The following is a 42,336-nucleotide window of genomic DNA, read 5'->3' on the forward strand; positions in this document are numbered from 1 at the left end:
ATTGGGGTGGCCGTGGCGTTGGGCCTGGTGTTGTACCTGTTGCTGCGCCATACGCCTTTCGGGCTGATTGCCCGCGGCACCATGCAAAGCGCTCCCATGGCCTCGGCTCTGGGGGTCAATGTCAAGCGTGTGTATTCCATCACCTTCGGTATCGGTGCGGCGGTGTCGGGTCTGGCCGGCGCGGTCTTTGCGCCCTTGACCGGGGTATTGCCCATCAGCGGCCTTACCTATATTGCCAAGGCGTTCATAACGGTCATCTTGGGCGGTGCATTGCCGCTTACCGGGTCGGCTCTGTCGTCGGCGCTGTTGGGTACGGTCAGCCAAATCACCACATTTCTCAGTACGTCGGTATTTGGCGAGGTCATGCTGCTGGTCACTGCCATCGTGTTATTGCGCGTGTTGCCCTCGGGCATTACCGGCAGGTTTTTCAAGCGGGGCATCTGATGCGCGAACTGGTAAGCCCGGCGTTCTGGCTGTCGGCCCTGGCGGCCCTGATACTGATATTTGTCGTTCCCCTGGTGGCCGAGGTCTACACGCTATATAACTTTACGGTGTTTGCCGTACTGGCCATGCTGGCGTTAAGCCTGGGTTTGGTGTGGGGCATGGGCGGCATACTGGCGCTGGGGCAGTCGGCATTTTTTGGCATAGGCGCCTATGTTTACGCATTGCTGGCGGTCAATCTTGGCGACAGCACCTGGGCGGTGCTTGCGGCTGTAATTGTTCCCGCCGCTGTGGCGGTGCTTATCGGGTATTTCACGTTCTTCGGCCGCATCAGCGACGTTTACTTTGCCGTCATTTCCCTAACCATTCCGCTGATCCTGCTCAGCCTCATCAACAGCGCCTCGGGGCCAGCGTATCAGTTCGGCAAGGCGCATCTGGGCGGCTACAACGGTATTCCAGCGGTGCCGCCGCTAAACAACCCGTTCAATCCAGCCCACGTGTTCTCATTTGAAGGCATGTACTACGTAGCGGCCCTGGCTCTGCTGCTGGTCTACCTGGGCCTGCGTGTGCTGGTCGCGGGGCGCTTTGGCCGGGTGGTCGAGGCCATACGCGAAAACGAGCTGCGAGCCGAGCTTTTGGGCTACGACGTGCGGTACTACAAATTAGGTGTGTTCTGCATCGGCGCCGCCATCGCCGGCTTGGCCGGCGCTTTTTACGCCGCCTGGGGAGCGTCGGTGGGGCCTACCGTATTTTCGCTTTCATTTACCGCGCAGGCGGTGGTATGGGTACTGTTCGGTGGCTTGGGCACCTTGCTCGGGCCCATTGTGGGGTGTTTTCTGGTGCAGGGGCTTTCCACCTGGCTCGGCAGCGTCTCGCGCGTCAGCCCTGAAATCGCGCTTGGCACGCTGTTTATTGTGGCGGTGCTGCTGGTGCCCAACGGCATCGTGCCGGCCATTCGCAATCGCTTACGCGCTCGGCCGGCGCGTATTCCTACAGGCGCCCCATGAGCATTATTCTTCAGACGCACGAGCTGTGGCGCACCTTTGGCGGGGTGGCGGCGGTGGCGGGGGTTGATTTTGAACTCCGCGAGGGCGAACTACGCTGCCTCATCGGCGCCAACGGCGCCGGCAAAAGCACTTTTTTCAAGATGCTGACGGGGCAACTCAAGCCGACTTCGGGCCGCATCAGCTTGTACGGCAAAGACATTACCGGTTTGCCTTCGTTTGCCATTGCCCGCATGGGCGTCGGTATAAAGACCCAGGTGCCCAATCTGTTCAACGGCCTTAGCGTGCGTGAAAACCTGCTGGTCGCCGCACGTTACGGCATGACCGCACGGCAGGCGGCCGAAGCCGTCGATTCCATGCTTGATCGCATCCAAATGGCATCGCAGGCGCATATTCCTGCCGGCAGCCTGGCGCATGGGCATCGGCAATGGGTCGAGCTTGGCATGATCCTCATCAACGACCCAAAGTTGGTGCTGCTTGACGAACCCGCTGCCGGCATGACAGCCGGCGAAGTTGAGCGAACCATTGCTTTGCTGCAAGACATGCGCGGCACACGCAGCTTCATCATCGTCGAGCACGACATGCATTTCATACGACGCATTGCCGAAAGGGTCACGGTGTTTCATCGTGGTCGGGTGCTGGTTGAAGACACCATGGACGCTGTTGTGCGCAACTCCGAGGTGCGCCAGGCTTACCTGGGGCAGCATGGCCGGGAGGCGCGATGAACACCAGCAAAGCATTGCTTGATGTCCAGGGCTTGTCGGCCGGATACGGGGCGATACCTGTGTTGCGCACTGTGCAGTTTCAGGTCAAGGCCGGCGAAATCGTGGGGGTGCTGGGGCACAACGGCATGGGCAAGACCACCCTCATGAAGGCATTGGTGGGGCATATTCCCAGCTCGGGGGGCAGGGTAGTGCTGGCTGAGCGCGACATTACCCATTACCCGACCCACAAGCGGGCGCGTCTGGGCATGGGTTATGTCTCGCAGGGTCGAGACATATTCGGCTCACTTACAGTGCGCGAAAACCTGGCCATCGGGGCCGCCGCCGTGGGCCTGGACCGTAACGCGGCCGTCGAGCAGGCGGTTAACGAGTTCCCTATTCTGGGCGGCTTGCTTGAGCGCAAGGGTGGGGCGCTTAGCGGCGGAGAGCAACAGATACTGGCGCTTGCTCGTGCCTTGTGCGGCAACCCCCGCTTACTGCTGCTTGACGAACCCACCGAGGGCATACAGCCCTCCATCGTCGACGAAATCGAAGATTATCTGGTGCGCCGTGCCAATGAAACCGCGCTGGCTGTGTTGGTTGTCGAGCAAGACATCGGTTTCATCGCCGCCATGGCTTCCCGGGTACTGTGGCTGCAAAAAGGCACCATTATCAAAGAGATCGACCCGGCCCTTCTTTCCGACCCCGACACGGTGGGCGAGTTCGCAGGGCTTGAGGGCAAGGTCGATTAAGTTTAGCCTTTGGGCATAAATGCCCTGTAGCGCATAGGCATTCATAACAGGAGACAAGCATGAAGGACGACTTGTGGCGTCTCACCGCCACCCGTATGCGCGAGCTCGTGGCCGCTCGCACAATCAGCCGCGAAGAACTGATGCGTTCCCACCTTGCCCGTATCGAGCAAGTCAACCCCAAACTGAATGCGCTGGTCGAATTGCGGGCCGATGCGGCCCTGGCCGAGGCGCGCCAGGCCGATGCCCATCATCAGGCGCGCGCAAGCCTGCCTCTCGACGGTATTCCCATCAGCATCAAAGAACACTACGACGTGCAGGGCATGAAGCACACCGAAGGCTTGCCGGCCTGGGCCGACCGCCGCTCACCCTCCGACGAAGTGGTGGTGCAACGTTTGCGAGAGGCCGGCGCCATTGTGGTCGGAAAGGCCAACCAGCCCGACCTGCAGATACGCTGGAACACCATCAGTCATCTGTATGGGGCCACGCTTAACCCGCGCAACACCTCGTTAAGTGCCGGAGGCTCATCAGGCGGCGACGCGGCCGCGGTTGCGTCGGGCATGGCACCTTTGGGCATGGGGCTTGATTATGGTGGCTCGATTCGCGTGCCTGCCACATTCTGCGGTATTTACGGTTTAAGGCCCTCGGCCGGTAGAACCCCTGCTGCGCCTACGCTGCCGCCGTTCGACGGCCCCCCCACGGTCGACCTCATGTCCTGCATCGGCCCCATGGCGCGGTGCGTCGAAGACCTTCAGCTGGTATACGAAGTCATTGCCGGCCCGCATTGGGCCGATCCGGCGACCGTGCCCGTACCGCTTGCGGGCGATGGGCCAAACACAGGGCGCCCGCGCATTGCCCGCATGCTCGACGAGACCGGCGCTCTGGTCTCACCTGAAGTGGCCGCCCGGCTTGATGAGACCGCTCGCATGCTGGCCGATGCCGGCTACGAGGTCGTCGATGCGGCTATCCCCAATGCGCGACGTGCGCCCGAGCTTTGGGCCGAGATCATCGGCACAGAACTGCTGCAAACCGGCATGCCTGAATTCGGGCATTTGCTGGGCGAAAGCAATCGTCAGCATATCGAGGCGATGTTTGGTATCTACAACCTGGGCTCTGAGGTCCGCCGCTACATCCAGGCGTTTATAGAAAGGCGGCAGCTTCAGCGCGAGGTGGCGCAATGGATGCAAGATCATCCACTGGTGCTGTGTCCGGTTGCCGGCATGGACACCCCGGCTCTGGATTTTGACCACATGCTTGATCGCGCACGAACCCAACGGCTGTTTGATCAGATGCGCAATATACCGTGGGTCAATCTGCTGGGGCTTCCCAGTGTGGCCTTGCCCAATGGAATGCAGATTGTGGCGCGGCGCTTCCACGAGGCGCAGGCACTCGAGGCCGCTTCGGTCGCTCAAAAGGTGATCGGGGCGGCGTCTGTTGCCGAGCCATGAACAGCGGCGCAAGGGTAGGCGGGCCGGGCGTGAACGCCGCGCCGCGCGCGGTGTGTTGTCGCCTCGGGTAACGCGATGGAAGGGCCGCCGTTCATTCACTACGACGGGCGTATGCCGGGCGGCGAGTTTCGTTTCGTGCATGTCGAAACCATCTCCACCCGCATCCGCAAATACAACTGGGAGCTCTTCCCCCATCGCCACCGAGACTTATTCCAGGCGGTGCTGGTTCAATCCGGCCAGGGGCATGTCAGCTTCGATCTGGGTGAGCAGGCTTTTTGTGCACCTGCTCTGGTCTTGGTGCCTTCGCTCGTCGTGCACAGCTTTCGCTATGCGCCCCGATCTTCGGGGGGCGTGCTGACCATCTCCGACGCCTACGTGCGCGAGCTGGTCGAGTTCTCGGGCGAAACGTTGCTTGAATCAATTCTTGCGCAGCCTCAGGTCGTCGATCTGAAGGACCACCCGACAATGTTGCATGACGTCAGTTCCGCCATGGAGGTCATCGCTGCGCCGCGCGCTGAAGCTTCGCGGGGCGGGGGCGCCATGTTGTCGGCCAGTGTGTTGCGCATACTGGGGCATCTGGCCCAGTTTTTTCGGGATCGTCCTGGGCAAGGCTTCGACATGCTGGGGCGGCGGCAGCTTTATGATCAGTTCCGCGCGCTGCTGGAAGTACATTTTCTTGAGCAGTTGTCGGTGGCTCGTTATGCTGAAATGCTTTCGGTCAACGAGCGCACCTTGCATCGGGCCTGTCGCGAAGTCGCGGGCGAATCGCCCAAGAAAATCGCACATCGGCGCATGGTGCTGGAAAGCCAGCGGCTGCTGCTGTATTCAGCCATGTCAGTGGGCGAGATCTCATACCACCTGGGTTTCAAGGACCCATCCAACTTCAGCCGATTTTTTGTCGAGCACGTCAGAGAATCGCCGATTATGTTTCGTCGCGCCCGTTTGGGTTGACCGGTTTTTTTGCTGTAGAGAGCGTATTCGTCAGCCGTATCCGGGGCTATAAATTTGTCGTCTCTGGGTTCAGGGTCTCGTTCAGTTTGAAAGTTGCAAGAGGTTGCTAGAATAAGCACAACAAGCATTCAAGCATGAACGAGACAAATCAATGAGCAAAGAGGCAGCCGATCAGGCCCCGACTGATCTTTACACGCAACCAGGGCACCTGTTACGGCGCGCCCACCAAATTTCGGCGTCTATTTTTCATGATGAGTTAGGCGCAAAGCTTACGCCTATTCAATATGCGGTTTTGCGCACACTTGTCGAGTATCCGGGTGTCGACCAGGTAACACTCGCGGGGCTTGTGGCGATTGACACATCCACGGCTGCCAGCGTGGCGATTCGGCTCGAGGAAAAGAAACTACTGGTCAGGTATCTTGACCCCAACAACAGGCGTCAGCGCGCGTTGTATGTTACCGACGCCGGCCAAGAACTCCTGCAAAGCACCGTCCCCGGCATCTCGCGGCTGCACCACCGCATCTTCGAAGGCTTCAGCGCGCAAGAGCAAGAGCAGTTCATGGTATTGCTGAACAAGCTTGTGCAGATCAATAACCTGAAAAGTCGCGCCCCGTTTTCCCAGCCCAAACCTGGCTCGCCAGAGCCGGCTGCCGAGCAGCCCGAAATCTAGGGTTATCCCGTGTTGCGCCAGGAACTCACAGCAGTAAAATCCAGTTATAGATTCAGTGCACTGAATGTGCTTACCCAGTGAGGCAACCATGTTTCCGAAAAACACCTGGTACGTAGCCTGTACCCCCGACGAAATCGAGTCCAAACCGCTTGGGCGGCAAATTTGCGGCGAGCGTATTGCGTTTTACCGCGGCCACGAAGGCAAGGTCTGTGCGGTCGAGGATTTCTGCCCGCATCGTGGCGCGGCCTTGTCCCTGGGCTATGTTGAAGGCGGTAATCTGGTGTGTGGCTACCATGGCCTGGTCATGGGCTGCGACGGTAAAACGGTGTCCATGCCCATGCAGCGGGTGGGGGGCTTTCCGTGTGTAAAAAGCTATCCGGTCTTTGAGCGATACGGTTTTATCTGGGTATGGCCCGGCGAGGCCTCCCTGGCCGATGTGTCGCTCATTCCTCATCTCGAGTGGGCTGAAAGCCCTCAGTGGGCTTATGGCGGGGGCTTGTATCACATCAACTGCGATTACCGCCTCATGATCGACAACCTCATGGACCTGACGCACGAAACCTACGTTCACACCACCAGCATCGGTCAAGACGAAATCGACGAATCGCCTGTCCATACAAAGGTCGAGGGCAACACGGTCATTACCAGCCGCTATATGGAGAAAATCATCGCGCCGCCCTTTTGGCGCGCGGCCTTGCGCTACAATGACCTCGCCGACGATGTGCCGGTCGATCGTTGGCAGATCTCGCGCTTCACACCGCCCAGCCATATTCTTATCGACGTGGGCGTGGCGCACGCCGGAAAGGGCGGCTTCGATGCTGATCCCGCCTACAAGGCGGCAGCCATCGTGGTCGACTTCATTACCCCCGAAACTGAAACCTCACACTGGTACTTCTGGGGCATGGCGCGCAGCTTCAAGCCGCAAGATGTTGAATTAACCAAGGCAATCCGCGACGGACAGGGTAAAATATTTGCCGAAGATCTCGAGGTGCTAGAGTCGCAGCAGCGCAACCTCAAGGCTTACCCCGACCGTCGTCTGCTTATGCTCAATATCGATACGGGTGGCGTACAATCACGTCGCATCATCGATCGCATGGTGCAGGCCGAACAGCAGCAAGCCGCCGAGCCCGCCTGATACATCAATCAAAGATTGCGGGCCGGTACTCCGGCCCGCAGCAATGCGGGCAGAACCGCAAACGTAGATCATTTCTATGAGTCAACTCACTGTCAAAGTCGTCAATAAGGTACAGGAAGCCGAAGAAATCGTCAGCTTGGAACTGGCCAGCACCGATGGCAAACCGCTGCCTTCCTTTAGCGCCGGCGCTCATGTCGACGTCAACATCCGAGAAGGGCTTGTTCGCCAGTATTCCCTGCTCAACGATTCTTCCGAGCAGCATCGATACATTATTGGTGTGCTGCGCGACCCTGAATCACGGGGCGGCTCCATTGCCGTTCACGATGAAATCAAACAGGGCGACATCATTACCATCAGCACGCCCAAGAACCACTTCGAACTCGTCCAGGCCAAGCGCTCTTTGCTGTTTGCCGGCGGCATCGGTGTCACGCCCATCTTGTGCATGGCGCGTCGCTTGAGTCACATCGGCGCCGATTTCGAAATGCATTACAACTCGCGCACTCCCGAGCGCATGGCTTTCCGCGAGGCCATCCAAAGCTCGCCGTTTGCCGACAAAGTGCAGTTTCACTTCGATAACGGCGACGACAGTCAAAAGCTCAATCTGGGCCCCCTGCTGGCTAATCCGCAGCCTGACACGCATATATATGTGTGCGGCCCCACCGGCTATATCGATTTTGTCGTCAATACCGCCAAGCAGGCCGGCTGGCCGTCCGAGCGCATCCACCTCGAATACTTCGGCGCCGCCGAAGTCGACACCAGTGGTGACACGTCGTTCGAGGTCAAAATTGCCAGCACGGGCCAGGTGTTCAGCATTCCGGCCGACAAGCCCATTACCCAGGTCCTGGACGACGCGGGCGTCTTCATCCCCGTGTCGTGCGAAGAGGGGGTTTGCGGCACCTGTCTTACCCGGGTGCTCGAAGGCACGCCCGATCATCGCGATCTTTATCTTACCGACGCCGAGCACGCAGCCAACGATCAGTTCACACCGTGCTGTTCGCGCTCCAAGAGCCCCATGCTGGTGCTTGATATCTAGGGGTAAAAGGTATAGTTTTGTCAATTGGCCCCGCCCGGCGCGGGGCTGTCCTTGCTAGGTTTCCGGACGCGTAACCGGTAGTTCGACAGCATTAACGCAACAAGCACAGAAGCTTTCAGTTCCAGGGCAGGGGCCTTGAACCCCTCCCGAGAAGGCGTCTGTGTCTCGTTACAGCGATTCTGGTTCTGATACTTTTAGTTATTTTCAACAATGGGGAGTGAATTCATCATGCCGCATAGATATGCCCAAAGCGGGATTGCGTTCCGCTGGTGCACAGGGTGGCCGCCATGCTAGGAAATTTTCTTGGCGTCTTGTTCGACGGCGTTGCCTACGGTGCCCTGCTATTTTTGATAAGTGTGGGGCTTTCGGTAACCATGGGCCTCATGAACTTCATCAACCTGGCGCATGGCGCGTTTGCCATGGTGGGTGGTTATGTGGCGGTCGAGCTCATGAACCGCCTGGGCGTGCCGTTTTTGGTCACCTTGCCTGCCGCATTCCTTAGCGCCGCCATCGTCGGCTTCGTACTCGAGCGTACTTTGTATCGGCGCCTTTATCGTGCCAATCACCTCGATCAGGTGCTCTTTTCCATCGGCATCACCTTCATGGTGGTGGCTGCAGGCATTTATGTCTGGGGCCCTTCGCAACAGCCGGTGCATCTGCCCGAGTGGTTGCGCGGACAAGTCTCGGTCTTTGGCGTCGGTCTGGGTATTTACCGTCTGTTCCTGATTGCCGTCGTCGTTGCCGTTACCTTCTGCTTGTATCTGCTCATTGAACGTACCCGTCTGGGTGCGCAGATTCGCGCCTCGGTCGATAACCAAGAGGCATCGGCGGGGCTGGGTATCAACGTCAGTCGGGTCTTCAGCCTAACCTTCGCCCTGGGCTCAGGCCTGGCGGGCCTGGGCGGCGGCTTGGGTATCGACGTACTCGGTCTGGACCCCACCTTCCCGTTCAAGTACATGGTGTACTTCCTTATTGTCGTTGCCGTAGGCGGCGCGGGCACCATCACCGGGCCTTTGCTGGCTGCCATCGTGCTTGGCGTGTTCGACGTGGCGGGTAAGTACTATGTGCCATCCGTCGGGGCGTTCGTCATCTACGCATTGATGGTCGTGCTGCTCATTCTCTTCCCCTCCGGACTCATCTCGAGGCGTTCATGACGAAATCAATTCTTTCTTCGCTGTCCATTTCGGACAAGCTGCCGGTGCCACGCGTACCCAACGCAAGCTGGAGCAAGTACGAAATTATTTTCTGGCTGCTGCCTTTCGTGGCGTTCTTCCTGTTCAAGGGCTACTTGGTCCTTGCCAGCCAGATCATGATTCTCGGCCTGTTCGCGCTCTCGCTTGACCTCATCCTGGGTTACGCGGGCGTTGTGTCCCTGGGGCACGCGGCGTTTTTCGGTTTGGGAGCCTACACCGCGGGTCTGCTCTCGGTTCATGGCTGGGGCGAGCCCATCAGCGGCATGCTGCTTGGCGCCATCGTGGCCGCCATATTCGGTTTTTTAACCAGCTTCCTGGTTGTACGGGGGCACGATCTTACGCGCCTTATGGTCACCCTGGGCATTTGTCTGATGCTCTACGAGGCCGCCAATAAGGCCGCCTTCATCACAGGAGGCGTCGACGGCTTGTGGGGCATCCAGATGTGGCCGCTGCTGGGCATGTTCGAGTTCGACCTGCAAGGCAATACCGGTTTCTTCTACAGCTTCGCGGTGTTGTTCGTTGTGTTCGTACTGGTGCGTCGCATTGCGCGTTCCACCTTCGGCCTCAGCCTTATCGGCATCCGCGAAGGCGGCAAGCGCATGCCTGCTATCGGTACCGACATTAATCGACGCCTGATCGTCGTGTATACCTTGGGTGCGGGTATTGCGGGTATTGCGGGTGCCTTGCTGGCGCAAACGACGCAATTCGTGGGGCTTGACTCGCTGGGATTCCTGCGGTCTGCCGACTTGCTCATTATTCTGGTGCTGGGCGGTACGGGCCGGCTTTATGGCGCGCTGATCGGCGCACTGGTCTTCATGATCGCGCAGGACCAAATCGCCAATATCAATCCCGTGTACTGGCAATTCTGGATCGGTCTGTTCCTGGTCATTATTGTCATGGTGGGTCGTGGCGGCATTCTGGGTGCGGTGGACGCCTGGCGTGAGCGTCGTCGCGCCCGGGCAGCAAACGTAGGAGGCCAGGCATGAGCACAACACTACGCACCGAAGGCATTACCAAAGAGTGGGGCGCCTTCAGGGCCAATTCAGACATCACCCTGAAGTTCGAGCCGGGTAGCCGTCATGCCATCATCGGCCCTAACGGGGCGGGTAAGACCACCCTGATCAATCTTCTGACGGGTGCCTTGCAGCCCACATCGGGTCAGGTGTTCTACGGCGATCAAGACATTACCGCTCGCCCTCAGCACGAACGCGTCAAACTGGGCATGACACGCACGTTCCAGATCAATACCTTGTTTCTGGGGCTGACCGTACTTGAATCGGTCGTGCTGGTGATCAGTGAACGCGAAGGCTTGTACCGCAATTGGTTCCGTACAGTTGCCCAACAGCCCGAAGCGATTCAAGAGGCGATTGAACTGCTTTCAACGCTAAGGCTCGATCAAGACATCAACACCGTCACGCGCAATTTGCCATACGGCAAGCAGCGCCTGGTCGAGATCGCCCTGGCGTTGGCCACAAAACCCAAAGTGCTGCTGCTCGACGAGCCGGCCGCCGGTATTCCGTCTACCGACAGCGCCGAACTTTTCGAGGTTATTTCGCAGCTGCCCCGCGACGTCACCGTGGTGTTTATCGAGCACGACATGGGGCTGGTGTTCCGTTTTGCCGAGCGCATTACGGTGCTGGTGGGGGGAGCGGTTCTAACCGAAGGCACTCCGGCCGAGATCGCGGCCGATGACCGTGTCAAGAAAGTTTATTTGGGCGAGGCGGCGCATGACTAGCAACAGAAAAGATCTGCTCGTACTCGAGCACGTGACCGCAGGGTACGGCGAGGCCGTGGTTCTTGAAGACATCTCGCTGACCATTCAGGAAGGCGAGAGCCTGGCATTGCTGGGCCGCAACGGCATGGGCAAGACCACGCTGTTGCTGACCATGATGGGCTTGACGCAATTGCATAAAGGTAAATTGTCGTGGCGTGGTAACGACATTACCAACCTTACCACCTATAAGCGGGCTCAGGCGGGTCTGGGTTGGGTGCCTCAAGAGCGTCATATGTATCCCTCGTTGTCGGTCGAAGAGCACCTGACCGTGGTGGCGCGTCCTGGTGACTGGAACGTTAAAAAGATATTTCAGCTGTTCCCGCGCCTTGAAGAGCGTCGTAACAATATGGGCAACCAGTTGTCGGGTGGCGAGCAGCAGATGCTGGCCATTGCCCGGGCGCTAATGGTCAACCCGCGTCTGTTGCTGCTTGACGAGCCGATGGAAGGGCTTGCTCCCATCATTGTCCAAGAGCTGCTTAACGTGGTAGACCGCCTGGTCAAAGAAAGCGGCCTGTCGGTCATTATTGTCGAGCAACATGCACGCATGGCGCTCAAGCTTACCGAGCGCGCCATTGTCCTTGACCGTGGACGCATCGTGCACGATTCTCCCAGCCAGGAGTTGTTGGACGACGACGCCAAGCTGCAAAAGTTGGTTGCGGTCGCATAAGCGGGGCGCGGTACTGCCCCAAAACCCTGTATAGACAGGGTTGCCCCAAAGGTCGAACCTGGTTTCGCCTTTGGGGTTTTTTTTGTGCTCAGCAGTGGTTGTCTTCGAGCCAGGAGCCGGCGTCAGCGGCGGGAATAGGTCTGGAGATCAAATAGCCCTGGGCAAAGTCGCAGCCCAGCTGCAGCAGCCTTATCAGGCTTTGCTGGTCTTCGACGCCCTCGGCAGTGACACTGACCTTCAGGTTATGGGCCAGACCAATAATCGAGTCGACAATGGTCTGGCTTTCTTTATTGCTGTCCAGCTCGCGAATGAACGATTGGTCGATCTTGAGGTTGTCGACCGGCAGTTTGTGCAGATACGAGAGCGACGAGTGGCCGGTGCCGAAATCGTCTATGGCGATGCGCACGCCGTTCGCGCGTATGCGATGCAGCACATTCATTGAGCGGCTTGCATCGACCATGAATGCGCTTTCGGTGATCTCGACCTCAAGATAATGAGCGGGCAGGTTGTGCCGGGTGAGCAGGGTCTGGATTTGCGTCGGGAAGTCTGGGTTGAGCAGGTTTCGGGACGAAACGTTGACACTGACACTTGTGGGATGACCTTTGTTATGCCAGAGGCGGCATTGCCCCAATGCCTGGTCAAGCACCCATAAGGTAAGCGGATGGATTACGTCGCTGAACTCTGCAACCGGCATGAAGTGCCCGGGCGGTATCAGGCCTTTTTCGGGGTGGCGCCAGCGCAGCAGCGCTTCGAAACCCACCGTACGGCGCCGACGCAGGCTGATTTGCGGTTGATAGTGCAAAAATAACTGGCCCGAATCCAGTGCATGGCGCAGATCAGACAGCAGCAACAGCCGGTTCGGCGTGCGTTCATGGCGTGTTGCATCGTATACGGCGAATCCGCTGCCTTCGCGCTCGGCCCGGTGCATGGCACTATCGGCGTGGCGCATCAGCCCCTCGACCTCTGTGCTCGATGTCGGATACACGGCAATACCTATGCTCGCGCTAATCTGGATTTCGGTACCGTCAAGCGAGATCGGCCGCCGCACCTCGTTAAGGATTTCCTGAACGATATCCTGTATGGGGCTGCTCAACGCGTCTTCAGCAAATAAAAACGTAAATTCGTCATCGCTGGAACGGCCGATTTCGCCGGCCGAACCCATGAGACTGGACAACCGCGTTGCCACGGTGCGCAGCAAGTCATCGCCATAACGGTGGCCCAGCGTGCTGTTGAGCTCTTTGAAACCATGCAAGGTAAGGCTAAGCACGTACAGCTGCTGATTGCCTGAGGCCGCCGCCTCGATCGCTGCTTCGATGCGTTCGGCGAATACTTCGCGCTTATACAGGCCGGTCAATACGTCGTGGCGTGATTGATATCTCAGGGCCTCGTAGTGGCGGTTGTGCTCAATAGCCATTGAGGCAACTTCGGTTGCCATCTTGCTAAGTTGAAGCTCTTCGATGCCGGGGGTTCCGGGTTTACGGTAATACACGGCCAAGGCGCCCACCACTTTCTCATCGGCGGTGACAATAGGATGAGACCAGCAGGCGTAAAGGTCGTTACCCAGTGCAATGTCGCGTATGGGCTCCCACGAAGGGTCGGCAGCGATGTCGGGGGTGACCACCAACTGGTTATTGGCGATAGCGCGACCACACGTGCCCACAGTTGGGTCGCAAACCATTTGCTTTATCGCTTCGACGTAGTGGTCGGGTAGTGAGGGCGCAATGCACGATTGAATGTGGACGCCATCAGTTGCCAATAGAATAATCGAGACCAGGCCGCCTTCAATTTGATTCTGGGTTACATGAGCCAGGGCGTTCAGGGTGTCGTCCAGCGGCCGGTTTCGCGCGATCATCTGCAGGATTTTGTTCTGCCCCTGCTGGCGCTGCAGCGATCGCTCCCATTGGGATTCTTGTCGGCCTATCGCTTGCGCCATATGATCAAGCTGCCTGGCAATATCGGTAAACTCCTGGCCCGACACCATATGCGCCACGCGCGTGGAAAACTTGCCTTCGCTTAGCCGCTTTGCGGCAGTAGACAGGTACCGCACGTTGCGGCCTACGATGGTCTGTATACCCACCCAACCCAGAACCAGCGTAAGCAGTGCCAGTAACAGGGCCAGGGTGCCGCTTATCCAAAGGGTGCGGTATATATTTTCAAGCGCGGTGTCGGTGGGGTGCTGATAAACCACCGTCAGGGCCCTGGGGTCTGCATCGGTGCCCGTACTGGCGTGACTGACAAGCCATTCGCTGCCGTCGCGGCGTTTGAGTACTGCGGATTTCTTCTGGTTACTTTGCAGCAATTCGAGCAGTGCGACATCGCTCAAGGCTTGGCCGGTAGTAATGTCGGGTCGCGGCGGGACGCTGTTAAGCACCACGCCGTTACGGTCCAGTATGGTGATGCTCGATTGGTCGGTGTGTTGCAAGGCATGGCGAGCCCGCACCATCGCGGTAATGTCCATCGAGGCATATAGCACCGCCCACGGCTGCCCATCCGGGGAACGCAGGGCCTGCGCCACCAGGATCACCGGTTTGCCCGATATGCGGCCCACATGATATTGGCTGACGACCATGCCGGGCTCGTGCAGGGCGCGCTGGAAATAATCGCGATCAAAAAAGCCGGTTTCCTGCAGAGTTTCAGGCGAGCGCAGGCCCGAACACATGCTTCTACCTGAAGGCGACATGAGGCCGATGTCGTGGTATCCGATTTGCTCGCTGAGCAAATTGCGCATGAACACATGGCATTGGCCCCAATCGCCTGCACGAACAAGCGGCATGTGCGAAATGGTCTGGAACATGGCTCGCGTGCTGCTGAACAGCCAGCTTTCATCGTGGGCGGCCAGTTGCACGAACCGCTCGGCACTTTCGGTACTGTACTCCGTAAGGTAATCGCGCTGCTGGTAGACGTAGAAGATCAGCCCTGCAAACGAAGGGATGACGGCAACGCATATTACGAGGAACATGCGTATGTAAATGTTCTTAAAAGCTTTTTTGCGCCAAGCCATTGCTCGGGCTCTCCCTGAAGACCGGCTTCGCCACGGCCAAGTAACGCTATTGTAGGTATGTTAACGGCTTGTTGGCGCGAAGATTGAGTGTATACGAGCCATTTGCTGGCGAGATAAGCTGCTTGTTTTGTGTCTAGTTTGCGCAAGTGTCGGTAAAAAAACAAAAATACTGGGCTATCAAGCAGTTTTCCAGTGGGTTATCCACAATATCTGGGGACAACATTTTCTTGGCGTCTCGATCGGACAGCGATATTATGCTCGCCATGAATGAAGCTTTAGGTACATGGGCGCCCTGGCTGGCTCACTTCGAAGGCGTAATTTTGCGGCTTGCCGTGGCGGCGCTGATTTTCGGTGTCGGATGGGCTGTTTCGGTCATTGCCGGCAGGGCCGTGCGCAAGTTGGCGCTTCGCTCCAATCGGGTCGACCCCACCATTGTTCCAATGGCCCACACCGTTACGGTATGGGCCATACGGATCATTGTGCTCATTGCCACCCTGGCCCAGTTGGGTGTGCAAACGGCCAGCATTATTGCGGTGTTGGGCGCGGCCGGATTGGCTATTGGGCTGGCGCTGCAGGGCACCTTGCAAAATATCGCTGCGGGCATCATGTTGCTTGCCTTGCGGCCGCTGCGAGCCGGCGAGACGGTGTCGGTGGTGGGCAAGGCGGACGGCACTGTAGAAGAGGTGGGCTTGTTTCTAACCCAATTCCGTCAGGCGGATGGCACGCAAGTTACCCTACCCAACAGCCTCGTGTGGGGTAACCCCATCATCAACTTCAGCCGCAACGGTACGCGGCGTATAGACGTTCAGGTCGGAATTCTTTTCGACCAAGACGTCGCCGCTGCCCTCGAGGCCGCGCGTACGCTTATCAATAATCATCCTGGCGTTCTAGATACGCCGGCACCCGCCGCATACGTGGGTGAAAGTCGCCTGAATACGGTGGTCATCGGCGTTCAAGCATGGTCCTTGGCCGGCAACTACGGGCCCTTGCTAAACGATATCCGGCGTGATCTTCCGGGCGCCCTGCAGGCGGCAGGCATTCGCCTGCCTGCCGAGTTCAGGGGCTGAATGCCTGCTTGTACCAATGGTGGCGCCGGCTATGGCGTGATAGGCCGTAGTTAGCGATCGTGATTTGCCGCCTTGATCATCGCCGTACACACGCCCCGCATCATGTCCACTTCGTCGTTCGAAAGTTGGTTGCGCGTAAATAAATGCCTCATGCGGGGCATGAGCTTCTTGGGATGCGAGGGGTTGAGGAATTCGATTGAAACCAGGGCTTGTTCCCAGTGCGCCATGAAGGCCAGTATCTTGTCGTTGGTTGCCGGCAGGCTACCGCTTGACGTGCCCTGTTTGCCGGTTGACGGTACAAGAGGTTGGCTCGAGTCGCTGATCAGTGCGTAGCGAAGCTCCCAGGCCGCCAATTGCAATGCTTGCGCTACGTTGAGCGAGCTGTACTGGGGGTTGGCCGGAATATGGCAAATACGCTGACAACGGTCGATGTCTTCATTGGTCAGGCCCGAACGTTCGGTGCCCAGCACCATGGCAACGCGCGTGTTCTGGTGCATATGTAGATGGTCGCGGCCCGCCTCGGCGGCTTGACGTATGTCACACACGATGGGGCCAAGGTCGCGTGGCCGGGCCGTTAGTGCGAAAGCCAGGGTCGTGCCGGCCAGCGCGGCCGAAAGCGTGTCGAACGTTTGGGCCTGGGCCAGGACATCGCCTGCGCCGCTGGCCAGCGCCTGGGCCTCGGGCTGGCTGGTCATGTCGTCATGGCGTGGGGCTACCAGGCACAACCTTTGAAAGCCCATGGTCTTGATGGCGCGGGCGGCTGCGCCGACGTTTCCGGGGTGACTCGGGCGAACCATAATGAAGTCGATGCGCTCAAAAGTTGAGGTCGCATGGTCTGGGGGAAAAGGGCTCATTTAGAACAATCTGCCGGTGTCATTTAAAATAGGCGGTTTAAAGGTAATACGGACATTTATGCACCCCATGCTCAACACCGCCATTAAGGCGGCACGCCGCGCCGGCTCTATCATTAACCGGGCCGGCCTCGACCTGGAACGCTTGCAAGTGGCGCGCAAGGGGCCCAAGGATTATGTCACGGAAGTCGATCACGCCGTCGAAGCAGCGATTATCGATGTGCTGCGCACCGCCTACCCCGACCACGCATTTCTGGGCGAAGAAACGGGTGCGCATCCGGCCCCGGACGGCAAGGCCGAGCCCGAGTATCAATGGATTATCGACCCACTCGACGGCACCACCAATTTCATTCATGGGTTTCCGGTTTATGCCGTGTCGATCGCCCTTGCGCATCGCGGGCAGGTTACGCAAGCCGTTATTTTCGACCCCAGCCGCAACGAGCTGTTCACAGCCAGTCGCGGTGGCGGCGCCTTCCTGAATGACCGCCGCATTCGGGTCTCTGGACAAACCCGCTACCATGACGCGCTGATCGGAGCCCATGTGCCACGTTCGGCCAGCGACCTTACCGTAGCAGCACGCTTTTCCGACTTGCTGAGCCATTGCGCCAGCGCACGGCGCATGGGCGCAACGGTTCTCGACCTGGCTTATGTGGCCAGCGGGCGTATCGACGGGTTCTGCGGGCTCAACTTAAAGCGCTGGGACATGGCGGCAGGCAGCTTGCTGGTGCTGGAGGCGGGCGGGCTCATCGGCGACTTCGAGGGTGAGCAAGGTTGGATGCAATCGGGCAGCGTGCTGGCAGCCAGCCCTAAAATTTTTACGCAGATGCTTGCTCATCTGCAAGGCTGATGCAGTCAGGCACGTTCTGTTACGTGTTTGTCCTCAAAGACCTCTATGATTCTCCTACCGCTTAAAGGAGCTTGTTGATGGAATGGATGTTTGAGCCGGCGGCCTGGGTAGGTCTGGCCACGCTGGTGGTACTCGAGATTGTGCTGGGTATCGACAACCTCATTTTCATCGCAATTCTGGTTGACAAGCTGCCCCCGCACCAGCGAGACCGCGCGCGCATTATCGGCCTTTCGCTGGCGCTTATTATGCGTCTGGGGCTGCTTACAGTCATGTCGTGGCTGATCAAGCTGACCGAGCCCTTGTTTTCGGTGGCGGGGTTCGAGTTCTCGGGACGTGATCTCATCCTGATCATCGGGGGGTTCTTCCTGCTCTTCAAGGGCACGGTCGAACTGCATAATCGCATCGAAGGACACAACCAACACGGTACGGGTGAACGCCTGCAGGCCAGTTTCGGCCTTATCATCACTCAAATCGTCATTCTCGACGCGGTGTTTTCGCTGGACGCGGTCATTACGGCCGTCGGTATGGTGGACCACCTGCCGGTCATGATGATGGCGGTGGTCATTGCCATGGGGGTCATGCTTTTTGCTTCCAAGCCTCTTACCACCTTCGTCAATGCTCATCCAACCGTCGTGGTGCTGTGTCTCGGGTTCCTGCTTACCATCGGTTTTTCGCTGGTCGCCGAAGGCTTCGGCTTCCATATTCCGAAGGGCTATCTGTATGCAGCCATTGGTTTTTCGGTTCTGATCGAATCACTCAACCAGGTTGCCAGCCGAAACATGCGCCGCGTGGAGGCGCGTCGGCCTATGCGTGAGCGCACGGCCGAAGGCATCATGCTCATGCTGGGCAAGCGTCCGCTGGTCAGCCCTGAGCAGCCGGCGCACGAGCAGGAGCCTGCGCCGGCGCAACAAGTGTTCGGAGACGCCGAACGCAATATGGTCAGCGGCGTACTGACGCTGGCCGACCGAAGCATTCATTCGGTCATGACGCCGCGCAATGACATTACGTGGCTCAATCTTGAGGACGATGTCGAGACGCTTCGAGAGCAGCTTGCCGGTTCGCCCCATAGTTTCTTTCCCGTGTGTCGGGGTGCTTTGGACGAAGTTGTGGGCATTGGTCGGGCCAAAGAGCTTATTGCCGACCTGATCACTCACAGCACCATTCGCCTTTCGCGGCTGCGCGAACCCATTATTGTTCCCGAGTCCATAGGCATTCTAAAAGTCATGGAAACGCTCAAGCGAGCCAAAGGGCAACTGGTTCTGGTGACCAACGAGTTTGGCGCGATCGAAGGCGTGGTTACACCTATCGACGTCTTCGAAGCGATAGCGGGCGAGTTCCCCGACGAGGACGAACAGCCGGACATAGTGCCGATCGACGATAATCGATGGCGAGTCGATGGGGCGGCCGACCTTCATCATCTGGAACAGGTGCTGACCGCCGATGACCTGGTCGACGACGACGATGTGTACTCGACCTTGGCGGGGTATTTGCTCGAGCGTTTCGGGCATCTGCCCGAGGTCGGCGACAGCTGCGAGCTTGCGCAGCCACACGCCTCCTTCCGGTTTACGGTCGAACGCATCGAAGGGCGTCGCATCGCGACCGTACTGATCGAGCGCGCGCTGCTGACCGACCCCACGAAAGAAACGCATGAAGCCTCGTAGTGCTTCAGTGCTGTTCAACTAATTGTTTGTACCAGTCCGCTCCCGGCGCAGGTGGCACGAGCCGCCGCGATTGGGGGGCGCTTTAGCGAGAGGTTATGACGGAAACTGCGTGGTTCTATCTTAAGGCCCTTTTTTTAGGTGTTGTCGAGGGGCTGACCGAGTTCATACCGGTTTCAAGTACTGCTCACCTTCTTATTCTGGGCGACTGGATCAACTTTTCGTCGGGCGACAACAAGGTATACGAAGTAGTGATTCAGTTTGGCTCCATTCTGGCGGTCATGTGGATTTTTCGTGCCCGTCTGTGGCAACTGGGAACTGGCGTGGTCAGCGGCAAGCGCAGTGAACTGATGTTTGCCCGCAACCTTGCCGTGGCCTTTTTGCCCGCTGCGGTTATTGGGGCCCTGGCCATTGGGTTCATCAAGACCCTGTTTCATAACCCGGCGGTGTTCGTGTTTACCTTGATTGTGGGCGGCCTGATTATGTTATGGGTTGAACGCAGGCCGCAATATGCAAAAAATGCCGACGAAACCGTGGCGTCGCGCCATGCCACGGCCCATAGTCTGGAACAGATCAGCTGGCGACAGGCATTGATTGTGGGTTTGGCCCAATGCGTAGCCATGGTGCCAGGTACATCGCGTTCGGGCGCTACCATTATCGGTGGCATGCTCGCAGGCATACAGCGCAAAACGGCCACCGAATTTTCTTTTTTTCTGGCCATGCCCACCATGCTGGCCGCCACGGTATACGATTTTTACAAGCATGGCGGTGTATTGAACGACCAACAGTTAGTCGGTATTGCCATCGGTTTTGTTGCGGCGTTTGTCAGTGCCCTGATAGTGGTGCGTGCTGTCCTGAACTTTGTTTCGCGGCATACTTATCGCCCGTTTGCGTGGTACCGCATCGGTCTGGGCATTGTGGTGATGGCATGGCTGTACCTTCGTTAGGCTTTAAAGGCCGGCCGCTTTGACAATTACTGAACCAGTGGTTGCAAGCGTATGCCGTGGGTGTCGATAACCGCCCATCCGCCCCGGCTCGGTTCGTGGTCAAGATCCCAGTCGGGCAGCACTACGCGCAGGCGTTGCGCGCCGTCGACCCGCAGGCCGTGAACGGCAGGGCGGTGCGTATGTCCGTGAATCATCGCCGCGGCACCGCTATGGCGAAAAGCGTCTAATACCGCATCAGGTGTTACGTCCATTATTTCGGGGGCTTTTCCGCCATGCGAGGCCATGCTTCGGCGACGTGCCCATTCGGCAATGGCTTGTCGTCGTTCCAGACTTAGTCTTAAAAACACGCGTTGGATCCAGCCGGTGTGCACGATGCGTTTGAAGCGTTGATAACCCAGGTCGGCCGTGCAGTATTCGTCGCCATGGCTGACCAGCACGTGCCCCTGCGGGGTGTCAAGGCATACAGGGCCTTTGAGCAGCCTTGCGCCCAAATGGCTGGTCAGGCCGGGGCCGATCAGAAAGTCGCGATTGCCCCGACCCAGCCACACGGGTATGGCCTTGGCCGTGCGGGCAAGCGCAAGCAGCACCTCGTCGAGCCACGCAGGCGGGTCAGTCAGCGCCAGGTCGTCGCCTATCCAGGTGTCGAATATGTCGCCGCATAAAAACAAGGCATCCGCCTGGGCGCATGCCTGTTCAAGGAACTTCAGGAAAGCGTCTCGAGTATGCGGCGAGGCCGGCCCCAGATGCATGTCGGAGGCCAGCCACACCGTGCCCTGAACGGTGATGTTATTCAATGACGGTGGCTTTCTCGATAATCACGTCGTCGGTGGGCACGTCCTGGTGAAAGCCTTTGGTGCCGGTTTTGACGCCTTTGATCTGGTCAACGACTTCGGTGCCTTCGACAACTTCGCCGAACACAGCGTAGCCCCAGCCATTGGGGGTCGGAGACGTGAAGTTAAGGAAGTCGTTGTCGGAGACGTTGATGAAGAACTGTGCCGTAGCCGAATGCGGGTCGCTGGTGCGAGCCATGGCAAGGGTGTAGCGGTTGTTCTTCAAGCCGTTGTTGGCTTCGTTTTCGACAGCTTCGTTAGTGGATTTTTGCTTCATGCCCGGCTCGAAACCGCCGCCCTGGATCATGAAGTTGCTGATTACGCGATGGAAGATCGTGCCATCGTAAAAACCCTCTTTGACGTAAGTTAAGAAGTTTTCGACAGTTTTGGGTGCTTTCTCGGCATCGAGCTGGATGACCATGTCGCCCATGCTGGTCTGAAGTTTTACGCGTGGAGAGGTGCTCATGGATTGACCTTGTGTAGAAGTTGACGAAGCAGCCTGTGAGACTGCGCCCAAGCCAAAGACGAGGAGCGCGGCAAATGCCAGGCTGAAGACGCGTGCGGATGAAATTAGCGCACGTTGGATTAAAAATAGTGTGGACATGGCTTTAAACAAAATAAGAGCGGGGTTCAGGGGCGCAGGATCTCGGTGGTCTGTTCGGCGGCGCGATTTGCGCCGGGCTGCCCTTGGGCGCTTTGAAACGATTGCCGCGCCTGCATAAGTTGCACCCAACCCATGTTCGCGTGCGCTGCCGCATAGTTTGGATTGGCCGCCAATGCCATTTGCAGGGCGTCGTGAGCCATGTCGAGCTTGCCTTGTCGGGCGTACTCGACCGCCAGGTTGTTCCAGGGTTCGGGCAGCTCGGGAAACTTCGAGGTCATGTTAAGGTAGTGCTCAATAGCCTCGTTTGACCGGTTAAGCCCGGCCAACGCACGACCCCGCAAGAACAGCAGCTGAACGTCGTTGCCCATGGCCATTTCGGCCTGACGCTGGGCCATGCGCCGGTCAATGACATCAAGTGCTTCGGCGTATTGGCCGCGGTCCAGCATGGCACCAATGCGGTCGGTAATTTGCGAAGGCGTCATGGGTATCGAGGTGTCTACACCAGGGCTGGCGGCTTCGAGCAAGCGGGCAAGGCCTTTCCAGCCACCCTCGCGTGGCGTGGGGTCGTCGAACAGTTTTTCTCCGGGTGCGGGCGCTGCATGAAGCACTACCGTTGGGCCCAAATATTTGGCCGTGTTTACGCCGCTGGTATGGCCCGAGGCCTGCAACGAAGCGGTAAGGTCGACATTGGGAGTAAGGCCGGCCGCAGCCCTTTGGGCGTGCGCTACAGAGGCTGATGTCACGCCGGTGAACAGCAGCGCCATCGCCAGGATTTTTGTGTGTTGATGCACGGGCCGGGTACCTATGGGAAATAAATTGCTCGGGTAGTACAGCCTGCGGCAAAATGCCTACTTGCTATACTTGTCGACCGCCATTTTAGCCTTGGTTGGGGTTCGAACAAAACCCGGCCTGCCACCGAGAGCCCGGCACGCCGAAAGTTCCAACTAACGCTGGATAGATTTTTTTTGATTGGGCATGCTACACGTTTATAACACTCTTTCCCGTACCAAACAGCCGTTCACACCGGTTGAGCCGGGCCGCGTCCGCATGTATGTGTGCGGCATGACAGTCTACGATTTTTGCCATCTGGGCCATGCCCGGATGCTGGTCAGCTTCGACGTGATACAGCGTTGGTTGCGCGCCAGCGGCTATCAGGTCGAGTATGTTCGCAATATCACCGATATCGACGACAAGATCATCCGCAAAGCCGTCCAGACCAATAAACGCCTTGACGAGGTCACGGGCTTTTACATTGATGCCATGCACGCCGACGAGCATGCACTGGGCGTGCAAACACCCGATGCCGAGCCTCGCGCCACGCAGCATGTAGGCCAGATGCTCGACATTATTTCCAAGCTCGAAGACAAGGGCCTGGCGTATCAGTCCAGCGACGGCGACGTTAACTACGCGGTGCGCGCCTTTCCCGGTTACGGAAAATTGTCGGGCAAATCGCTTGACGACTTGCGTGCCGGCGAACGCGTTGCCGTGGCATCGGCCAAGCGCGACCCGCTCGATTTCGTGCTCTGGAAGGCGGCGAAACCCGAGGAACCTGACGAATCAAAATGGCAGTCGCCCTACGGTCTGGGGCGTCCCGGCTGGCACATCGAGTGCTCGGCCATGAGCAAGGCCCTGCTGGGTTTGCCGCTCGATATTCACGGTGGGGGGCCCGACCTTAAGTTTCCCCATCACGAAAACGAAATCGCCCAGACCGAGGGCGCTTTTGGCGGGGTGCTGGCCAATGTCTGGATGCATTGCGGGCCGTTAATGGTCGATGCCGACAAAATGTCCAAGTCGTTGGGCAACTTTCGCACCATCCGCGAAACCGTGGCAGCCCCGGGCGCGCTTTCCCCGGGCAAGCCTGCTTATCAGGCCAACCCGCGCGAGGCCGAGATGTTGCGTTTTTTTATCGTGCGCAACCACTACCGCAGTGTGCAAAATTACACGCCCGACAACCTGCGCGACGCACAGCATGCGCTTGATCGCTTGTATCAGACGCTGCATAACGTGGCACCCGAACAAGACGTCGAGCTCGATTGGAACCATCCTTCGGCGCAGGCTTTTCGCAGCGCCATGAACGACGACTTCAACACCTCGGGCGCTGTGGCTGTGCTGTTTGAACTGGCTTCTGAGGCAAATCGCAGCGGCTCGGGCCGAACTTCTGCCTTATTGCGTCACCTGGGCGATATTTTGGGCCTGCTCCAGGCCGAGCCGGCGCGATACTTGCAGTCGTCCAGTCGCTACCTTGGCGAGGGTGCTGTGCAGCAAGAGCTCGACGCCGACGCTATTCAGGGCTTGATCGACCAGCGCGCCGCCGCCAAACAGGCCCGCGACTTTGCCCTGGCCGATCGTATACGCGATCAGTTGCGCGAGTCGGGCGTCGAGCTCGAAGACAAGGTCGGTGGTCTTACCCAATGGCGCAGGGTCTGACGGGGCAAAAAATGACAGACACCATTGCAATTGTCGACAAGCCAGACTTCTGGGACGAAGCATGCAGCCAGCTCATGCGGCGCGACCGCATACTAAAAAAAGTCATTCCCAGGCATCGCTCCGAGTGGCTCAGTACGTCGTCGACGCCGTTCATGACTCTTGCCCGCGCCATTGTGGGGCAGCAGGTGTCGACCAAGTCTGCCGACGCTACCTGGGCACGCTTTACCGCGCGTTGCGGGCGTCGGCCGGCACCGGCCAAGATCGCCGCCATTTCACTGGATGAGCTGCGCGAGCTGGGCCTGTCGCGTCGAAAATGCGAATACATCGTCGACCTGGCCACCCACTTTGCCGAGAAAAAGCTGCGCACGACGGCGTGGGCCGGCATGGACGACGAAGAAATAATCACCGACCTGTGCGCCATACGGGGCGTGGGCCGCTGGACCGCCGAAATGTTTTTAATCTTCAGCCTGCAGCGTCCTGATGTGCTGCCGCTTGATGACGCGGGCCTGCTCAAGGCAATTTCGCTACACTATTTCAGTGGCGAGCCCGTTTCTCGTTTCGAGGCCCGCGAAGTCGCGCAAGCCTGGGCGCCGTGGCGTACGGTGGCCACCTGGTATCTGTGGCGCAGCCTTAGCGTGGCACCCAAATGACCATCGCCCGCACAAAGCGTCGCTGCGTTTTTTCCAATCGGACAACAAGCTCTTATGCGTAATACTTTTCTAGAATTTGAACAGCCGCTGGCCGAGCTCGAAAACAAGATCGAGCAGCTGCGCTTCGTGCAGGCGGATTCCGCCGTGGATATATCTGACGAAGTGGCCAGGTTGCAGCAAAAAAGCCAGACACTGGCCAAAAGCATTTACGCCAAACTTACGCCCTGGCAGACGGCCTTGGTGGCCCGCCATCCGCAACGGCCTTACACCCTTGATTATGTGCGCGAAATCTTCACCGATTTTCACGAGCTGCACGGCGACCGCATGTATGCCGACGACTTGTCCATCGTCGGAGGCCTGGCGCGTTTCCAAGGTACGCCGTGCATGGTTATTGGTCATCAAAAGGGGCGCGACACCAAAGAACGCGCAAGGCGCAATTTTGGCATGCCCCGCCCCGAGGGCTACCGCAAGGCGCTTCGGTTGATGCGCCTGGCTGAAAAGTTTGGCTTGCCGGTGTTCACCTTCGTCGACACGCCCGGTGCTTATCCGGGCATTGGTGCCGAAGAGCGAGGCCAGTCTGAAGCCATCGGCCATAACTTGTATGCCATGGCCGAGCTCAAGGTGCCCATTATTTCCACCATCATTGGCGAAGGTGGTTCGGGTGGGGCATTGGCCATTGCCGTCGGCGATGTCGTCATGATGCTGCAGTACTCGACTTATGCCGTCATTTCCCCTGAAGGCTGCGCATCCATTTTGTGGCGCAGCGCAGACAAGGCGTCGGTGGCGGCCGAAGCCCTGGCCATTACGGCCCCGCGTCTCAAAGACCTGGGCTTGGTCGACCGAATCGTCAATGAGCCGGTGGGGGGCGCCCACCGCGATCCGGCCGTCATGGCTCGTCAATTGGGTCGGGCCCTTTCCGACGCATTGCGCCAGGTGTCGGGCTTAAGCGCCCAGCAATTGGTCGACCAGCGTATCGAACGGCTCATGACCTACGGTCGCTACCAAGAGGCCCGTGCCTGATCGTTTTCCATGGCCCCAGTTCGGCGCTGACGAACTGCTGGCGGCCATTGACGCCTCGCTTGCATCGCAGGGGGGTGTTGGCCGTGATTTCGGCGTAGCGGTCAGCGGTGGTCCTGATTCGGCCATGCTGGCCGTGCATGCGGCGCGAGCCGCCGCCAAGGCAGGGCTGACCATGCATGTTTTTCATGTGCATCATGGCCTTCAGCAGGTGGCCGATATGTGGCGTGGACATGTGCATGACCTGGCCCAGCTCCTTGGGGTTGCTTGCCACAGCGTGCGAATTGCCATCGATGGGGCTTCGGGCGAGGGCCTTGAGGCGGCAGCGCGCGCCGGTCGTTATCGCGCGCTGGCTGATCTGGCCCGTCAGGCCGGTGTCGATCGAATTTTGTTGGCCCATCACAGAGACGACCAGGCCGAGACCGTGCTGCTGCGCTTGTTGCGGGGCGCAGGGCCTGCGGGGCTTGGTGCGATGGCGCCAAAGACGCGCCGTGAGGGCATCGTTTATTTGCGCCCGTGGCTGGACGTAAGCCGAGCACGCATTGTGCAGCTTGCCGACGCCTTTCACGAGCTCTCGGGCTGGAAACCTGTATACGACCCGACCAATGCCCAAGACCGCTATACCCGCTCGGCGGTGCGCGAGCGCCTGGCCCCTCAGTTGGACGACCGCTGGCCCGGATGGCAGGCCGCTTTGGCGCGGCATGCACGCCAAAGCCGCGAAGCCGCGCAGATTCTGAATGAAGTGGCCGCTGGCGACCTTGCCGGGCTGGAGCCCTCGGAAGACGGGCGCAGTTTTTCGTTGGCGCGTTGGCGCGAGCTTTCAGCGTCACGTCAGGCGCTGGTGCTGCGGTATTGGCTCGCTTCCTTGGGCTTGCGCATGCCCTCCGATGCCCGCCTGAACGATCTGATGCGTCAGATGCGAGGCCTGCATGCGCTTGGCCATGACCGCCAGATGCAGGTCCGCCACGGCCAGGCACTGATACGATGCGTCCGTGGGCGTGTGCTGCTAAAATAATTGGTTTTCGTTGTGGCGCTAGTCTTTACTTGTTTTTTACACTGATTCAAACACCTGGGCAAAAAGGCAGGACAGAATATTATGTCCCTTATCGTTCATAAGTACGGCGGTACCTCGATGGGGTCGGTCGAGCGCATACAAAATGTTGCTCGGCGGGTCGCCAAATGGCATCGAGCCGGTCATCAGGTGGTGGTGGTTCCTTCGGCCATGTCGGGTGAAACCAACCGCCTGTTAAGTCTGGCCAAAGAAATCAGCCCGACCCCTGACGGTCGCGAGCTCGACATGCTGGCATCAACCGGCGAACAGGCAAGCAGCGCATTGCTGGCCATGGCCTTGCAGGCGCAAGGGGTTCAGGCGCGCAGCTATTCGGGCTGGCAGGTTCCCGTGCGCACCGACTCGGCCTACACCAAGGCGCGCATTCGTTCCATTGACGACACCCGTATCCGGGGCGAGCTTGATGCCGGACGTGTCGTGATCGTTACCGGCTTTCAAGGTATTGACGACGAAGGCCACATTACCACCCTGGGCCGTGGCGGCTCCGACACCTCAGCTGTGGCGGTCGCCGCCGCAATGGGTGCCGAAGAATGTCTCATCTTTACTGATGTTGACGGCGTTTACACCACTGACCCGCGTGTCGTGCCCGAGGCCCGACGCATGCGCGTCGTGTCGTTCGAAGAAATGCTCGAGATGGCGTCGCTGGGCTCCAAGGTGTTGCAGATACGTGCGGTCGAGTTTGCAGGCAAGTATCAAGTGCCCGTGCGCGTGCTTTCTTCGCTGACCGACCCACTCATACCGCTCGACGAAGAAATGTCGTCGGGCACATTAATCACTTTCGAGGAAGACCAGAAAATGGAATCCGCTGTTGTTTCGGGCATTGCCTTCAGCCGCGACGAGGCCAAGATGACATTGTTGGCTGTTCCAGACACCCCGGGCGTGGCCTATTCCATACTCGGTCCGGTTGCCGCAGCCAACATCGACATCGACATGATCGTGCAGAATCAGTCGGTGCGTGGCACCACCGACTTCTCCTTCACCGTCAATCGCAACGACTACGTTCGCACCCTCGATCTGCTCAAGAACCAGATCGCGCCCTCGGTCGGCGCCCAAGAGGTTGTGGCGGACAACGAGGTTTGCAAAGTGTCCATTGTGGGCATCGGTATGCGCAGCCACGTGGGTGTCGCCAGCCTGATGTTCCGCACGCTGAGCGAAGAGGGCATCAACATTCAAATGATCAGCACCAGCGAGATCAAAACCTCGGTAGTCATCAACGACAAATACATGGAACTGGCCGTCCGGGCTCTGCACAAGGCATTCGGCCTGGACCAGGAGGCATCGTCCGTTGGTGAGGTCGCCGAGTAAGCGGCCGGGCCCGTCGGTCTTGTCATACAAGACGGTCTGGCCCACGCTTAACAAAGCTTTGCTTAACGCGTTTTTTGTTAAGCATTTATGCTAGAATAGCCAGCTTGAATTTGGAGATGTGGCCGAGAGGTTGAAGGTACTCCCCTGCTAAGGGAGCATGCGGCTTATACCCGCATCGAGGGTTCGAATCCCTCCATCTCCGCCATTGTGTATATAACCCCTTGATTTTAAAGAAATTCCATTAAAATCAAGGGGTTCCTAGTTAGGATTTACACACAATAGTGCTACACAAAGCTTCACAAAAAGGGGTTCCACTTCCAAAAAGGAACCCGGCATGCCAGCCTTGCCGACGGGCTTAGTTGGGCACACGAACGGCACTTGCTACTTACTCCGTCGCATCCCCGCCGATTTGCTTTCCGTGTATCCCCCCAATAAAACAGAAGAATACGAGCCGCTTGGCGTACGCACGTATCTACATATACGCGCGCCTGTCGACCGTCGCGGCGGTATGCGGTATCAGCGCGTCAGCTATCTGGAAATGGTTCCATGACCTCTGCTGACAATGCACACACACCGACCGCTTGGCAGGTCTGGCCCAGACATGAATCCCCCCGCCACGTGCGACGCGATCAACCACAACCTCACGGATTCCTAAGATAGAATTTATGGGGGATGTCGACCTTCGCTCCATTAACTATGTTTCTTTGCAAAAACAAGTTTAAGGAATGTCGCTGTTCCTCTTTACCTTTAATGAGGTAGAGCCCATGGTACGCTGTGGCACTGCAGGTGTGGACCGTCTGGGCCAGGTTGATTTGAAGTGAGAAGCTGAGCTGGCCACATGTTTACGCAAATCTGAAATGAGGTTATCGATGCCTATCGTTTCACAGGGAAGAGGCTTTATCAAACCACTCATGCTGCTCCTCGGGCTTGGCTTGAGCGTCTTGAACCAATCGGTGCAGGCCCAGTCCACCTATGTCGAAAACCCAAAAGCCAGACAGGCATGTGAAACCGTCCGGGATTACTTCGGGTACGAGTGGCACGAGTTCACTCTTGTCGACAAGCTGTCGGATGGGACGAGAGTTGCCAATAATCCAGCGTATCTGCGCAGACTCATCGAGTCGATTAGTAGGCTTGAGCCCGGCTCTTCCATGGGCGCGCCGGAATTTCGCGACCCCAAGAAGTATCACTTCGCCTCCGTCGGGGGGAATGAACTTCGCTCTCAGTTTATTTCTGTTGCCGAATGCTTTTTGAAATATGCTGAACTTGGCGGCGTCAAACCCAATACGGCTACCTCGCCGAAGGCTCCGGTCGGCAAGGACCAGCGGGCATCGAAAGCGGGAAAGGCCCCCAATGAGAAAGCAGCCAAGGTGAATCCGTCCCCAGTGGGTGGCGAAGCGGGGGACCTTGCCCAAATGCACCAAGAGGCATTTGAAAAGGAAGACTTGTGGTCATTTGCGGCGCAGACTTATCCTTCCCACAAGAACAGGAAAAAATTGATCCTGCCGCAGCATTCCGAATGCTTGCGGGCTGTGGACATCAAGCAAGACAGTACCGTGAAAACGATGCACTGGTACGCGATTCAAAATACCTGCAACTTGCCGCTTACCGTGTTCTGGTGCGATGGCCAGGGATGCCGTCCTTTGTCAAAGGCGGCTGACATACCTGCGGGCGGCAAGGAGCGTAGCTGGATGGACACAAGGCGTAATGGAGCCCTGGGTTTCAAAGGAACAGCTTGCGCGCAGAATTACCAAGGAAAGCGCGTTTACTACGACAAGAAAGAAAATCAGTGCTGGCTATTTGAATAAAGCTTAGTGTCGATGCTATTGGGCGTATGTTTCTACGCGCGCGGCACGCTAGAGCGGCGCCTACAAGCTTGGCGTTGCCGACTTTACGGTAGTGGACGAGCCGGTCACGATTGAGCGCAGTCCGCTGCATCATCGATTGTTCAACTACCGGTTGGTCGCCAGCGGCTGACCGCGCAGTAGAGAAAGCAGCTCAAACGGCGCCAGGCGATCGAACCCTAGGGTGCCTAACAATGACGCTCAAAGTATACTGATGCAATGTGACGAATTTACACACTACGCTTATACACAAAGGGCACAGGCCATTTTCATAAGCTATTAATTTATAAGTAAATTTTTGGCGACGAGTCGAATCCCTCCATCTGCGCCAAAGTTAAGAAGCCTTGCAACGCACCAGTGCAAGGCTTTTTGCTTGCTACAGCAGATGCACCGGCAACCATTGCGGGCGGAATTTACAGGCTGGCTTACGAAACACTAGGAGTACCGCCAGGTGACATCAGTTTTATGTTGTAAAGAGAATGGCGAGCAGATCGATGCTGTCCTGGAACAACTGCCTACTGCGGCCGGACGCGTCGATATGGATCAGCGGCTGCAGTATGTGAATGAACGTCTGGTATTGGCATTGGGCAGGCCGAGCGAGCAACTGCTTGGCCTGACGCTTGAAGACATTGGCTTTCCGGGGGCGCGAGAGTTTCCTGCCGTACTCGAGGCGGCCGTCACCCAACGCAGCGCTCAGGTCTATCAAACCGATGCGGTCGACGCAAAGCGCGGCAGTCGCTATATTGAGGTTACGGTTACCCCGTACCGTATTGATTCGGAAAGCGCTTCGGGTGTTTTGATCCTCGTTCAAGACCTGACCCATAAAAGAAACCTTGAGCGTCTGAATCGAGAGTATTCGGATTACCTCGTGGGGCTTGATGCCCATGCCATTGTTGCGTTTACCGATGCAAAAGGGGTTATTACCTCGGTCAACGACAAGTTTTGCAGCGTCTCACAATACAGCCGTGAAGAACTCTGCGGGCGCACTCACCGAATCGTCAACTCGGGCTACCACCCCCCGGAATTTTTCCGCGAACTATGGCGCAGTATTTCGGTCGGCCGTGTCTGGCAAGGCGAAATCTGCAACAGGGCGAAGGACGGTTCCTTATATTGGGTGCGCAGCACCATCGTGCCGTTTTTTGGCGACAACGGCCGGCCCAGCAAGTACATGGCGATTCGCGCCGACATTACCCACCTGAAGAAGGTCGAGCAGCAGGCCCTGCAATTGGCCCTGTACGATCCGCTCACGAACCTGCCCAACCGGCGGCTGCTGCACGAACGCCTCAACCAAAGCCGGGCGGCCTCAGAGCTGAGCGGCGGGTATTGCGCATTGTTATCCATTGATCTGGACGAGTTCAAGCAGGTCAACGACCTATATGGTCATAGCAAGGGCGATCTTTTGCTGACCAAAACGGCACGGCGCCTGCTTAAATGCGTTGTAGGCAATGATACGGTGGCTCGCATGGGAGGCGATGAGTTCCTGGTGATCCTGAATGACCTGGGTATTGATCGTGGGCAGGCGGCGCACCGCGCCGGCCAGGCGGCGAACGACATCATCGTTGCGTTAAGCAAGCCCTATAAAATGGACGAAAGCGATGACCTGGCCGAGTACGGTTTTATTTCGACCCCAAGCCTTGGCGTCGTGCCGTTCAGCGGTACGGTCATCAGCAACGAAGAATTGCTTCAGCAAGCCGATCTGGCTCTTTATCGCGCCAAGGCACAGGGTGGAAATCGACTGGTTTTCTTCGATGTCTCGCAGATGGAAGAGGTCAAAAGGCGCGCGGCACTGGAAGCTGACCTACGGACGGCCATCGCGCGGCAAGAGTGGTGTCTGCACTACCAACCCATTGTTGACGACGAAAAGCGTGTTATCGGCATGGAAGCCTTGCTGCGCTGGCAGCACCCCGTGCGCGGCATGGTGTCTCCGGCGGTGTTTGTTCCGCTGGCCGAGGTGACAGGGCTGATTGTTCCGATCGGGCAATGGGTTCTGGAGACTGCGTGCGTGCAATTGGCCCAGTGGAAGAACAACCCGGAAACTGAAAACTGGACCTTGGCCATCAACATCAGCGCGCGGCAGTTCGACGAATCCAATTTTTTTGATCTGGTGTGGGACTGTATTGAGCGATCAGGCATCGACCCGTCCAGGCTGTGCTTGGAGATCACCGAAACGGCCGTGCTCACAGCCATCGACAAAAAGCTGGTGGACAACCTGAACCGGCTGAAGGCTCATGGGGTACAGATCGCGCTGGACGACTTCGGCACCGGCTACTCTTCGCTGGTTTACCTGAAAGAGCTGCCGCTCAGCCGGGTAAAGATCGATCAATCGTTTGTGCGAACCTTGCTGAACAATCCAAAGGACCAGGGAATCATCAAAGCCATTTTGACATTGGCTTCGACGCTGAGCCTGGAAGTGGTGGCCGAGGGGGTGGAAACCTCCGAGCAGTTCGAATACTTGTGTTCGCTCGACTGCCCCGCCTTTCAGGGCTATTTGTTCGGCCGCCCGGCGCCATTGAGCGATTAAATGAGCGGCATGTTCCCGGCAGGTCGTCGCCCGAAGGTATTGATCTTGAATCAAGATCGTTAACGCGCGCTAAAACGTCAGTGTCCGATACGTCGGTTCGGCAGTGCACCACGCCAGCTTGTATTGCCCCCGATTTTTCCCGAACGAATAGCGCAGTTGCTTGCCTTGTTGTACCGCATACTCCCATGCCGCCCAGGTGTTGACCCAGGTCAGGACACTACCCGGGGAGAACTCGGCATACGAGCGATCAGTACCGCTGTTGATGTATTCGTACGAAACCCAGCCAGGGCTTTCGGCACTTAACACCAACTGGAACGCGCACGGCTGTTCTTTGATGAAAAGCACGGATCCAAAAACATGAGCCCGCAGGGCAGATAGATAGTCGACGAGGCCGTCCCGACTGGCCAGTGTTTCGCCACGCCGAAGCTGGTACAGATGCGCATACAGGTCGGCCAGGGTTTCGGAAGAAAACGCCGAGACCGGCCGGATGATTCCGCCCGCGCTCGCAAAGGTTTTAAGCTCGCGACGTCGGCTGTATTTTGCCTTCGATGACATTCCATCAGGCCCATAGCCCTTGGCAAGGGCGATGAAGTTTTTTTCTTTGCGCACACGCGCTCGATTGAGAACGGCGGTGCACCGGGCTGACAGGGTTTCGGCACGCAACCACAGGTGATGTCGCGGGCCCGCTACATCCATGGGCACAATAACCTCTGGTTCGCCGAAATCGTAATCGGGCGACACCAGTTCTTTAAGCGCCTGAAAATCGCCCGCCACCCAGTGACGCCAACGACATACCGCTGCTCGCCCATTATCGCCTTTGCGTACATAGTAGGCATGGTCGATTTTTTTGCGTGCGTGAATAAATTCAAGAATGTCCGGATGCGTAATGACGCTGCCGCCATATGCATCGTAATGCCGGCGATAGACATCGACCGATACTTTTTCCCACCCCAGCATTCGCAACACAGGACTCCGTTATCTTACAAAAAAACGATTCATTGCTTGGCGGGAATTCACCGCTCAAATTTTTGTCAGATCGTCGAAAATCTGAGGATTCACCAGTATGGAACGGTCTACCCCGCCGATGTCGGTGCGCCCGCAGAACGCCATGCTGACGTCCAGTTCCTTGGCAATGATTTCTAGTGCACGTGTCACACCCGCCTGTCCGCCGGCGGCAAGCCCATATAGAAACGATCGCCCGATCAGGGTGCCGCGCGCACCCAGTGCGACGGCACGTAAAACGTCTTGCCCGCTACGTATGCCGCTGTCGAGCCACACTTCTATGTTGTTGCCTACCGCTTGCACAATATGAGGTAATGCGGCGATGGAAGAGGGGGCGCCGTCGAGCTGACGGCCTCCGTGGTTGGAAACGATCAGCGCGTCAACGCCGCTGTTTACGGCATGCCTGGCATCGTCGGCGTCCATAATACCTTTGAGCACCAGTTTTCCGCCCCAGGCCTGCTTTATCCACTCAATATCCTCCCAGCACAACGTAGGATCAAATTGCTCGGCTGTCCAGGACGCCAACGAGGACACATCGCTGACGCCTTTTGCGTGGCCCACAATGTTGCCGAACGTTCTTCTGGGGGTGCGGGACATCGACAAGCACCAGTGGGGCTTGAATGCCAGGTTCGCCAGATTGGCCAAAGTCGGCTTGGGGGGGGCGGTAAGCCCATTTTTGATGTCTTTGTGGCGCTGTCCCATTACTTGCAGGTCAAGCGTCAGCACCAGGGCCGAGCAGTTCGCGGCCTTGGCCCGTTCTATCAGTCGCAGCATGAAATCGCGGTCACGCATGACATAAAGCTGGAACCAGAACGGATGGCTTGTATGGGCGGCTACGTCTTCGATCGAGCAGATGCTGACGGTGGACAAAGTGAACGGAACGCCGAATTGCGCAGCCGCCCGGGCGGCCAGGATCTCGCCGTCGCCGCAGAGCATGCCGGTCAGGCCGGTGGGGGCCAGGGCGACTGGCATGGCAACGTCGGTGCCTATCAGGGTGCTGCGCAAATTGCGGGATTGAATGTCAATGGCGACACGTTGCCTGAACTTCAGGCGTTGAAAGTCGTCTTCATTGCCAAGGTAGGTGCTTTGTGTCCATGAGCCCGAGTCGACGTAGTCGTAAAACATTCGGGGTATGCGGCGCTTGGCCATTTGGCGCAAATCTTCGATGCAGGTGGCGGTGGCAAGGCGGGACACAGGTGTTCTCCATTTGTGGCGGGCAGCCCGGCTACAGCGGCAAGCCGTTGGCAAAGCTTGAAAGCAGCGGCCTATCTTTATATGGGCTGGGCGATTATAAGTTAGACGCTGTCTTTCAATCGGGGGAAATCGAGCGGCGATTGTGGGCTTATCGCTCCGGCTCTGCAGCCATTTCGGGCGCTTCGTGGGCATAAACTGCCATGGCACGCGAGCCATTCCACCACAACACGCGCGCAACCTTTACCCGGCTGGCTATTTCCAGCGCCTGAACAGCATCGCTTTCAATAAAGTGCGTGTATCGCTGCTCGACGATCGCCTGAGCCTTGTGCTCAGCCGTTTGCGCGGCGGTATGGCGCGACTCGTCACGCATGATAAGGCGCCCGCTGAAGCCATGGCGGTTCAGCCAGGCCTGAGTGCGCGCACGGTCCTGTTCAGGCCGTCCGGTAACAATGGGCAGATCACGCAGATCGCGATTGGGCAGGGTAGTGTGTGGTAGCAGAGTGTCGCGTTTGAGCAGCGCGGCTTCCAGATTTTGCAGGTATAACGCTTCGGGCACATCGGGCAGCAAAATGCCGTCCAGGTCAATCGCCCACGAGGCGTACTCGTGCTCGGGTCGGTCGGGCAGGTTTCCGGTGGCGTCAAATTCATCGGTAATTGATTCGCGTTCCCACGGAAACCATGCGCGGCAGCGGGGCGGCATCTTGAAGCCGTAATCAGGCACCACGCGCGATTGGTCGTCCCAGGCCAGGGTAAAGACTTTCGCCTTAAAGCCCTGGTTGCGAACAAAGGCGATGCTGTCCGATAAGGTCGTGCCGCGACCGGCGATGTCTTCGACCAGCAAAATACGGGCACCCGGTTGCGGGGTTTGATGGGTGAACCACGAAACGCAACGGGTCTTGCGGTCGTACGAAAGCGCATACAGGGGCAGGCTTAGTGCGGTGGCCGCCATGACGCCGGGTGCCAGCCCACCGCGGGCAATGGCCACCACGGCATCGAAACCCCGTTCTCGCCATTGAGCCTCGTAGCCGGTGACCTGGGCTTCGACCCAGTAGTAATCACAAGAATATGCTTTGATCATGCCGTAAATTGTAATCAATCGGTGTTGACGTGAGAGGCTTGCATGACAACAAAAAAAAACTGTGTTATAGTTTCGCTTCTTTGGCGGCTGTAGCTCAGTTGGATAGAGTACTTGGCTACGAACCAAGGGGTCGTGGGTTCGAATCCTGCCAGCCGCGCCAAAATTTAGGGGCTTTCCGAAAGGAAAGCCCCTACTCGTTTGTACCTTGGGTATTGTGCCTTGGGTATTGCACCGTGAGGTCGCAACAGGGGCTTGCATTGAATAAGCAAAACATGCCAGACACGCAGTGGGTCAAGAACCGGTATGGCCAGCAGATGCTGATCGACCCGAACGACTTCATCGGCCAAAAGGTATTGCGCAACAAGATCTACGACCTTGAAACACTGTTGCTGCTGGAAAGGTTGTTTGCAAGGCTGAGCCCTGAAGTGATTCTTGACGTCGGCGCCAATGTCGGCAACCACATGCTCATGTTCAGCCGCCATGCGGCACGAGTTTTGGCGTTTGAGCCCGGAACCAAAGCGTTTGCCATGCTCGAGCAGAACGTAAAGGCAAACAACCTGGCTCATGTCAGCCCATTCAACGTGGGGTTGTCCGATCAGCCTACGACACAAACCTTGTATGTCGAAGCCTCGGGCAATTTGGGTGCGTCGAGCCTCTCGCTTGAAAACCTGGCCGATACTCAATACGTCGAAGACACGATCAGTTTGCGCGTTGGGGATGACATCGTTGGGGCTCAACAACTGCCGTCGGTCGATTTCATCAAAATCGACGTCGAGGGCCATGAGCAGTCGGTAATACGGGGTTTGCGGAAAACGATTGCAGCCCAGCGCCCCCTTATACTTATGGAGTGGGAAGTCAAGGGCGATTGGCTCGAGCAGGAACGGCGTACGCCTGACCTTCTGCGCGATTACGTCTTTTACCCTTTGATCTGGAACACGAGTCGAGCCTACTGGAAACAGCAGCCGTTCGGCTTGTTGCGACGTTCGTTATTGCGGGTGTTCGGCACCAAGCAGCGCGTACCGTGCCGATGGGATGCGTACACCGATGCAGAGGCGGTGAGCGACATTCTTTTGGTACCCAAAGAAAAATGCGGCTTGGTCGAGCCGTTGGTCTACGGAGCACGTACGTAACGCAGGCTGCCAAAAGCCGGGCGTGCTCGACAGCTGCAGCTTGCAGTGCTAGCATGGGCTCGCATTCCTTCAAGGGGTGGTTCAGCCCCGCTCCAGGCCCTTCGGGCCTGGTCTCTTGTTTTGCCGCACACCAATACTTGGAGCTCTTCCATGAAGAATACGTTCTCTGCCGTGCGCAGGAAGTATCTGCTGTGTCTTTCTGCCCTTGCCCTGTCTGTTTCCTCTTCCTTTGCTTTCGGCCCTGCAGCCGCTCAGCAGCTCCCTTCAAAACTGATCATTACAGCCATTCCCGATGACGGCGATGCAGATCGCATGCGCGAGAATTTCGGCGCTCTGGCCGGATATCTGGGCAAAGCGGTGGGTATTCCCGTTGAGTACATGCACGTCGAAAACTATGCGGCCAGTGTCACCGCTTTGGCAACGGGGCGCGCGCATATTGCGTGGCTGGGGGCGGTAACCACTGCTCAGGCCCGCATGCAGATGGGCGACGATCTGAGCATTCTCGGCTGTCGTGACATCGACAAGGGCTTTGTCAGCTACTTTATCGCCAACCCCTCTACAGGCCTGAACACAGTATCTGATCTGGCCGAGCTGGCAAAGGCGGCGGCAGACAAACCCTGGACCTTTACCTTTGGCAGTAAAAGCAGTACTTCGGGCCACATGATGCCGCGCAAGTACTTTATGGATCAGGCCAAAACCACCCCCGAAAAAGTCTTTCGTACGGTGGCTTATTCAGGAAGCCACGATGTCGTCATGCAGATGGTGGCCGACGGTACGCATGATGTCGGCGCGCTTAATTACGCCAGTTGGGACAAGGCCGCGGACGATCTGAAGGCAAAAGCTCCCATCATTTACAAAACGCCCCCTTACACCAACTATGCACTGACGGCGCGAACCGATCTTGGTCCCGAGCTGCTGGGCAAGCTTACTGCCGCCTTGCTGGCTTTGGATGCAAGTACCGAAGACGGTGCCCAGGTGCTCAAGTATCTCAAGGCGGGCAAATTCATCGAGGCCGATATTTCCGAATGGCAGGGTTATGTCGACCTGCTTGAGTCGGGCATTGATATCGGCGGTTAATGTCTTGAATCAACGCGTCGCCGCCTGTGCCGCGTGGCGGCGCGACGACCTTTTCAAGGCGAACTGATCAACTATGAACGAGCCTGATTTTGAACCGGTGCTTCGGCCACCTGTCGTGGTCGATGGTGCTGCAGTCGTTTACGGGCACAAGACAGTGCTTGCTGATGTGGCATTGTCGGTCAAGGCCGGCGAGCGTGTGGCGGTAATCGGCCCATCGGGGGCCGGCAAGACCACGCTGTTTCGGCTGTTGGCTGGCCTGGTCAAGCCGGCACAGGGCCATGTTCAGACACTGGGGCACGACGTTTCCCGGCTGGAGGGCAGGCGGCTGGCCCAGCTGCGCCGCGAGGTCGGCTTTCTGCACCAGCAAGACAATCTCATTCCGCAGCTGCGTGTGGTGCACAATGTGCTCATGGGCCGTCTAGGCTACTGGCCCTTGCCGCGTGCCTTACTGTCGTTGCTTTGGCCGCAGCAGGCTCATCTTGCAATCCAGGCTCTGGCTCGGGTCGAGTTGGCCGACCGCCTTTGGGCCTTGCCCGACGAGCTTTCCGGCGGACAGCAACAGCGCGTTGCCGTAGCGCGACTTATCGTGCAGCAGCCTAGGCTGGTGCTGGCTGATGAGCCCGTCAGCGCTCTGGATCTGCGGCTTGGCCAGGAAGTTATCGGGTTGCTGTGTGACATGGCGGTGCATGAGAACGTCACGCTGATGATCAATCTGCACACGCTCGATTTGTTGCAAGGCAACTTTGATCGGGTCATTGCCTTGCGAGCCGGGCGTATCTTCTGGCAAGGCGCACCTGCCGACATCAGCCAGCACTTGCTGCGTGAACTTTATGGTGCGGAGTATCGAGCTTTGCATCTGGACGAGATGGCTTTGCCGGCATGAACGCCGCTCTTTCTAGGCCCGCGCCCCAGGGGCGCCATACCAATCGCCCCTTGGGCAGTTTCATTAGTTTGCTGGCCCTGGCGCTGGCAATGCTGGCCGCCTGTTTTTCGGTCGATTGGGACTGGACAGCGCTTACCGATGCGCAAAGCAGGGCGCAAGCGGCCTCGCGCATAGGCGCTTGGCTGACGGCATTTTTGTCGCCTGACCTTTCGCGCGAGTTTTTGCTTCATTCATGGGATCTGACACTGCAGACTTTGTCGGCAGCGGTGCTGGGCACCACGATCGCAATTGTGCTGGCCTGGCCGTTGGCCATGGGAGCCAGCCGGGCGGTGTGCGTGGGTGAAGAGCGCGGCCGTGTCTTGAAAGGCGCCTGGCGGCATTTCCCGTTGCGCTCGCCCTGGGCCCTGCTGTGCGCGTGCTGCCGTCTGGTACAGGACATTTTGCGGGCAGTGCCCGATTTTGTGTGGGCCATTATTTTGGTAGCCATGATAGGGCTTGGTCCACTGACCGGCGCGCTGGCTTTGGCCTTGAACATCACGGGCATACTGGCCAAGGTATACAGCGAGCTCTGGGACAGTGTGGACGAGTCCCGCTATGCCCAGGTGGCCAGTTTGGGCGGTGGCCGGGTGGCTACCTTTTTCTATGGCATCCGTCCGCTGGCCTCGCGCAATGTGCTGTCGTTTACCTTGATGCGCGCCGAGTGCGCCATCCGCAATGCGGCGGTCATTGGTGCCGTGGGCGGCGGTGGCCTGGGGGCTGAAGTCTGGTATCAGATTCGTTTTGGGGCCTGGGATAAAGTGGGCACCCTAATTATTTTTACCTTGCTGCTTACCCTGACCGCTGATCTGGCCAGTAATTATGTGCGCAATATGCTGCGTGGCGACGCAACCCGGGCGTCGGCCGGCGAGCCGCAGATTTCTCATGATAAAGCCGTTGCGTCGCGTCCGCCCAGGCGTCCCTGGTATGCCGTGGGCTTTGTGGTGGTCGTGCTGATTTGGTCGTTGTGGTTCATGGGTTGGGGCAACCGCGCCGGAGAAAACGGCGTGCCGCGCAACCACCTGGCGCCCGCCGCCGAATTGTTAACCAGCCAGGCTTGGGGCAACTTGCGTTTCTTCCAGCGCTTGCTGTCCCCCGAGCTTGATTTGCCGGCCATAGGCCTGGGCTCGCCGGAAAAGATTGCAGCGCGACGCGTCCAAGGCAAGGTGGTGGAACCCTTCGCGCAGTACGGTCCCGAAAGTTTTTGGCGGCCGGCTGCCTGGTCGGCCTGGCACGATGAATTGCGCAAATGGTTTGTCTGGCGTGTGGTGGAGTCTGCCGCGGTGCCCCTGGCCATTGCCGTGGTGGGCACGGTGCTGGGGGTGGCGGCAGCGATATGGCTGACTTACTCGCATTCGGCCACGTTTCAGTTACTGTCTGATCGCTTCAACGGCGAAACCGCCTCTCGCACAACACGCGCCTGGCGTACGCTGCAGCTGGTTACAAGCAGGGCGACGGCCATGGTGGCGCGTGGCGTACCCGAAGTAACCTGGGCGTTTCTGTTCATTGCATTCTTTGGGCCGGGCCTGGTGGCCGGAATGCTGGCCATTGCCGTGCATACCGTGGGGGTGCTTACGCGCGTGTTTGGCGAGGCGGTCGATAACCAGCCCTTGCGGCGGTTTGAGCCCACGTGCGGGGCTTCGCGCCGCACGACGTACGCCATGGTGGCCGTGCCCCTGGCCTGGCGCGACTGGATGACTTATTCGTTCTTTCAGTTTGAAAGTAATGTACGGGCGGCCGTGGTGCTGGGCCTGATCGGCGTCGGTGGCCTGGGTTTCCAGTTCAGCTTTAATTTTGAGTGGTTCCGTTTCGAACGTGCCGGAACCTACCTGATCATGATGATTCTACTGACGATCTTGATCGACCGAAGCGCTCGCCTGTTGAATTTGTCGCAGGTCGGTCGTTAAGCAAGAACCTGCCGACGGAGGGTGGGCAATGTTTCCGCGGCCTGATGATGCAGGCGCAAGGGGTCAGCGCCTTTTGGCCGGCTCAGGTGCGGCCGGCGTAGGTGCGGCCGGCGCAGGCGCCTTGGTTTCGCCGCTCACCTTCTTCATCAGGGGCGCACACTCGTTACTGTCGTCCGTGCCCAGATTCAACAAGGGAATCAAGGCAGCCAGCGGTGTGGCAATGACACCCAGGGCCACCGCCGCGCCTGCGCGGGCGGCGATGGGGCCTTCATGCACCCCTACATCGGGGTCTTTGAAGGTGCCGCGCACGTACAACGGCGTACGCAACGTGAAAATGCGCAAAGATTTGTTCTCGGGGTCGATGTTCAGGTCAAGCTTCTCGCTTGCAAGGTTTATGTTGCCGGTAATGTCGATCGTGGCGTCTTCGGTGTCGAGTTTGAACGCTTTGGTGTGCATCAGTCCGTTCTTGACATCAAAATCAGCCGCCAGGCAGTTCAGTACGATTTGCTCGTCACCGAACAGCTTGACGATGATCATGTCGGCGATGTTCAGGCCTGCCGCTTCCAGAAGAAAGTGGCTGATTGTTCCCTTGGTGACCACGGCCTTGAGTTCGCCGCTGGAGCTTCCCAGGAGCTGAGAGAACGATTCGCCGCGGCTCGATAACGATGCTTCGGCGTTCACCGTGCCCAGGCTGGCCCGCATTGATTCGGCGCCGCGTAAAAGTTTGCGAAGCTGTAATGCCCGGGCGGTTGCTTCCAGACGAGCTTGCAGGGGCGCTTCTCTTCCGTTCAGTTCAATGTTTGTGCGCAGCGTACCTCCGGCCACGCCGAAACTCAATGGCTTGAGCGTGAGCAGCTTGTTGTCGAGTCTGACATGAGTTTCCACGTTGTCCAGGGGCAGGTTTTCGCTGCGCACGATCTGCTTGCCTTTGAAGCGTATGTCGGCATCCATGCGGCCCCAACTGGAGGTGTTGATCTTGTCTACCGGAATCGCTTTGTTTGCCGGTTGCTTCGGGGCTTCTCCCTTGGCCTCTTCGCGCTTATCCACGCCTACCAGCGGCCCCAGATCCTTAAAACGCAGCAGCTGTGACTGCACCGACCCGGTCAGGAATGGGCGCGGCTCCCTGACGTGGTAATCGAGCGTCCCGCTAAGATCGCTTGAGCCGACCTTGCCGCTGAAGTCTTGGTAGCGCCATACGTTCTGATCATCGGCCAAATGTCCGTTAAGATGGCCCTTGGTGTGGTAGGGGGGGGTGTTGGGCAGGGCGACGCCAAAAAGGGGGTTGAGGTCGGCCAGGGTGGCGCCTTTTAGCTCCAGCTGTATGTCAACCGCAGCCAGTTGGGTCGGTCGCACCACGGTTCCTTCCAGCTGTAAGCTTGTGTCGCCGAGTTTCAGGTTGGCCTGAAGAGGAAATGGCTGATCGACGTCGGGGCTGTCTTGTTGCAAAGACAGCAGCCCTCCGGCCTTGCCGGTACCCGAAATGGCCCCCTCGTTGTAGTGTCCCTCAGCTTTCCATGCCACGCTGTAACCTTGTTCTTGGTCGTGCGCCAGTGAGTCGAGCGTGGCGCGCACATCAAGTTGCAGCGAGGGGTCGCGAATGCGCAGGTTCACGTTCTGCATGCCCAGCC

Annotated in this window: 37 protein-coding genes, 2 tRNA genes and 2 pseudogenes; 31 read left to right on the forward strand and 10 right to left on the reverse strand. The window is 58.2% G+C overall.

Going from position 1 to position 42,336, the window contains the following annotated elements:
- The 8 genes and pseudogenes from VL003_RS03600 to VL003_RS13430 all read left to right on the forward strand — a co-directional run.
- The coding region (locus VL003_RS03600; protein WP_414708230.1) for an ABC transporter permease subunit at positions 1 to 444 on the forward strand (444 nt) is incomplete at its 5' end.
- The gene (locus tag VL003_RS03605) at positions 444 to 1,448 is read left to right on the forward strand and encodes a branched-chain amino acid ABC transporter permease (RefSeq protein WP_325439660.1); all 1,005 of its coding nucleotides are present in this window, start codon (positions 444 to 446) and stop codon (positions 1,446 to 1,448) included. The genes VL003_RS03600 and VL003_RS03605, both read left to right, overlap by 1 nt.
- A complete protein-coding gene (locus tag VL003_RS03610) occupies positions 1,445 to 2,170 on the forward strand; it encodes an ABC transporter ATP-binding protein (RefSeq protein ID WP_325439662.1) in 726 nt (241 codons plus the stop codon). The genes VL003_RS03605 and VL003_RS03610 overlap by 4 nt, the downstream gene beginning before the upstream one ends.
- On the forward strand, positions 2,167 to 2,898 hold the full coding sequence (locus tag VL003_RS03615) for an ABC transporter ATP-binding protein (protein ID WP_325439664.1): 732 nt from the start codon (positions 2,167 to 2,169) through the stop codon (positions 2,896 to 2,898). The genes VL003_RS03610 and VL003_RS03615 overlap by 4 nt, the downstream gene beginning before the upstream one ends.
- A 59-nt stretch (positions 2,899 to 2,957) precedes the next feature.
- On the forward strand, positions 2,958 to 4,343 hold the full coding sequence (locus VL003_RS03620; protein ID WP_325439666.1) for an amidase: 1,386 nt from the start codon (positions 2,958 to 2,960) through the stop codon (positions 4,341 to 4,343).
- 75 nt (positions 4,344 to 4,418) lie between these two features.
- On the forward strand, positions 4,419 to 5,294 hold the full coding sequence (locus VL003_RS03625; RefSeq protein WP_325439668.1) for a helix-turn-helix domain-containing protein: 876 nt from the start codon (positions 4,419 to 4,421) through the stop codon (positions 5,292 to 5,294).
- A 151-nt stretch (positions 5,295 to 5,445) separates the two neighbouring features.
- Positions 5,446 to 5,964, forward strand: coding sequence for a MarR family winged helix-turn-helix transcriptional regulator (locus VL003_RS03630; RefSeq protein WP_325439670.1), 519 nt, complete (start codon positions 5,446 to 5,448; stop codon positions 5,962 to 5,964).
- A gap of 88 nt (positions 5,965 to 6,052) precedes the next feature.
- Positions 6,053 to 6,328: pseudogene (locus VL003_RS13430) on the forward strand (Rieske 2Fe-2S domain-containing protein); the annotation flags it as partial.
- On the opposite strand, the pseudogene VL003_RS13435 reads toward VL003_RS13430, so the two are convergent.
- Positions 6,215 to 6,520: pseudogene (locus VL003_RS13435) on the reverse strand (hypothetical protein); the annotation flags it as partial. The pseudogenes VL003_RS13430 and VL003_RS13435 overlap by 114 nt on opposite strands.
- Between VL003_RS13435 and VL003_RS03635 the strand changes: the two are divergent.
- From VL003_RS03635 to VL003_RS03660, 6 genes are all read left to right on the forward strand, one after another.
- Positions 6,401 to 7,099: a hypothetical protein gene (locus VL003_RS03635; RefSeq protein ID WP_414708231.1), complete on the forward strand. Its 699-nt coding sequence runs from the start codon at positions 6,401 to 6,403 to the stop codon at positions 7,097 to 7,099. The pseudogene VL003_RS13435 and the gene VL003_RS03635 overlap by 120 nt on opposite strands.
- 76 nt (positions 7,100 to 7,175) lie before the next feature.
- Positions 7,176 to 8,132, forward strand: a complete 957-nt coding sequence (locus tag VL003_RS03640; RefSeq protein WP_325439674.1) for a PDR/VanB family oxidoreductase — start codon at positions 7,176 to 7,178, stop codon at positions 8,130 to 8,132.
- Positions 8,133 to 8,419: 287 nt separating this feature from the next.
- The gene (locus VL003_RS03645) at positions 8,420 to 9,286 is read left to right on the forward strand and encodes a branched-chain amino acid ABC transporter permease (RefSeq protein WP_325439676.1); all 867 of its coding nucleotides are present in this window, start codon (positions 8,420 to 8,422) and stop codon (positions 9,284 to 9,286) included.
- On the forward strand, positions 9,283 to 10,311 hold the full coding sequence (locus tag VL003_RS03650) for a branched-chain amino acid ABC transporter permease (protein ID WP_325439678.1): 1,029 nt from the start codon (positions 9,283 to 9,285) through the stop codon (positions 10,309 to 10,311). The genes VL003_RS03645 and VL003_RS03650 overlap by 4 nt, the downstream gene beginning before the upstream one ends.
- Positions 10,308 to 11,060, forward strand: coding sequence for an ABC transporter ATP-binding protein (locus VL003_RS03655; protein WP_325439680.1), 753 nt, complete (start codon positions 10,308 to 10,310; stop codon positions 11,058 to 11,060). Before VL003_RS03650 ends, VL003_RS03655 begins: the two co-directional genes overlap by 4 nt.
- Positions 11,053 to 11,766, forward strand: coding sequence for an ABC transporter ATP-binding protein (locus VL003_RS03660; RefSeq protein ID WP_325439682.1), 714 nt, complete (start codon positions 11,053 to 11,055; stop codon positions 11,764 to 11,766). The genes VL003_RS03655 and VL003_RS03660 overlap by 8 nt, the downstream gene beginning before the upstream one ends.
- An 88-nt stretch (positions 11,767 to 11,854) precedes the next feature.
- On the opposite strand, the gene VL003_RS03665 is transcribed toward VL003_RS03660, so the two are convergent.
- Entirely contained in the window at positions 11,855 to 14,725 is a 2,871-nt protein-coding gene (locus tag VL003_RS03665) for a bifunctional diguanylate cyclase/phosphodiesterase (protein WP_325439684.1), read from the reverse strand.
- Positions 14,726 to 15,030: 305 nt separating this feature from the next.
- Here VL003_RS03665 and VL003_RS03670 point away from each other — a divergent pair, with 305 nt between their 5' ends.
- Positions 15,031 to 15,834: a mechanosensitive ion channel family protein gene (locus tag VL003_RS03670; RefSeq protein ID WP_325439686.1), complete on the forward strand. Its 804-nt coding sequence runs from the start codon at positions 15,031 to 15,033 to the stop codon at positions 15,832 to 15,834.
- A 50-nt stretch (positions 15,835 to 15,884) separates the two neighbouring features.
- Here VL003_RS03670 and VL003_RS03675 read toward each other — a convergent pair whose 3' ends face one another.
- The gene (locus tag VL003_RS03675) at positions 15,885 to 16,688 is read right to left on the reverse strand and encodes an RNA methyltransferase (RefSeq protein ID WP_325439688.1); all 804 of its coding nucleotides are present in this window, start codon (positions 16,686 to 16,688) and stop codon (positions 15,885 to 15,887) included.
- 58 nt (positions 16,689 to 16,746) lie between these two features.
- Between VL003_RS03675 and VL003_RS03680 the strand changes: the two genes are divergently transcribed.
- The 3 genes from VL003_RS03680 to VL003_RS03690 all read left to right on the forward strand — a co-directional run bounded on the left by VL003_RS03680 (position 16,747) and on the right by VL003_RS03690 (position 20,137).
- Positions 16,747 to 17,532, forward strand: a complete 786-nt coding sequence (locus tag VL003_RS03680) for an inositol monophosphatase family protein (protein ID WP_325439690.1) — start codon at positions 16,747 to 16,749, stop codon at positions 17,530 to 17,532.
- Positions 17,533 to 17,609: 77 nt separating this feature from the next.
- A complete protein-coding gene (locus VL003_RS03685) occupies positions 17,610 to 19,193 on the forward strand; it encodes a TerC family protein (protein WP_325439692.1) in 1,584 nt (527 codons plus the stop codon).
- A 95-nt stretch (positions 19,194 to 19,288) separates the two neighbouring features.
- Positions 19,289 to 20,137, forward strand: coding sequence for an undecaprenyl-diphosphate phosphatase (locus VL003_RS03690; protein WP_325439694.1), 849 nt, complete (start codon positions 19,289 to 19,291; stop codon positions 20,135 to 20,137).
- 26 nt (positions 20,138 to 20,163) lie between these two features.
- On the opposite strand, the gene VL003_RS03695 is transcribed toward VL003_RS03690, so the two are convergent.
- From VL003_RS03695 to VL003_RS03705, 3 genes are all read right to left on the reverse strand, one after another.
- On the reverse strand, positions 20,164 to 20,931 hold the full coding sequence (locus tag VL003_RS03695; protein ID WP_325439696.1) for a UDP-2,3-diacylglucosamine diphosphatase: 768 nt from the start codon (positions 20,929 to 20,931) through the stop codon (positions 20,164 to 20,166).
- The gene (locus VL003_RS03700; protein WP_325439698.1) at positions 20,924 to 21,433 is read right to left on the reverse strand and encodes a peptidylprolyl isomerase; all 510 of its coding nucleotides are present in this window, start codon (positions 21,431 to 21,433) and stop codon (positions 20,924 to 20,926) included. The genes VL003_RS03695 and VL003_RS03700 overlap by 8 nt, the downstream gene beginning before the upstream one ends.
- Before the next feature lie 164 nt (positions 21,434 to 21,597).
- Positions 21,598 to 22,362 carry a tetratricopeptide repeat protein gene (locus VL003_RS03705; RefSeq protein WP_325439700.1) on the reverse strand — a complete coding sequence of 255 codons (765 nt, stop codon included), beginning with the start codon at positions 22,360 to 22,362 and terminating at the stop codon, positions 21,598 to 21,600.
- A 184-nt stretch (positions 22,363 to 22,546) separates the two neighbouring features.
- On the opposite strand from VL003_RS03705, the gene cysS reads away from it, so the two are divergent.
- The 8 genes from cysS (at position 22,547) to VL003_RS03745 (ending at position 32,401) form a co-directional block, all read left to right on the forward strand.
- Complete coding sequence (gene cysS, locus VL003_RS03710; RefSeq protein WP_325439702.1) at positions 22,547 to 23,998, forward strand: cysteine--tRNA ligase; 1,452 nt, start codon at positions 22,547 to 22,549, stop codon at positions 23,996 to 23,998.
- 11 nt (positions 23,999 to 24,009) lie between these two features.
- Positions 24,010 to 24,648, forward strand: coding sequence for a DNA-3-methyladenine glycosylase family protein (locus tag VL003_RS03715; RefSeq protein ID WP_325439704.1), 639 nt, complete (start codon positions 24,010 to 24,012; stop codon positions 24,646 to 24,648).
- A gap of 54 nt (positions 24,649 to 24,702) precedes the next feature.
- A complete protein-coding gene (locus tag VL003_RS03720) occupies positions 24,703 to 25,668 on the forward strand; it encodes an acetyl-CoA carboxylase carboxyltransferase subunit alpha (RefSeq protein ID WP_325439706.1) in 966 nt (321 codons plus the stop codon).
- Positions 25,669 to 25,714: 46 nt separating this feature from the next.
- A complete protein-coding gene (tilS, locus tag VL003_RS03725) occupies positions 25,715 to 26,680 on the forward strand; it encodes a tRNA lysidine(34) synthetase TilS (RefSeq protein WP_325439726.1) in 966 nt (321 codons plus the stop codon).
- Between the two features lie 81 nt (positions 26,681 to 26,761).
- Complete coding sequence (locus VL003_RS03730) at positions 26,762 to 28,039, forward strand: aspartate kinase (protein WP_325439708.1); 1,278 nt, start codon at positions 26,762 to 26,764, stop codon at positions 28,037 to 28,039.
- A gap of 112 nt (positions 28,040 to 28,151) precedes the next feature.
- Positions 28,152 to 28,244, forward strand: a tRNA-Ser gene (locus VL003_RS03735).
- 664 nt (positions 28,245 to 28,908) lie between these two features.
- Positions 28,909 to 29,844 (forward strand): hypothetical protein, encoded by a 936-nt coding sequence (locus VL003_RS03740; protein ID WP_325439710.1) that lies wholly within the window; start codon positions 28,909 to 28,911, stop codon positions 29,842 to 29,844.
- A gap of 487 nt (positions 29,845 to 30,331) precedes the next feature.
- Positions 30,332 to 32,401: a putative bifunctional diguanylate cyclase/phosphodiesterase gene (locus tag VL003_RS03745; RefSeq protein ID WP_325439712.1), complete on the forward strand. Its 2,070-nt coding sequence runs from the start codon at positions 30,332 to 30,334 to the stop codon at positions 32,399 to 32,401.
- A gap of 69 nt (positions 32,402 to 32,470) precedes the next feature.
- Here VL003_RS03745 and VL003_RS03750 read toward each other — a convergent pair whose 3' ends face one another.
- The 3 genes from VL003_RS03750 to VL003_RS03760 all read right to left on the reverse strand — a co-directional run bounded on the left by VL003_RS03750 (position 32,471) and on the right by VL003_RS03760 (position 35,675).
- Positions 32,471 to 33,358 (reverse strand): GNAT family N-acetyltransferase, encoded by an 888-nt coding sequence (locus VL003_RS03750; RefSeq protein ID WP_325439727.1) that lies wholly within the window; start codon positions 33,356 to 33,358, stop codon positions 32,471 to 32,473.
- Positions 33,359 to 33,421: 63 nt separating this feature from the next.
- Complete coding sequence (locus VL003_RS03755; RefSeq protein WP_325439714.1) at positions 33,422 to 34,597, reverse strand: alpha-hydroxy acid oxidase; 1,176 nt, start codon at positions 34,595 to 34,597, stop codon at positions 33,422 to 33,424.
- Between the two features lie 148 nt (positions 34,598 to 34,745).
- A complete protein-coding gene (locus VL003_RS03760; protein WP_325439716.1) occupies positions 34,746 to 35,675 on the reverse strand; it encodes a phosphoribosyltransferase family protein in 930 nt (309 codons plus the stop codon).
- Between the two features lie 83 nt (positions 35,676 to 35,758).
- On the opposite strand from VL003_RS03760, the gene VL003_RS03765 reads away from it, so the two are divergent.
- The 5 genes from VL003_RS03765 to VL003_RS03785 all read left to right on the forward strand — a co-directional run bounded on the left by VL003_RS03765 (position 35,759) and on the right by VL003_RS03785 (position 40,708).
- Positions 35,759 to 35,835: transfer RNA gene (locus VL003_RS03765), tRNA-Arg, on the forward strand.
- A 112-nt stretch (positions 35,836 to 35,947) separates the two neighbouring features.
- Positions 35,948 to 36,805, forward strand: coding sequence for an FkbM family methyltransferase (locus VL003_RS03770; RefSeq protein ID WP_325439718.1), 858 nt, complete (start codon positions 35,948 to 35,950; stop codon positions 36,803 to 36,805).
- 150 nt (positions 36,806 to 36,955) lie between these two features.
- The gene (phnD, locus tag VL003_RS03775) at positions 36,956 to 37,882 is read left to right on the forward strand and encodes a phosphate/phosphite/phosphonate ABC transporter substrate-binding protein (protein WP_325439720.1); all 927 of its coding nucleotides are present in this window, start codon (positions 36,956 to 36,958) and stop codon (positions 37,880 to 37,882) included.
- A 73-nt stretch (positions 37,883 to 37,955) separates the two neighbouring features.
- A complete protein-coding gene (locus VL003_RS03780) occupies positions 37,956 to 38,765 on the forward strand; it encodes a phosphonate ABC transporter ATP-binding protein (protein WP_325439722.1) in 810 nt (269 codons plus the stop codon).
- Positions 38,762 to 40,708 carry a PhnE/PtxC family ABC transporter permease gene (locus tag VL003_RS03785; protein ID WP_325439724.1) on the forward strand — a complete coding sequence of 649 codons (1,947 nt, stop codon included), beginning with the start codon at positions 38,762 to 38,764 and terminating at the stop codon, positions 40,706 to 40,708. Before VL003_RS03780 ends, VL003_RS03785 begins: the two co-directional genes overlap by 4 nt.
- Positions 40,709 to 40,771: 63 nt before the next feature.
- Here VL003_RS03785 and VL003_RS03790 read toward each other — a convergent pair.
- Positions 40,772 to 42,336 (reverse strand): AsmA family protein (locus VL003_RS03790; protein ID WP_325439725.1); only part of this gene is annotated, 1,565 nt, incomplete at its 5' end.

Origin of the sequence: Pusillimonas sp. (assembly GCF_035515275.1) — a bacterium.
Classification (GTDB): Bacteria; Pseudomonadota; Gammaproteobacteria; order Burkholderiales; family Burkholderiaceae_B; genus Pusillimonas.

Bases quoted from the DNA above. Each gene is read 5' to 3' on its own strand.
- VL003_RS03605 (WP_325439660.1), top strand. From the start codon at position 444: ATGCGCGAACTGGTAAGCCCGGCGTTCTGGCTGTCGGCCCTGGCGGCC.
- VL003_RS03610 (WP_325439662.1), top strand. From the start codon at position 1,445: ATGAGCATTATTCTTCAGACGCACGAGCTGTGGCGCACCTTTGGCGGG.
- VL003_RS03615 (WP_325439664.1), top strand. From the start codon at position 2,167: ATGAACACCAGCAAAGCATTGCTTGATGTCCAGGGCTTGTCGGCCGGA.
- VL003_RS03620 (WP_325439666.1), top strand. From the start codon at position 2,958: ATGAAGGACGACTTGTGGCGTCTCACCGCCACCCGTATGCGCGAGCTC.
- VL003_RS03625 (WP_325439668.1), top strand. From the start codon at position 4,419: ATGGAAGGGCCGCCGTTCATTCACTACGACGGGCGTATGCCGGGCGGC.
- VL003_RS03630 (WP_325439670.1), top strand. From the start codon at position 5,446: ATGAGCAAAGAGGCAGCCGATCAGGCCCCGACTGATCTTTACACGCAA.
- VL003_RS03640 (WP_325439674.1), top strand. From the start codon at position 7,176: ATGAGTCAACTCACTGTCAAAGTCGTCAATAAGGTACAGGAAGCCGAA.
- VL003_RS03645 (WP_325439676.1), top strand. From the start codon at position 8,420: ATGCTAGGAAATTTTCTTGGCGTCTTGTTCGACGGCGTTGCCTACGGT.
- VL003_RS03650 (WP_325439678.1), top strand. From the start codon at position 9,283: ATGACGAAATCAATTCTTTCTTCGCTGTCCATTTCGGACAAGCTGCCG.
- VL003_RS03655 (WP_325439680.1), top strand. From the start codon at position 10,308: ATGAGCACAACACTACGCACCGAAGGCATTACCAAAGAGTGGGGCGCC.
- VL003_RS03660 (WP_325439682.1), top strand. From the start codon at position 11,053: ATGACTAGCAACAGAAAAGATCTGCTCGTACTCGAGCACGTGACCGCA.
- VL003_RS03665 (WP_325439684.1), bottom strand. From the start codon at position 14,725: ATGTTCCTCGTAATATGCGTTGCCGTCATCCCTTCGTTTGCAGGGCTG.
- VL003_RS03670 (WP_325439686.1), top strand. From the start codon at position 15,031: ATGAATGAAGCTTTAGGTACATGGGCGCCCTGGCTGGCTCACTTCGAA.
- VL003_RS03675 (WP_325439688.1), bottom strand. From the start codon at position 16,688: ATGAGCCCTTTTCCCCCAGACCATGCGACCTCAACTTTTGAGCGCATC.
- VL003_RS03680 (WP_325439690.1), top strand. From the start codon at position 16,747: ATGCACCCCATGCTCAACACCGCCATTAAGGCGGCACGCCGCGCCGGC.
- VL003_RS03685 (WP_325439692.1), top strand. From the start codon at position 17,610: ATGGAATGGATGTTTGAGCCGGCGGCCTGGGTAGGTCTGGCCACGCTG.
- VL003_RS03690 (WP_325439694.1), top strand. From the start codon at position 19,289: ATGACGGAAACTGCGTGGTTCTATCTTAAGGCCCTTTTTTTAGGTGTT.
- VL003_RS03700 (WP_325439698.1), bottom strand. From the start codon at position 21,433: ATGAGCACCTCTCCACGCGTAAAACTTCAGACCAGCATGGGCGACATG.
- cysS (WP_325439702.1), top strand. From the start codon at position 22,547: ATGCTACACGTTTATAACACTCTTTCCCGTACCAAACAGCCGTTCACA.
- VL003_RS03715 (WP_325439704.1), top strand. From the start codon at position 24,010: ATGACAGACACCATTGCAATTGTCGACAAGCCAGACTTCTGGGACGAA.
- VL003_RS03720 (WP_325439706.1), top strand. From the start codon at position 24,703: ATGCGTAATACTTTTCTAGAATTTGAACAGCCGCTGGCCGAGCTCGAA.
- VL003_RS03730 (WP_325439708.1), top strand. From the start codon at position 26,762: ATGTCCCTTATCGTTCATAAGTACGGCGGTACCTCGATGGGGTCGGTC.
- VL003_RS03740 (WP_325439710.1), top strand. From the start codon at position 28,909: ATGCCTATCGTTTCACAGGGAAGAGGCTTTATCAAACCACTCATGCTG.
- VL003_RS03750 (WP_325439727.1), bottom strand. From the start codon at position 33,358: ATGCTGGGGTGGGAAAAAGTATCGGTCGATGTCTATCGCCGGCATTAC.
- VL003_RS03760 (WP_325439716.1), bottom strand. From the start codon at position 35,675: ATGATCAAAGCATATTCTTGTGATTACTACTGGGTCGAAGCCCAGGTC.
- VL003_RS03770 (WP_325439718.1), top strand. From the start codon at position 35,948: ATGCCAGACACGCAGTGGGTCAAGAACCGGTATGGCCAGCAGATGCTG.
- phnD (WP_325439720.1), top strand. From the start codon at position 36,956: ATGAAGAATACGTTCTCTGCCGTGCGCAGGAAGTATCTGCTGTGTCTT.
- VL003_RS03780 (WP_325439722.1), top strand. From the start codon at position 37,956: ATGAACGAGCCTGATTTTGAACCGGTGCTTCGGCCACCTGTCGTGGTC.
- VL003_RS03785 (WP_325439724.1), top strand. From the start codon at position 38,762: ATGAACGCCGCTCTTTCTAGGCCCGCGCCCCAGGGGCGCCATACCAAT.